The organism is Veronia nyctiphanis (genome assembly GCF_004116385.1).
Taxonomy (GTDB): domain Bacteria; phylum Pseudomonadota; class Gammaproteobacteria; order Enterobacterales; family Vibrionaceae; genus Veronia; species Veronia nyctiphanis.
The window spans coordinates 1-40,678 of the sequence record NZ_PEIB01000039.1; the positions used below are offsets into that span (position 1 = coordinate 1).

Consider the following 40,678-nt stretch of genomic DNA (forward strand, 5'->3'; position numbering starts at 1 on the left):
TGGAAGAAATGGGCGCATCAAGCACTGTAGGTGCTGGTTCAACGTGCAGCAGCCAACCTGTCCTTCACTAAGGAGATACACCATGTCAAAGCAAAACACATCAACTGACAAAGACATCAACCTGGACTTTGAAGTGCTGGAAGCGAATGAAGCGACGGCACTGGAAGAAATGGGCGCATCAAGCACTGTAGGTGCTGGTTCAACGTGCAGCAGCCAGCCTGTTCTTCACTAAGGAGACACACCATGTCAAAGCAAAACACATCGACTGACAAAGACATCGATCTGGACTTTGATGTACTGGAATCAACGGAAGCGTCTGCGCTGGAAGAAATGGGTGCATCAAGCACTATTGCTGCTGGCTCGACCTGTAGCGGAAAGCAAATTCAGTAATTCACTGAGCTTTCATTAGCTACTGAGATGACGGCATTACCGGGCACTTGAATCAGGCAGGCCATTAATAAAAATGACCGGGTCTTTTCATGAGAACGCTAATGTCGTTATTTTTATAACGATTCCAACTACTTGTCGTTTTATATATCTCTTCATGACGTTTGTCATCTGAGTTGTGTATTAAAGGGTTAAAGTAATGAAAAACCAATTCTATAAAATCCGTCCTGATATTTTTGTTCAACGTGTACCAGGTAAGTTGAGGATCCGACGTAAATCAGAGAACTTTATAGTAAGCCTTGATGATTATTTTATCGATATTATTCTAGAGTTTTTTGAGGCAGCTGATGGCACACTCAGCCTGGAAGACTTGCTCTCTTCTTATGAGGAACCTGTAAAATCTGGTGTTTATAAAATAAGTCAATTCCTCATTAATAAAAACCTGGCTTTTTATCAAAATGACAATAATAGAATTTTAGAGCCCTCACTTTCTCAAGTTGAAACGTATTTAAGTCAACATGTATCAGATACATTGTCTGCGTATCAGGCATTTTCACAGAAAAACATTGTTGTGATTGCCAGTGATATTTTCTTATTCAGTATAGTGCGAACGTTAGCGGAATACGGCGCCAGGCAAGTAGCTTTTATTAATACCAATCTGACGTCTTCGGTATCAAACGAACAAATTATCCGCGGTTTTAACACCAGCAGCAAAATTGCTGATGCACAGATCGTTGAAACCCGTCTTGAATATATCGCGTCGTTATCGCCGGATGACATCATTGTCACCTCGGACAAACACATTCTGCGTCAGCTGGAAGGGGTGCTGCATACCCGTACAGATCTTACACAGCTGTTTGTTGTCGACATGAACGAGCAATACCTCACCGTCAGTCATGACGCCTACGTGCCTCCCTTGTCTCCCTCACCAACAAGCCGGACGCGACAGTTAGTGGCCGGTGCTGTGACAGGCTCGGTGGTCTTTGATCGTCTTTGTGGCGTCAATGTGCTTGGCGCAGAGGAATACCTTCACTATCAGCTTAATGCCCGCGGAGGAACGGAAGTTGCGCCGCTAAGCCGCCTGGTTGATAGCTCGCGATTGTCTGCCTCGTCTGACATCAATGTGTTTAGGGATCTGGAGAGCCTGATGTTGCCTCCGCTTTTTCCGGTTAAAGCGGCTCACCGTGTTGCCCATCCGGTGGATCATCTCAATATTCAACGACTGCATATCCAATTCCCTGGCGATGATGAGACTGTCTGTGGTCATCACTTCGGTATTGGGATGGACCAGCAAGAGGCAAGACAAGACGCCCTGCTGCAATTTGCCCAGTCCAGTCAATATTGGTTTGAAAGAGACGGCCACCTTATGGAGATTCAGGCGCTGAAAGCGTCGATGACAGATGCCATGGTGGCGTTTTCCCACAGTCATAAACAAGATTCTATCGCCTTCCACACCCTGAACAGAGAATGCGAGTTCCTGCGTTTTTGTTTGCAGCAAGTGTGCAATCGTCCGGTGACGCTCGACAAATATACCGGACCTCAAGGCGATTTTATCGTCGCGGCTGTCGGCACAGAGCAGGTGATCGCCGCCAGTGAGATGGCAGCGCAGACCTCGCATGATGTTGCGCCTGATGAAGACACGCTTCCCGGCACAGTCAAACGTTTGTTATTACGTCTTTACCTGAACTGCTGGCTGGCACAGCAACATCCGCACATTGTAAGGCAGCCTTGGTACTGCCTCCGCTAAAGACTGATATGCAAGCGGGAGTTGACGATGAGTAGCAGTATCTCCTGCATTCAGGCTGTGATTGATGGCGCAAAAAATCTGACGCCGTCGGCCATCCAAATTGTGGCCGCGTTGCAGCAAAACAACGCCAGTCTCTCTGACGACGCCACCCTGACTATTGTGGCCAATGAGGGCTATTTACTGCTACTGCCGCACGGTAAAGGCCAGAGTGGACAGAGCCTTGAAAGGGTCAATACCCTTAGCCGCGGCCTTAAGGTCTACCCCAGTCATCAGTTGCGTTGGCAGATGGATATCAAACTGAAAGTACAGCTCGAACATGCGGTACTGCAGTGCCTTGAAACTGGTGAATCAGGCCACCGTGATACTGGGGTCGTTTTTCTCTATCTCAACGGACATTTTGAACAACGGTATTTTCCTGCGGTGTTGGACGCCTTGCCCTCAACGCAGTGCTTCAATGTGTCTGATAACCCTGCTCATCGCCTCTATAACCCCAAAGTGAACGCCATTACCCAATGTTTTGGCCCACAGTCGCTGGCCAACCTGACGGTACATTTTGATCAGGAAGGACGGATGTGCTCTTGCTTCGATGGCGCCTTAAACGTGGTAGGCATCGGACGGGGAAATGATCGCCATCAGCGGTTGGCCGGCGCAGTGTATGAATACCTTGAGCGTCGCGTCAGCGCCGAACTACCGGATAACATTCGCTGGACCAGTGCGACAACGCTGGCAGAGAACGCCGTCACGCCGTACCAGCTGTTTGGTGCTGATACTCAGCGCGATTCGGTACTTTTTCCGCATTATTCCGATACCACAGAGATGGCATGGATGCCTGCGACCGACGGAGTGTCTGGCCAACAGAAGTGGGTGCCGGCCGCCATGGTGTGTTATCTGAATAAGCACCTGGAGAACGTTAGCTTTAATACCAACAGTAACGGCTGCGCATTGGGTAACTCTTATCAGGAAGCCAGTTTCTATGCGCTGCTTGAAATCATTGAGCGGGATGCGCTGCTGTTGACCTGGTATACCCAGTCTTGCCCGCAACGGATTTCGCTTGGTTCTGAGCTCCCTCCCTCGCTGCAAACGCTTTGCCATTTGATACAGATGCAAGGCTATCGTCTTCATCTATTTGATATCACCACCGAGCTGAATATTCCCGTGGTGCTGTCGGTGATTGAAGGTGAAACTGATGACAATATGGCCGTATTTGTGACCGCCGGCGCGCATACCGATCCTAAGGTCGCCCTTGAGAATGCGGTCTCTGAAGCGTATTCGCTGATGGGGCTTTGTGAGCGTAATTACCATCGTGCCAGAACGTCTGAGGTGGTGACATCCAACGCCGATCAGTATCTCCACTACGCTGACCCCGCGCAGAAAACGGAATTTCGCTTTCTGCTGGATGCCAGTGAACAGATCTCTCTGTCTGACTTTGTCCGCCGTCATCACGCCGCCGACACCCCCGAAAATGCCATGGCGCAGCTGCAGGGCTGCTTGCACAGGCACGGCTACTCCGCCCTTTTGGTTGAACACACCCCGGATTACCTTCGCGATCTCGGGCTGCATTGGGTCCGCGCTTATGTGCCTGGCCTGATAAACCTGACCTTTGGTGAGCACCCGGTGTTTGTCTGCCGTGAACGCGTTGCGCGTGCTGCTGACGCCTCGCCGTGGCTGAATGACCGGGCTGTCGGCTACTTTCCTACTCTTCATCCTCTGGGGTAAACACCATGAATGATTCCACCTCTCTTGCTATCAACGAGTTTACGTTCCGATACCTCTACCCGCTTGAGGATGAGAAACAATGGCGACCGCTCAATGCATTAGAAATGGCCTGTCAGCGCACGCGTCGTCAGCCTGGTTGCAGTGTCGACATCAGTGAGTTGGTCACAGCCGCGCTGACTCATCAGCAGTGTCCGCGTGAGTCAGTGATCGAGCGGTTGATATTTGCCCTCGCGCAGGTGCATTTACCCAATTACGTGACCACGGCGGACGCCTATGGCAGTCATGCCGAGTACCCGTCGCCGCGCTCGTATTACCCGCTGACATTTTCTGTGCAGTGTCCCGACTCCCCTGACTGTTGGCGAGAGATCGATTTAGAAAACTGGCAGCTCAATGATGCCTCTCACCGCGATACCTTATGGTTAGCTGACAGCATACGCCTTCGGGTTAACACCGACTTTCACATTTATAACGCCCTGTATAACCGTTTCCGTTACGGTCTGTTTTGTCTCGAGCTTGGCCATTGTCTCCGGGCGTTGACCCGCCGCCTTGCAAGGCTGGGTCTGACAGCAAGATTACAACGTGAAAATCACCAGTTCTTGCTTGATATTACCCGCGCGGACAGCACAACGGACGATGATGGAGTCAATCTGTCACGCAGGACCTCGGGGATGTTCACTATGGCCTTTTTCCCCGCAAGGTCCCCTCAGATCTTTTGCAATTGGACGCGCTGAGTCAGTGTGCCGAGACCTTCTATCGTGAGTTTTCTGCCATCTGCGGCCAGCACACACCGCCAAAGCCTCGTTTACGGGCGCTAATTCAGGGACATCAGACGCTGTCAGACGGGATTTATCAGCTTGGTGACGATGGCGCGATATGCCGTCGACAGGGGCAGTTTATGGCGACGTTTGAAGACGCCTACAACTACAACAATTTTTCATTTCTACACACTTCCTGCGTGTTGTTTTTCGCAGTCGACAAGCAGGCGGTGAAAGACGATGACGGTGCCGCCATGTGCAACCTGATGTTAGGCAGTGTTTGTCAGCGTCTTATCGAACATTTCACTCAACAAGGACTTTTTGCCCGGCCGTTTCGAAGCTATGACCAATTTGAAGTAGACAGCCTGACGCTCGATGAAGAGCAGCGTGCAGAGGAAATGACCTACTTTGGCTTATTGATCGGGAAAAACCGAGCCATGCAATCACTAGGAGCAATCAAATGACATTACCTTATGTGGTCGTGAGATCGAATAACCTCAGCCTGTCGACACTTGATAACCTCACCCAATCCACCACCATGGCAGAGTCGATGCACCATCGTGATCAGGCTCTGGGTGATGAAAAAGCAGCCAGAGACACCCTCATCAACGCGCTTTTTGATGCCGCAGGCGCAGAGCATCCGCAGTATCGTAAGTTGCTGACAATAAAGAATAAGCTGACGCAGAATAAGGTAAACCTTCGCTGGGCTGCGGAGCAGTCAGGCTTATTGTCTTCGATTGACGGCGGTCAGGCGTGGCTGGAGAGCTATCAGGCACTGCACCATGCAGAGCAGCAGATAGATGACCAGTATGAAGCGCTGTGCGGCAAATCACGAGAGTCAATCAAATCGATGGCGCAGTCGCCGATTTTCCGTAAATCCATTTCATTTACCCGGGGTAACATCAGCGACATTGTGACCCGCTATTGCCGTCATCGGGGCGCCCCGAATAAAAAGTTACTGAACGAGGAAGATACCCTGCTGCGTTATCTGACCCGCGCCGTGACCAAGGTCAGTCCGTTTTCCGGTTTTACCTCGATTGGCTTTTCGCCGGTTGAGGCGTCGGGAGAGACTACCATTGAGCGCGCTCCGCAGTTGATGGATAAGTTTTCGCTCGACCGCTCTGTGTTTTTGAAAATTTATGATCAGCTGGTTGTCACCCACAGCCACTGCTGGCGTTATCACTTCTCTGTCAACATGAGTGATAAGGACAATCAAGCGTTTTGTTACAGTTTCCGTGACGACAAGCAGGTGTATCCGTTCCGCTCTTCGTTGGTGAAATCCCGGGTGCCAAAGTTCGCTCTGGCCAAAGATACGCATTATGACTTTGATGATCTCAAGGCCTTACTGGGCGATCGCTGTGAGGTGTTATTCAACCAGCTTATCACCACGGGTGTGTTGCAGTTTGACCTTAGGCTTGATGATCAGGCGCAGGACATCTTGCAGGAAATGAAAGACAAGATTGCGGTGCTGAAAACCCGCGGTTTCGATTTCCCTGAGTTTGAAGCCTTACTGGATAACATCCATCAGGCGTTTTTGGTTTTGCCACAGCAACCGGTTGACCGTGTCAGGGACTGCATCGAAGACATTACGGTCTCGACTGGGGAGCTGTGTGAGATGGTGGGCTACCAGTCCATCAAGCAATCAGGCATTGTCTATCACGATACCCTGCACCCGTCGCTCAGTGCGATCGACAAAACGCTGGTTGATACGTTCTCGACCCAGGTCTCTGAGTTTCTGCAACATTATATTGGTATCGACTACGACGCCGGGGTCTCATCATCCCTGATGGGCTCGCTGAGACAAACCATGGCGCCGGACCAGAAATATGACTTGTTCGACTTCTACGATATTGCTTCGTCACAGCTGCAGCAGGCCAATCAGGACCCGCGCAATAATGTGGGTGAAGTCAATAAAATGCTGCGTTTTTACGAACACCTGTGGCAGCACAGAAACAGTGATTTATTGACGCTTGAGGCCCAACCGCCACAGGAAAAAGTCGCCCATTCTCTGTCGGCCTATGGCCATATTCATGACAACAAATTCATCCTCAATAATGTCGACAGCGGCTATCTCAGGGTGTGGTCTCGCTTCTTCACGTTCAACGATGACGACACTGTGCTCAAAAAGTGTGTTGATGCTTACGGTGACGCGCTGGAAGACAGCTATGACTTTTACGATACCTTCGGTTTTAACACCGGACGCAGGCCACGGATTGCCAAAAAGCGGATTTGGCTTGAGCCTTCAGACGCATCGCAGGACGGCGATCTTGTTCTGGCTGACTTGTACGTTAGATGGCCTGAGGGAGAGCCAAAACCCCGCCTGTTCAGCCATATCGATGACAAGGAAATCACCTTAAGGCATACCGCTTTATTCGTTACCCAGCTTTACCCAAAACTGGTCGAGTTGCTGCTTAAGTTTTCGATGATGGAGCAGCAATGCTACTTCGCGCCGCGTTTCGGCATCTACGACATGGTGGTTCAGCAGGCCGCGTTCACACCGGTCAAACTCCCCCGTGTGATGTACAAGGACGTGGTGGTATCGCGCCGTCAATGGTGGCTGTCCCGACAGGCGCTACCTGTAAAAACTACCGGGGAAACCTGGTCGGAGTATTTAATAAGATTGAACGTATGGCGTGAGGAGGCGGGCATACCGAGCCGTGTGTTTGTCCGTCGCCATGCGGGCGATAAGGTGCTTCAGCGCGATATATCGAACAATAAAAAACCGTTATTTGTCGACTTTAATTCACCGATTATGTGCCGGCCAATCTCACGTGTTTTTAATTCATCATTCGATTACATCTCTTTTGATGAAATGCTGCCGGACGGCAGCGATGAGTTCATTAATTCCAATGAAAATACCTTCGCATCAGAAGTTATTTTAGAAAAGACAGTGTAGGAAATATTATGACTAGAGTGGTCTTAACGGATGACAATATTCATCAGAGCCTGATGAAATTCTCAGCACCCTTGCTGTTTATTTCAATGCTCGATTATTTGGCCAGCTTTATTGATTTAAGTTGGTTAATGGCCTTAACCCAGTATCAGGGCCTGCCGCAGGTTCTGAAAGTGTCTATCACCACCGTGGGGTTGGTCGAGGCCTTGTTCTCGGGGATCTTGGCCGCGATTTATGTCTTTGCCAATCAACACTTTGGTAAAGGTGATCAACAGCGGGTCAAGCACCTGCTGTCTATCGGGTTCGGGTACTGTGTGTTGCTCGGCGTCGCTGTGGCCTTGATTGGTAACCTGATTGGTGACAGTTTGACAGCGCTGTTTCAGGTCAGCCTTGAAGAGCAGGCAATGATCCAGCGTTACCTCGAGTTCTTCTGGTATGGCTACATTGCGCTATTACTGTACATCTATACCAGCCTGATCATTAAAATGTCAGGCAGCATGCAGGCCTTGGTGAAACTAAAGGTGATTGCCTTTTTAATTAACCTTGTCATCACCCCTGTATTTATTTATGCCGCGGTCAGCCAACAGTGGGATCCGATTAAAGCGGCGGCACTGTCGACCATTGTGTCGAGGCTGTTGAGCTTTGGGATAAGCCTGTATCAAATTAAGGCGATGAAGGTCTTTTCGTTCCCGCTTGGTATCACCTTCTCGCCCAACAAGACGCTGATTGAATGGAAAGCGGTGCTGAAACTGGGCATCTCTGAATCGTTTAACTCGCTGTCTCTGTCTTTGTCATTCTTCCTGTTTTTCATCGTGATCAGCCTGTATCAGGCACAGGTGATGGAAGCGGTAGTGATCTCTCAATATATCACTGGCTTTTTCCAGACGGTGTTACTGGGTGTGATGGGGGCCCTGATCCCTTTCGTGGCCCAAAATGCCGGACAGCAGTCACACCGTAACGTGTGTCTTGGTGTCAACTGGATGGTCAAACGTGCCTTCTTGGTCGGTGTGCTCTGTATGTTGCCGTTTATCTGGTTATCGGGAGAGTTTGCCGGTTTGTTCAACGCCAGTGACGCGATGACAGCTGATGTAGAGCAGTACATCCGTATCACCGCCGTGCCGTGGGTCTTTTTGCTGGCCTCATTTGCCTACATCTTTGCCGCTATCGGTCTGGGTGACAGTAAAGGCATCCTGTTTATGACGGTATGGTCGATGTATCTGGCGACCCTGCTGCCTCTGTTGTTGGTGCGTTTCTTTGTTGGTGACAGTGTGGCGCACATGGCCTGGGCCGTTAGCGGCTCGTATCTGGCGACCTTTGTCGGCTGTTGGGGATATTTCTACCTAACATTTGCCCGCAAGCCTGCGCTGTGGGGCGATGAAAACCAGGCACCACAAGAGTCAGCATCACAAGCGCAATCAGCACAGGAGCAACCAGCATGAGAACCTTGGCTGCGTTATCCGCTTCACTGGCATCAGACATTGATAACAGCAAGGTCGTCAATGTCAGTATTGATGGCGTTGAGGCATCCATTGGTCTGATTGACCTTGATGACCCGTGTTTTGAGCCGTCACAGTCACACCACCGCCACCACGTGCAGGTGAGAGTGTCAGCCTTTTCCCTCAATTACCGGGAACGATACCGCCTGTTGTCAGTGGTGGAATCGGAGCAACGGGCCTATCGCGTGTTGGGCTCTGAGTTTGTTGGCGTTGTTGAGGCGGTGGGCGACGACGTGTCCCATGTGCGCGTTGGTGACAGAGTTGTCGGTGATGGGTGTGTCGACTTGGCACGTCCTCCCCCGGTTTGACCAGCACCCGCGCCTCGGCAGAGCGACAGATTGTCCCCGCCCACAAAGTGGCCGTCATCGATGCGGCGGTCACGGACACGGTAGCGGCCGCGTTCAGTGTCGGCGCGCAAACCGGCTATTCGATGGTGAACCGCTTGCCGCTCAGTGACGGCGAGCATGTGCTGGTCACTGGCGCCACATCGAACACTGCCTTGTTTGCGATAAAAAAATTACTGCTGAAGCCTGTCACGGTTCATGCCCTGACAACCAGCCTGACTCTGTCGGGAAGTTGCAGGCCATGGGCGTTGACCACGTTTGCCTGATTGACCGGAAAAAAGACTTTTCCGAACAGCTTCAGGCCTATCTGACTCAGCACGCATGCCCGTATTTTGACCATGTGATTGACCCCTTTATGGATATTTACCTGCCTAAATTGCTGCCGTTTGTTCGGCGCTTTGGCAGCTACATTTCCTGTGGTGTTGCGCGTCAGTCACCCCATGCCCGACTTGAAGGCTTTGTCTCCGACGAGCTTTCAATTGAGGAGGTGTTCAGCACCCTTCTTCGTAAGAGTATCCATTTTATTGGCAACAACCTTGGTACCTCTGCTGACCTCCAAGAGGCCCTCGATGATCTGTCAGCAGGCCGTTTAACTGTGGAGTTAGCCGAGGCGTTCAGTCATGAAGACACCTTGAAAAACTTTGTGCAATCGAGCCTCAACAGTCAGGGGCGGTTTGGCAAAGTGATCTTCCGTTACCCGCCGGCCGCCACGCAATAGGAGTTACGTATTATGAAATATGCCATGTCTTTTTTATCTCTCATTATCGCAGGGTGCACCAGTCACAGCAGTGCTGCTGTCGAAGGCCCTTCAGTGCTCATTGACAAAGGCACTGTGATTGTCACTGTGGCTGACAGCGACTTTGACAAGCCTTACACCATCACCCATGCCCCTCAGGGCAAATGTGTCCCTGAAGTCAGCATCAATACTGAGGGGAACCGCACCGAGGTCACACATACCAAGGCGTGTTTTGGTGAGGGAAGAAACGAGGGAACGGTTTTTAACATCGTCGTTAACCCGTCCTACAGCCACCATATATCACTCAAAGCTGGGCAAATTTTTGCACCTGATATCCGTGATTCTGCCACTTCAGCCAGTCACATGCTGTGGTGGATGTCGGCGGAATACACGGTAAAGGCACGTATAACCTTGTATCACGTAAAGCCTTGGTCGGCGCTGAAGGGACTTTAAACAACCCTGCGGCGACCAGTGAAAACAGACTGGATTTCTTTGTCAGTATGGGAGGCATCGACTTCCAGTAAACCAGTCTTCGTTTCGGTATTGATACCTGCTCTTGCCCGGTTTATCTCCAGCAGCCGGGCCCTGTGACTTTTTCCAAGGACGGCGTTATGTGGCAATCACACCACTTTTTTTTATATGACTTTGAACAGATGAACCACTGTCTGGCGACCGTGGCTGCGTCTGTTGATCACTCTCTTCTCGACGATCTGTTTTTTATCCGTTACTGGCACGGTGGCCCGCACCTTCGATTTCGTGTCCGGGCGCACGCTGATATCCAGCCATTACTGACGGAGCTGAACACCTACTGGCGCCAACACGGCCAACCTCTGACCCTGGATGCAGAGAATTATTATCGTCCGTATCGACATCAGTTCAGCGGTGATGAAGGGGATATTCTCTACCCCAACGGTAGCATTCAGGCGATTGATTATCAGCCGGAATACACCCGTTATGGTGGCGAGTATGGGATGCCATATTGTGAACAGTTTTTCTGTGAAGATTCACGCCGGATCTTGACATATTTATCGCAATCTCCCGAAGAAAACGAGCGCGTGATGTTTATGCTCAGCATCGCCTATCAGGATGTTGCCGCTGAATTCGGTTTGAACGGATTGTCGCTGCTGCATATCGAAGGGGCGCATGCCACAACGCAAAGTACACTGGTTGCTGAAAAGGTGCGCCAGAAGTTTGAGGCCAACCGACCTGCGTATCAGCAATATTATCAGCACTATGTGACCGAGTTTCAACATGACGCCAACATTCAGCAGCTTAAACAAAGCCTTCGCACCTTGATATCGTCACTGCAACGCGGGCCCGTCGGTGCCATTGAACCCATCTTACACTCCCTACTGCACATGACCTTTAACCGACTGGGCGTACCGCCGTTCAAAGAAAGTGCGATCCGCTTTTTTGTTTATCTGACCTTACTGCATTTCGGAGGCACCGATGAACGTCAAGCAAGTTGATATTCATTACAACAGCAACGACAGTGGTCTGTATCAGCAGTTATTTCTGCCACTGCAATCTTTGTTTTCATCACAGCTTTTCGAAGATTGGAGCGTCTCCCGCGAATGGCAGCATGGCCCCCACTATCGGCTGCTATTGAACACCGACAGCCACTTTTATTCAGACGATCTACTGGCACAGGCCTTGTCACGGATAGATGACTTTTTCACCTCGTGTCCGTCACCAGAGCTCGATATAGATAACCACCGCCTCAAGCAAAAAAAGCTGATGGTAATTGAAAAAGTCAGCCTTGACCCTGAGATGGTAGAGCAAAACAACACCGTGCGGGTAACGGATACGCAGGCATCAAAACTTGGTCAACGGTATGAGAGTCAGCAACAATGGCGCAGCGTGTTTGAGGCCAACTGTCGCCTGCGCCCTTTACTACTGACGATGGGCGCAGAAACAAGCCGCAATGCCGATCAGCAACGCTTTAACCTGATGATGTTGCTGGCGTGTATTTATCAGCCTAAACCCAGCAACGACCCTGAGGTAGGCGAATATAACGGCTTTCTTTCTTACCATTCCAATTTCACGTTCTGGGCGCACAGCTTGGGGGCGTCGGCGCAGACCGAGGTTGAGGAAAAATTCGACAAAAAATACCAACAGGACGCTGGCAACCTAACAGCATGGCTAGCAGCGTTGCAGGCCGAATTACAAAGCGATAACCCCTTTCTTTGTCGTTATGGGGCGTGGTTAAAGGCCCATTTCCTTGACTTTACCAAACTGGTACAAGATGGCGTGATCCATCAGCGCTCTCCATACCCGAAACAAAAACTCGCCGATATTCGTGAGGTCTCAGCATTTCACAAATCGCACTTTTATACCCGTGACGGCCAGGCGTTCGAATTTCCCCTCGACTTTGGCAGCTATCGATGGCTACTGAACATTGTGTACCGACAGTTCCCATTGCTGAACTACACGCCACTGGATCGCCAGTATTTCAACTATTGCCTGTCCCGTTTTGAAAGGGAGAATCGTCAACAGGTCGCCCAATTAAGGGCTGCTTTGTATCAGTGCTGACGACTGGTTGGTTACGCGTTTAGAAGTATTTGGCACGTTGCAAAAAAAGGCACCGCAATGGGCGGTGTTTTTTCGTTCTTTGCCTTTTCTGCCAGTAACACCTGCGATTTCACGGTGCCTTACCTGTCAAAACTACAAGGGTTTCCTCATTGCGTTCGCCATACACTTTGGTGGACTTCTTAATGACGTAAATGGAGGGATACATGGCTTGGTTTTGTTTAGCTGTCGCGGGATTATTCGAAGTTTTCTGGGCGATCAGCATGAAATATTCACAAGGTTTCACCAAATTATGGCCATCAGCGATGACTATCGCAGGGATGTGGGTGTCATTTGGCTTCCTCGCCTATGCAATGAAAACCCTTCCTGTCGGCAATGCCTATGCTGCATGGACGGGCATCGGTGCCGTGGGTGTGATGATTGCTGGCGTGATCCTCTTTGATGAAAAGCTCGACTGGGTGCGAATGAGCTGTATTGGCCTGATTGTTATTGGCATTGTCGGCCTGAAATTTATGAGCGGTGATACCCATCAGGTATAACCCTGTGTCAAGGGGGCAGGAATAAGGTATGGATACGTCACTCTCATTACACATATCACGTCTTGACCTGCGCCAGAGTGGGCACAGCAATATGCTCTCTGATCTGGACATCCAACCTAATCTGGTCGGCCTTGTGGTCTCATTGGTGTTGGAAAGACAGTAGCGACAGCATTCTTGTGAGGAATCGATGCGATGACGACAAGCTCTGAGATAGGTCAGAGCTTGTCTTATACCCGGTCACTCATACGCCAAATCGGTCATAGAAAGTTGGGTTTTCGCCTGAAGCCGATATGGTAAGAAACCTGCTGGGCTACCACGGTATTTTCGCCCATTTTAAATACCTTAAAACCCGTATCCTTACCAATTAACATGCCTTTTGGGCTGCCATTAAGGCATTGATTGAGCTTGTCAATTTGACGCTGCATCTGCGCATCATCCTCATGGCCATTAGCGTTGTATCGGCCGACAACAATACGTTCAATAAAACGAACCTCTGATAAGTCGAGAGCTGGCGTTTGTTTGGCGGGTCCCATATGCGCTCCTTAATTAACCACCACTGCCATCTTCAGTGGGTAGTGCCTTCTCCGCAACCTCCTTCTTGACGCCTTGGCGGATCAGTTGCAGGATCATCTGTTGTTTCTCAAGCTCGGCTTGTTTTTTCTCAAGCTTATCCTGTTGTTCTTTTGCCGATTTTTTCGCGTCATCTACGGCTGTTTTCTCTGCATCTGCTGATTTTTTGTCGCCAGTATTAGGGGCTTCATTTGTCGATATTGCTTCTTGGTATTTACGCTCTGCTGCCTGTAATTTGGTCTGGCAGACTTGGTATTTGGCCCGCTCAACATCGACGTCTCTTCCTGCTTCGTTGACTTTGTCGAGTTGTTCAAGCATCTCCGATGAATCACTGGTTTTGTTGTCGATGGCTTTGGGGGCCACGGCTTCGCCAATGATATCCAGTACCCGTGACAGCCCTTCCGGTGTGCCCGCTTGCGAGGCGTGAACCTCAACATGGTATTTGGCAGAGTTATCACTTTTTCGCGTGTTCTCTTTGTGAGAAGCCACACTGCCTGATACTTTTGCGGTCGCACTGAGTGGCCCCCACCCTACTTTGGCATTGACTGAAAATTGCCCCTTTTTGTCTTCCGTTTCTTTTGATTCTTCTGACGAGCGGACTTCCATATCAAAAGTGATATCCACTTCGTCGACCAAGAGGCTTGGCACATTGACAATGGCCAGCACCGGCACTTCCATCGATACCCGGTTTTGTTCGATGATGTCTTTACCGGATGCGTCTTTTCCTGTGACGATGTTTTTATCAAAGGAGAAGTCTGCCGTTCGGGTTTTATCGCCGTCAAAGCCGACATCCTTGATAAAATCAACCGTCGATCGTGCCAGCATAGTTTGTGCGTCGCACGCTGCCTTGAGCGGAGAGCCAATCAACGATGCCATGGGCAACCCAGTAAATTGATTTTTGATACTTTCAAGAGCCATTATTTTCTTCCTCTATCTTCTGATGCTTTTTTTGACGCCGTTTTTGTTTCTACAGCGCGCTTGTCTTCTGTTCCTAAAATGCGCAAAGGCGTAATTTTGTTGTTGTATTTATCGATAACTTTCATCACCGACTCGGGCGATTCATTTGATTTAAATTTGGCTTTAAAGCTGATGATATCTTTGCTGTATCGGTTTCATCACGGGTACCGGGCGCAATATCGACAATAAATTTGGGGGGATGATTGATGTCGTCAACCATGCTTTCGTGCAGTTCGCTCTCTTCAATCCCAGTCATCTTCACTGAGAAGTCAACGTCAAGCTCATCAAGGTATAAGCCCTTTGCGTCGACAACGGATATCAGCGGCATTTCGATGATATGGTTGTCATCAAGCTTTAATTGAATGGTTCTTGGGCTGAGCACACCCTCGTCGTCGTCTTCATGTTGATAAAAATACTGATCGATAATGTTTTGATAGTGGTTGAGGTTTAATTCACTGGCGCAGTTGGCGACATAACTCAGGCCCCGAACGATGGCATCCAGGTATTGCTTTGATACATTAGCGTTGTTTTTGCCGCAGGAAGAGAGTTGCATGACATGGCCTCATTGTGTGATGAAAGATGAAGCCAGAGTAAAAAAGAACAAGCGTGGGGATGATAAGGAAATGCTTCCTTTGGCACCTCAATATGTGTCTATGGTGTAAGTAATAAACGATTTTTAATGCACTATAACTTTGTATTTAATAAGTAACTATTACGGACCTTTCGCAACATCACCCGCCAACATTGCCTCACGCATCGCCACACTGAAGCGGGTCATAAAATCGCCGTCTAAGGCTCTGCCACTTTCCATCAGCTGAGCGGAATACATCATCATGCCGTTAAGCTCATCAACGGTTGGGTTGCCGCTTAACCCAGGTATAAAATCAGCCACCAGATCGTAGATCATCATCGCGGTCTCAATCGGCGACGTCGCGTCTGCCAGTTGCTGGCGCTCTTTCGCCTCTTCTTTGTTCACCGGCTTACGCCAGTGATACAAAAACTCAATCTTGGCGATTTTCCGCCCGCGGCGGATCGCCCTATAACCAAAGGTGCCGTCATCGCTGACCAAAAACTCCAAGTGCGGGTCATTTTTACTGATCTCTTCTATCGAAGCGCGGATACAGCGGTCAATAAACACCTTGTTGTTGGCATAGCTGGTTTTGATCAGCTCGCCTTTTTCGTTCAGCAGGCCGAAAAAACCGTGCAGCTCTTCAATCGACTGCGGATGCAAAGTGTGTGACTGGTTTTTGAAGCGGGAAAGCAGCGGGTACAGGCGCTTGGAATGTTCCTTCTTTAGCTTACGAAACACCCGATGATCAACCTGCGCATGCCCTTGGGCAACACCAAGGTACTCTTTCATCAATTCATCATTGGGAATAATGGTCAGCACCGCATCTTTGTATGACAACCGCTTAAACAAGGTGATGAAATCAAACTCGCGGGTCAGCGGGTTGCGTACCCCAATCAGCCGATTGGCCAGCTTCTCTGCCGGGCCACTCAAGGTGTTAAACAAATTGGTGCTCGAGACGCCCAGCCATTCGCACAGCACATCCGATTTAAACTGGTACGCGGGCGCGCGAATCGCGGTGCCGTCAATAAAAGATTGCCAGTGGTCTTCATGTAAACGACTAAGCAGCAATGCCATGATGTCATGCTCTCGCGGGCTCAAGGACAACTGACTGAACAGGAGGTCGTGACTTTTCTTGAAGAACTGGGCGGGCAGCTGACGGCTGTCATCGGTCAGTATCACTTGTTGTTCGTTGTGGCTCGCAGTCACGCGTCGCTCCTTTTTAAAGGTTACAGATTTTTCTTCGAGCAGTGTGGCATTCTTGTTTCAAGTCACACTTTTTTCTTTAAATCGGCTTTATAAAAGAAAAACCTGTGACCTTTAGTCTCAATGGTATGACAAAATTCAGAGAGTGCAAGGCTTTTAAATAAAAACCTGTAACCTTTGGAGTCTGTTACGGAAAAAAACGTCCTTTTAGGCCCCTACTGCCAGCGTTATGCACAGCATTACCCGGAAATAAAAGAAAAATAAGTGACCCTTAAAAGAGAAAAACGATCAGTTAAAAGAAAACACAGTGACCTTTAAAAGAAAAAAAAAGATCAGTTAAAGGAAAAAAACGATCGTAACAAAGAAAAACCTGTAACCTTAAACTCGATAACCTTTTTATAATCATAGGGTTACCCTTATCTATATACTTTATAGATCTTATAGATCGTTATAGAGATCCATAGATTGTTATAGAAAGGTGTGGATAAGGTGATAAATCAAAGATTTACCCACTTCTCCACATCCATCACAGTCACAACACCTTTCTTTTTTCTCTTGATAAAAAACCATGCAATATCCACCAATATTGTCTAATATGCAGCATTATAGACTTTAAACGCAAATGTTGCATGTAAGAGGGAATGGTGGCATGTCATCAACGAATGAGCATATCGGCAAAATAGCTGAGCGTTCGGTACGAATGTTGTCTGCGCTGACGGAACAAATCAACAGCCAGAAAGAAGAACTCGACGCCACGCACTATCACCAGACTTACACCAAGGCGACCGTGGCGAAAATGCCAAGGTTGTCAAAAGCCATTGTCGATAAAACCGTGTCCGAGATGGAAAACGCGGGCTATGAATTTGCAAAGCGCCAGGCCGGTTCGACCCGGGTTTATGCAATGACCATTCAAAACATCATCGATATTTATCACCATCGCAACGTGCCCCGTTACCGCGATCGCCGCGCAGGCGGTTTCGTGATCAATGTCGGTAACCTTAAAGGCGGGGTCTCAAAAACCGTTAGCACAGTCTCACTGGCCCATGGCCTTCGCGCGCACCCTCAGCTGTTGATGGAAGACTTACGCATTTTGGTGGTAGACCTCGACCCGCAATCGTCGGCCACCATGTTTCTTGCCCATAACTATGCCATCGGCTCGGTGGACAATACCGCCGCGCAGGCGATGCTGCAAAATGTCAGCCGGGAAGAGCTACTTGACGAGTTCGTGGTCTCGTCCGGGGTACCCGGGGTCGATTTGTTACCTGCCTCTATCGAAGATGCCTTTATTGCCTCAACCTGGAACGAACTGTGTCAAGAGCACCTGCTGGGCCAGAATGTTCATGCGGTATTGAGAGAAAACCTGATTGATAAAATTCGTGATGATTACGACCTGATTTTTGTCGACAGCGGCCCTCACCTTGACGCGTTTTTGACCAATGCCCTCGCCTCCGCTGACTTGTTGATGACCCCGGTGCCGCCAGCCCAGGTCGACTTTCACAGTACCTTAAATACCTGTCACGTTTGCCTGAGCTGATGGGCATCATCGAGGGCAGCGGCTGCGCCTTATCATTGGTGGCCAACATTGGCTTTATGTCGAAGCTTGCCAACAAAGCCGATCACAAACTTTGCCACAGTTTTGCCAAAGAGATCTTTGGCGGCGACATGCTGGATGCTGCCCTGCCAAGGCTGGATGCCTTTGAGCGCTGCGGCGAGTCATTTGATACCGTGATCTCAGCCAACCCCATTAACTACGCAGGCAGTGCGGATGCGCTGAAAAATGCCCGCCTTGCCACCGAAGATTTTTCCCGTGCTGTGTTTGACCGTATCGAGTTTATCCGGTCAGAAGAAGGACAATAACAATGAAAAAACGCACACCCATCGGCCGTAAGTTTGACACTCAGCTGCTCAAAGAGGCCCCGGAAGAGAGTCAGCGTCACACCTACACCCTTGCCTCGGGCGACAAAGCAACCTTTACCCTGTCCCACGTGGCGTCGGAAAACCTTGAGCAGACGACCTTTGTTGATAGCCTCACCAACGGCCGCGATCAATGGGCATTGACTGAAGATGCGGTGGCAGACATCAGCCGTACCCTGCCCCTTCAGCAGTTTTTTCCGGCGATTGGCCGTGAAAACGACGATGGCCGGATAGAGATCCTCGACGGCTCCCGTCGCCGCGCTGCTGCCCTTTACTGCGGAACAGGCCTAGATGTATTGATCACCCGCGACACACTGAGCCAAAGTGACGCCCGCCAACTGGCGACAGACATTCAGACCGCCCGTGAGCACAACCTCCGTGAAGTGGGTCAGCGACTGCTGCTACTCAAAGCACAAGGCATGAGCCAAAAGGCGATTGCGGCCAGTGAGAAACTGTCGCCGGCCAAAGTGACCCGCGCCATTCAGGCGGCCTCGGTGCCGGCGGATATGCTGGCAGTGTTCCCGGTGCAATCTGAGCTTGCCCACCCGGATTACAAATTGCTGCTTGATCTCAGCGAGGCGTTTTCTGCTGCCGGCCATGACGTGTTGATTTGATTGCGGCGGTGATGGTTGAGCAGGAAAGGTTGCCGTCGGATGTGGCAGCAGAGACCTACAAAGCGGCATTGATGCGCATCTATCGCCAGCAAGCGGAAGCGCTGATGGCCAAGCCAAAGAAAGCCAAGGCGATCAGCAAGCCGTTATGGCATTTTGACGACAAAGACACCTTCGCCCGGCGCAAGCAAAAAGACCGTACGGTCAGTTTTGAATTCAGTCGTCTACCGAAAACCGTGATCAAAGAGTTAGATGCAGCGGTGGAAGCGGTGCTGAAAAAGCACCTCCAACCCTAAATGTTCGCCTCCCTGATTTCGTCTTTAATTAATTGAATTTATTATATTTTATAAAAGTATTTCAGGGTGAAATCGCCACGTATTTCAGCTCACCTACCCTTTCTTGGCGACCACCACAAGCCGTATCCCCAATGAGCGGGCAGCTTGTTACTCAACCAGTTATCGATGGCCCCTAAGAGGGGGCATCGAGTGATCACCTGCTCAGGCAACAGGCTTTCAGCTTTGACTGATTTGATGTAAAAGCCGGCCCGCGCTAAATCGTCCTTCAGCTCTTTCAGGTCGTACAAATGGTAGTGCAGCGGCCCGCATGTCGCCGCGCGGCGATGACCAGGAGTAATACTGACATCCCGGTTCGGTTTTCCACGCAGGCGCTGCCAAAGCTGTTTGCACACGAAACGGCGGTGGCGGTTGGGTACCGATATCACCAGATGTCCGCCCCACTTCAGATGGCGGCGAAACCACTTAAGCACTGCCACCCGTTGTCGCCGTGAGCTGATGTGTGACAACACCCCGAACAGTAACAAGCCAACCTCGGGGCGGGCATGACGGGATAAATGGGCCTCAAGATCAGCAAGGCGGCTAAACAGCGTTGCCCTGTCCCCGGCACTGCCGATTTTTTCTATGGCCTGCTCGAGGGCAATCAGGCTGATATCAAACCCCAGCACCGTTGCCTCAGTATTGTGCAGTATTGAGGCCAGATAGCGGCCGTTGCCACAGCCATAGTCGAGCACCGTCACTGAGGCATCTCCCTCCCCTATCAAGGTTTCAATTTCTTTCATCACCCGGGGGTTGGCGCTGGGGTAACGTCGCTGATAGGCCCCCTGATTGAAATAGGCATTGTAAGACACGGCGATAGGGTCATCGTGTTGAATGCTCAGAGGCCTTGGGTTGGCGTCAGCCTCTGACGGTGTTGTGTTCCGGCCTGACGTTTGAGGCGCAGTGCGCTCCGTTTTTGTGGTGTGCAAGGGAGACGGCGTTTTCTTTGCCATACAGACTCTCCGTTATATGAGATAAAAAGCGGCTGACTGCGGTCAGCAAGGAGAGACTCTGTGGCTAGTGCGATGGCCGTGGCACGATAAACAAGGATATTATTGTTATATGTGATTAAGGGTGGTGAGAGCCCCTACTCTGGGCAGGAGCCCAACCGATACGGCTCATTAACCAATATTATGTGTTCCCGAGACATCTTGGATAGTGATTCTCTGGTTACTGAGGATAGGATCGTTCTCAATATAGTTTTTGATCCAGGTGTATGAATGACACCAACACAGAAGAACACTGTAGTTCTGCGTCATGTCTGCAACCAGTTTTGCCAAAGATTTTTCATTCTCATCACTAATGTAGCCTGATGACGTTTGACCTGAAAGGTTCTTATAGTGGTAGTCAACACCTGAGCCTGTAGCTCGCGTTCTTTGATCGCCTTCCGCGAATATGTAGCCATCCCTATCGTTGCCAATAGGCTTTCCGTTTTCATCGCCATGGCATCCACCGACGACATAAAGGTTGTTTCTTCTGGAGAGCAAATCTTGGATATGCTCATCATTTTCAAGTTGATTTGTCGTTTGGCTGTACGCATAAATGGTAAGCATATTTTTTTCCTATCTTGTTGGGTTTATGTATTAAAGAGACGTCATTTTCGTTAAAAAAACTGATTGGCTGTTCTGGCACCGACGGCGGCCATCTGAGTGATCGCGTTAGCGGTGGCTTGCATCTGAGTGGCCCCGGTATGGGTAAACTCACGGACCTGAAGTTTTGACAGTGCAGACAGATCGCGCAGGCCGTCAAGGTTGAGGCTCAGTGCCGAGGATAACGTGGTGCTGGTAGACACTTTGGGGTCGACACGGTCAAGATAGCGTTGATTACTCATGGTTCTCTCCTTTATTCATAAGCGGTAGCGTATCGCTACCCGCCATGGGTCAGTTGCCGCCGTCCAGAATATAACTGGCTGCTTTAGCACCCGCCGCCGCCATCTGGGTAATGGCGTTTGACGTTGCCTGCATCTGGGTGGCACCCGTGTGGGTAAATTCACGGACCTGCAATTTTGACAGCGCGGACAGATCGCGCAGCCCATCGATGCTCAGGCTTTGTGCCGAAGATGCGGTTGTTTGGTCTGCCACTTTAGGGTCAACACGATCGCGGTAAGGCGCCGCTTCAATGGCTTGCCCCGCTCCTTGAGGTGCACCTGTGCTGCCGCTGTCTGTTGGTGAATTGTCGTCACTCATACTGAGATTCCTTTTATGGGTTGGTGTGTGGTTTGGGTGTCCGTGAGCTTGACGTCGGACACCCTTCATCAAACCATTGCTCCTGTTGACTGATAATCGTGAACTGTTTCTCTATGAGGAAAGACGGATTGGCTCACTGTCTTTTGGGCGCAGAGAAATACCGGGTGCACTGAACATACTGCGGTGAACTTCATTATTGAGGGTGAACGTCAGACTGTCTTTCTGGCAGGCCACCCGGCTGAACAAACACACAGCATCAATGTTGTTGGGCGTCGTCGGGGCGGGGAATACTTGGTAGCGACAAAGCTGAAGGCAAACGTGGTGCAAGTTTGCCTCACTGAGAGGCGGGGTGTCTGCCATGTTAGCGATGGTGCCTTTACTAAGCGATATACGAGTGTGTTCCCCTTCGGCGACGCGTTCGCAGGAAGACGCTGCGATGACAAAGATATGCTGCAAGATGGCACTGGCCAGTTGATCCAGCTGTTTTTCATCAAGGGGCCCTTTGGATAACTCACGGTGTCTCATTACATGCCCTCTTTAGTGGAAAAGACCACATCACCACGAAGCGGACGGGGCAACCACGATGAAGTGTTTCCTTGTTATGGAGCCGCCCAGCGACGCGTTTTAATAGGGAAGGGGATCAGGCTGATAATGGTATAGGTTGGCATCTAGGATCAGGTCCGTGTTTAGACTGCCTGTGATATCCCTGTGCGAGATAATCTTCCTGTTGTTACCTTCATTCTTTTCTTGTCTCTTTTCTTACCGCTGGGGTGCAAAAATACTGCCCTGAGCAATGCCGAAGACGTGCCTGTCCCGGTCACGGAATACCCGGATAACAGCAACTCTTTATCGGTGACGCTGCGCTTTCATGCGCTGGATGCTGAGCAGATGTTGGCTGAGCTTCGCGATCTGGAATGTTTGTTAGTGACCGCATATCAAGCGATGCTGACTGGCACTTTGAATGACCAACAGCGACAGGCACTGGTGAATTTACCCGCCATCACCGATAGCAGTGAGGCTGGCGACGGTGCGATCCCGGCCAACATCAGAGAGACGCTGACAACCTTGCTGTCGCCGTTTCCTCCGCGTGAGCCGCGTGAATTACACCCTGAATGGGCAGCGGAAACCTGTCATCTGTTCAGGCGTCCGATCCCGGGTCTTTATCCATCTGACGATGCCGACAATGCCCGGACTGACAGCGACGATCCCAATCAGGTACCGGTATTGACTTTACTGGGGCTCGGTGAAATTGCCTTCACCTTGTCAGACTGGGAGACAATGGACTACCCGGGCCGCTCACTGTTCTTTCCGCTGGCATCGTTGGCGCCTGCAATGGCTGAGCAGGAAAAGGGGCTGTTATCCCGTGAGCGTTTACCCGCTGGCAGCGACATCATAGACAGGGCAAGGCATGAAGAAAGACAGCGTTTGCTCAGCGCCCTGTTTCGCCAATTTCAGGCGTTGTTTGCCCGCAAGCCTGTTTGCCTGATCCCCGAGTGTGATGAAGCGGCCCGCCTGCAGCAGTGGCTTCCCTTGTTTGAACAACACAGCTCGACCATATTCCCGACACACTGGCTGGCTGCGCAGGCGTTTACCGAGTCGACCCTGAACCCAGAGGCGGTCTCTTCCGCCGGGGCGGTGGGGTTGATGCAACTGATGCCCGAGACCGCCAGAGACATGGGAGTGCGTGATATCTGGAGCCCACAAGATAACGTGCGTGGCGGCGCCAAATATAACCAGTGGTTGTATCGTCACTACTGGAAACGACTTCCTGCCAATCAGGCCCGGGCCTTTACTCTTGCCTCTTACAATGCCGGTATTGGCCATGTCCTGGATGCGCGTCGGCTGGCGGCCCGTGACGGACAAGACCCGGATAAATGGTTTTCAGAGTATGGCCAAAAAGGGGTGGAGGACTACATTGTCCAACTGTCACAAAAGGCGATCTATCAACTGCCCATTGTGCGCTACGGCTATTGCCGGGGCGAGGAAACCAAACACTATGTCAGACAGGTTTTCCACAAAGCAGCGGAATATCGCCAGCAGGATAACTAACTTGGTCTAGGTCACCGGAAATGTTTCCCGCTAGTGTGTGGGATGTAAAGCCGGCATTATCAGGGTGACTCTGTTGGCGACAGGTGCTCGATGTCGCAGTTGGTAGTAAACAGCACACTGGTATTTACTGCATGCCCGCTTGGCTGCGGGCTTTTTTTACCTTTGAGCGGTCAACAGGGCAGGGTAGCGTGGGCTTATTTGCAGATCAGGCAGAAGTTGACCAGCTGGCCTTCAACGCTTTGCTTTTGGCTCAGTAAAACCAGCGCGGTGATGGTGGTGGTGTTGCCATCGACGCTGACTTCGTACAGCAGGCGCATATCAGCAATGTTGGCCTCACGGATCTCGGTGATCCCAAGCTCAAGCAGTGATTGGGAGCGGGCATACAAAAACGGATCGGAACTGACCTTTTCCTCAAAGGTATCAAGAATAGCTTCTATCTTCTCAATGGCATGGTTTTCGCTGCTGTACTCAGCGTAATGCTCAATCGCCAGGGCGGTGGTTTGCTCAAAGGTCTGGGTGTACTCAATGACAGTCGGCATCTCAGTCTTGTGTTTTCCGTGCTGCCAGACGCTCTCTAAATGAGGCTGACGACGACACCCGGCCCTCTTTTTTATCGTTCTTACCAAAGCTGACCATTTTTAGCAGCGCAATTGCCTCATCACGCTTTTTACGCGCTTCATAAGATTCAATCACATACGCGGGAATGCCGTTTTGGGTGATGGTCATCGGCTCATCGAGTGACAGGTTGGCAGCGTGTTTTTTGAGATAGCTGATGGTTTCAACGGCCATAATGGTGTCTCCTTCTGTGCCTGTATACAGGCGTTGATTGATTAAACAGTAACAGCCCCGTTCGAGATGGTCAATATTAAGTCTGAATTTAGACTTTTGGCGATAAGCTGGCCAAAGAGGCGTGCGTTAGCTAACAAAAACAGAGCGATGTTTCTTACTGCAGAATGCCTGATCTGTGCGTACGATTTTATTCTTCTCTTTTCCAATTTGTATTTTATTAAAAATAAACTAGTTGAAGTTGGTAAATAGTAATAAAGATTATTGATTCGTATTTATATTAGTGTAATCCACTGTAATGGCCGTTAATAAAATACCCGCTAGTTTAATTGTTAAGCCATAGGTAATTGCTGTCATCTATGTGTGAATATTACTTTTAAATAAAGCTATATTCTGCTTAATCACTATTCGCCTTGATGTTAATGACATATTTCCCCAATATCTGTGGACATATTGGGGGGAACACTTTTTATTATTGAATCAGTAAGGATTTAAGAATGACTAAACACATCGTATTACCAGAAACCAGCAATCATGCACCGGCGGTCGCTGTGAATCTTCAGGCGCAGTTACTCGTTAGCTGGATTGGTGTAGGCAATGACCAAATTAATTTTCTGGTGAGCAATGATGGCGAGAACGTTGCTGATAAGGTAGCGCTTGATGAAACCTCCTCCAACGCACCAGCCGTGACCTGCATGCACGGAACCTATTATGCGGCCTGGACGGGTGTCGGCAATAAGTTGCTGAATGTGTTTAAATCTGACGACGGCCGTCACTGGACTAAAAAAGTGACCCTACCAGAATCGTCAGATTCTGCGCCAGCCTTGGTTGCCGTTGGCAACACGCTGTTCCTTGCATGGCGTGGTACTGACAATAACGCTATCAATGTGCTGGAAAGTATCGATGGCGATCACTGGACCAATAAGCAAACCTCAGATGAGACAACAACCAGCGGTCCGACGCTGGGTGCCCTTGGTTCGGTATTGTTTGTGGGCTGGCGAGGTGAAGACGATAAACTCAACGTGATGCAACGTGAGATTTCAAGTGGTCAAGCGCTTGGCCAAAAAGTCACCCTCGATGAGAAGACAACGGCGCGTCCTTATCTGGCATCTGTGGGTAATGAGTTGGTCCTAGCATGGCAGGGAACAGGCAATCACTACCTGAATTCTGTCAGCTCAAATGATGGCCTGACGTTTAGTGATACACAGACAATTGAATCACAATCGAGTTATGGGGGTGTTGCAGCAACCAATTATAAAGACGAAGTCTACTGGGTATGGACTGGCACCAATGCTGATCATAATTTAAACATCTCACCTAACAGTGCGATAAGCTAATTACTATTAAAAAGGACAAGAACTATTTTCTTGTCCTTTTATGTTATTTAATTTCTTTATATTCACGGTAAATAAACATGTTTTAATCAATCATATTCTCATCTTTTTTTAATAAGAAAGTAAATGAGAATACGTTTATTTATTCCAATGCCTTTTTACCGTCGCAATACCCAGCCCGAGTGCGGTCGCCGTTTTTGACTGACTCATTCCCTGTTCCCGGCACTGTTTGACCTTAGCGGTGGTCGCCACCGCTTTGGGCCTGCCGAGCTGCTTGCCTTCCGCCCGAGCCCGAGCTAAGCCTTCTTGTGTTCGCTCCCGGATCCGGTTTCGCTCAAATTCTGCAAATGCGGAGAACATCTGCAACATTAGCCGTCCTTCGGCAGAGGCCAAATCCTGCACTGGCAGATCGAGGGACACCAGATGGATACCTTTTTGCATCAGCATCTCTATGGTTTGTTGGATGTCGATGTTATCGCGGCCAAGGCGGTCCAGTTTCAGAACCACCAATGTGTCGCCGGGCTCAAGTTTGTGATCGATAAGGGTGCGAAATGCCTGTCTTTGCATTGCCGGTTTTGACCCGCTGACGGTTTCGCTGATCACCCGGTGTGGCTGAATGTCATACCCGTGGTTGCGGATGGCCAGGGTCTGGTTATCCGTATCCTGTTCAAGGGTCGATACCCGGCAATAGGCAAAAATCCGTCCCGACGTGTTTGCTGTCATGATTGCTGTCGTCGCATCAGTGGTGAGAAAATAGGTCTCATTTATAGGTATCAATAATACTCTCTGGTATCATAGTTGAAAATCACTATTTGTTGATACCTCCTGCCCGATCACAAAAATAGGTATCTAAAAACGTACATTTAATAACACCATAGTGGGGATAATTTCGGCGAACACCGACTTTGATAGCTAATTGTGTGTTATGCCCTGCGACAAATCAGGAAAAGTGTAGTTAAATGCACGCAAAATAAGACATATCAAAAGAATTGTTGGCTATAAATGAAAATAGAATGTCCGGAATGTAAAACAGACAATGATGTAGAACATGCAGAGTTATTAACGTGTAAAAAATGCGATGAAAGTTTCAGCGGTATATCGTTCAGCAAACGAAAGTGGATATCAGCAGGCGCGCTGATGTTCGGAAGTATTGTTGGGTACAAAGGATACGATGCCATCCATGCTGACCGTTATCCATTTAGGGTTGAATATGCGATCGCAGATGCCTGTATAAACAGCAGTAAAAATCGACTTCGTGTAAGTCAGTACAAAGATAAGCAACAAGTCTGTCTTTGCGCCGTTGAAAAAACGACAGAGTCAGTTCCCTACAGCGACTACAAAGAAAATGATAACCGATTTTTCAGAGAACTTTTGATTAACGCTAGGGCATGTGGCTAAACCGTGGCAGCTTCAACTGCCACGGTAGACATTACTTTTTAGGGGTGTTTCCACGGCCTTTACCTGATGGCTTGCCTGTGGTACTTGGATAATTTGGGTTCGGGGCTGGTTTGGGTGCTGGCGCAGGTTTACCAGATGATTTAGACATCATTTCTCCTATTTATTTTTGTTTTTATCAGCAGCGCGCTGTGCACGAGCTGCGAATGAATCAGAAGATACTTTTCCGCCATTTTGCTTTGCTTCATTTTTCTGAATGCGAGCAGCGGCTTCAGGGGTCATTTTGTTTTTTGTGTCAGACATGTAAATTTCCTTTCTAATAATTAATGTGCATCTCCGCTGAGACGAGAACACTTTAACCGGGAGCGTGGGGACAAATGGGGACAGTGAGAAAACAAAAAGAAATAAAAAAAGCCTTGGCCCAATTGGGATGGAGTAACACAACGCTTGCTGACCTGGTACATGAAGAAAAATATAACGGAGAAATCGAAGCTACCCGGGAGGAATTGAAGAAGCAGAGTGAGGCCATTAAAAAGCACTTACAACGTAAGACTACGTCAGAGGACTTGTTAGAATTTTACCTTAGGGTTATCCATCAACATCCTGATTATCAAAATCTTGGTCTAGATACCGTTCTGCCATCCTACGTCGACCACGAGTGCTTAGGCCTGGAGCTGTCGATGAAATTGAAGGATCTGTCGAATGATATTGATGAATTGATCGCGTCTGGTTAGGTTGATACGGCAAAGGAATAACGTTTTATAAGGAGTAATATAGAAGGTACCAGCAAGGCAGTGCTCCCGCTTTTCTAGCATGTTACTGTCGACTTGCCAAGGGGCTTGGCGAATATTCGAATAAGGCCAGAGTTAACTGACCACATCGGTCTGTTCACATCGTTCATTCGGCTATTATTTTTTTACTCTCTCCCGTTATCGGGAGAATATATCTGAGTGAAGTCTTACTTGGTTTTACAATACACATGCTCTGCAAAAAGGTCGGCCTGTTTTTATTTTCAGTCTATTTTTGGTGTTAATATATGGCCACTATGTATTGATTACGCAAGGTTTTTTCGAATATTCGCGATTTGTCGGATCCCCAGTCTAAAGCGCTTTGCCACCGTTTTTCTCGACTCGCCATTGTGCAATGCGTGAATAATTTCCCGATTACGACCCTGAATATCTATCTGTCGGGATGTCGGCAGGGTCAGGTAGGTGCCGCCGTATTCCTGGCTGAGCGTGTGCAGGGCATCCAGCGGTAACTCGTCCGACAGTTTGCTGCGTTTGGGGTATTTGGGAATATACACATCCTGCCCGCCAAACGACGAAATCAGTCGATACATGTTGGCGTAGCCAATTAAATCAATCAGCTCTTTCATTAATTCAGGCAGTTTTTCCTTGTCGATATTTTCATGGTGAGAAACCGGGTTGCTTTCCAATTGCATTAATGTACTCCTTTTTAGATAAATGCAGGTAAGAGAGTACGGTTAAGCATACCTTCAGCCGTAGCATGAAACGCTTCCCTGTGTATTGAGCGAATTATTTATGGAGGATGGGTTTCTTTTTCTGCGGACACGAAAATGGGAAAGCAAATAACGCTCGCTGACGGTGATATCCAGCGGATAGTCGACGATATTGTGAGTCATATCCGACTTTATCATCACTATGTGTTAGGAAAATGTAACGGTAATTTAGAGCTGCGTTATTACGAATTCACCGTCAGTGAACTTGCCTGCTGTATTCAGGCCGAGAGCGGAGCGGTCGAGCGGGTAATAAAAGGCCTTTGTCAGCGTTTGCTGACTATAAAACTGCGAAAAGACACACAGAATTTAAACGGGTTCGACTACACGTTATTGTTTAGTCGAGTGAGTTATCGAAATGACCGGATCATTGTTTATCTCAATGACGATGCCCTGGCTTGTATTGATGAGTTCTCTCCCATGCCAGCCTAATGGGGGAGGGGGACGCTAGCGCTCTTCTTTGTCCGGCGAAAACAACAATTCAAACACCACCCAGAGCACCCCAAACGTCGGCACTGCTGCCAGCAGGGTGCGCCTTGGGAACCCCGCGCTGAAAAGCCGCTTGCTGCACACGGCCAGCGCACTCCAGATAATGGCCAGCTGCACGGGCAGGGCGATCACTGCGGTGACAATTTCAGCGGTTGGCCAAATATCATCGAGAAAGTCCATCTCATACACCTGCACCAACAAGCGCGCACCCACTTGCAGCGCGAAGATTGGCAACATGAAATGAAGCCAGAATTGTTGCCGGGTTACCGTGCCTTTGAAATCAAAGTAAAGAGAGCCCCATTTACCAAGCATGTGATCACCTCTGAGATTAAAAACGCCCCGTTGGAATGTGTCCACCGGACGCGGGTTGCTCGCCTTGTTGGAGGTGACGGCTTTGGTCGTGGTGATTATTTTGATCGCGTTTATCGCGACGGTAAGGCGTCATCACGGCTTGCGCGTGTTCACTGCTCAGCCAGCGATTCACGCTGTCGCGCAGCATGTTGTTGTCTTGTTGGGCGAGGGCAAACACAACGTTGCGGGAGGGGCCAAACACATACTGGGTATTGAGATTCTCCCTTTGGCCAAAATGACCACTGACGATGTGCTCCTCGGCGAGAGTCAGGTCAATGGTGCCGGTACTGACGCCGTCAATGAGTTCGAGTATCGACAGGTTTTTCTGCGACACCTGCACGGTCAGCTCGGGTTTACCGTCCAAAGGGGTCGGCATGGTGTTGCGTTTTAGGTAAACGCCGTTTTCTCGTGCGGCCTCAAAGAGGGTGAAGTAGTAGTCCTCATCCGCTGGCAGGGTCAGCTCTCGGCCATCGAGCTCTGACAAACTGGAGGCGGCGAAGGCACGGCGCTGTACCAGGACCTTGCGGGTTTCAAACAGAACATCGCTGAAATCGACCCCGTCGACGGCGGCGTCTGACGGCGACAACCCGGCGGTGGCGATGTCCACTTCCCCCCTTGCCACCATCGCCACCGCATCCTCTGCAGAGCCTGCCTTGATAAAAAGGATGCCCAGTCCGTGATCGTCTGCGTATGCCTCCAGTAAGTCACATTCCAGCCCGCCGACTTGTTGGCGATAAAAATAACAGCCAATGCCGTTCAGGGTCGCCGCGACCTTAAGGGTGTTGTCTTCTTGGCCACCAAACAGACGGTGCTTGTTCATCACCAGTGCCGTGGCCGCTGTGATTATCAGTATCACGCTGAGGGTGATCAGTAAGTATTTGCGCAAGGGTGTGTTCATGGTTGCTCCTGAAAATTGTTCTCGGCGGAGCGTATCGACGGGGGGGGCTGGCAGGCATGGGGAAAAACTGCCCGTATTGCCGCGCAGGCAGGTGAGACAGGGAAGTGCTTCCTGATTATCAGAGTTCGCGCTGGCCCCTAGAGTGGGTATGTCCATCAAACAGGACATTTCACTGATTAACTAAAGGAAAAGACTATGTCTGATAATAATGCAGTAGACGGCATCGAGCCTTCACCGTACCGCGATCGTGTTGACCCAAAAGTGTCTGACCAAACAACCAGCTCTTCAGCACAGAGCCTCAACCTGGACGGTCTGCGTGATCTGTCTGCACTGTCAAAGCTTCAGGTGCGTGAATTCACCCACACGGGTGCAACGCAAATGCAGGCGACGTCAAATGCAATGACACAAATGGCTGCTGCCGGTGCCAAAGCCGTTAACTACATCATGGAAGGTGGTAGTAAGGCGTAACGGCTCTCGGGCAGCAGCCAGCGTTGCTGCCCGAACCTTGCAAGGAGTGGTGAATGACTCATTATCAGTATATTGGCCAGCGCGCCCCGGCGCGACAGGATGGGATGACGTTTTCTGCCCATCAGCTGCTGTTGCTTGATGCATTGCGTGACGAAGCCATGATGTCAAAAGTTCAGGTGCGTGAACACAACCACACCAGTGCCATTATGATGCAGGCATCGGCGAACAACACCCTCCAGATGGCAGCAGTCGGCGCGCGTACTGCGTTTCCCTTGCTGTAACACTCGCCAGAAAAACTGGCGTCAACAATGAGGTCTCATGCCATGGCCAAGCCGGAAGATACCCCGGGTCTTCGCGAAATGTCTGAGAATAAAGGCAACCTGATTGACCTGATGTCCAGTGCCTATCTCCAGCGTTCCATTAACAATTCAGTGAAAACCACGTTGCAGGATCAGGTTAACGCCCGCAACCAGCGTATGCTGCTGATGACCAAGCAACTGAATAAGATTGTAGATATGTAACAGCATGAAAGACGACAAAGATGCCATCAAAGAAGCCAAGAGGATGTCCTCTTCACTTCTGGTGCAAAATGTCGTCGATCATCTCAGGGATACGGCCCTTCAGTCGACAGCAGTGGCAGGAAAAGCCTTTCAGAAATGGCTGACCCAGCCCGTTAACCTATTCTTTTTATTGATCATCATCGTGGCCCTGCTGCAGCTGGTTTTCGCGATCATTCAGGGGTTGTTGATGGTGCTGCTGTCCAAACTTATGCGTTAGGAGTGTCACATGACAGATAAGACAACACCCAGCTCAGATATCATGCCGCCTAATTTCGATGAATTCCTCGATAAACTGGTCGCCAGTCAGGGGCAGGACACCGCCTTGGTCGATGAAATGACCAAATCGATTTTAGAAAGCTGCAAAGAAATGACGGCAGAGCTATCAGCCTCCTTCGCCGATATCAACACCACTGGGTTTGAAGATGTTGACGGTAAGGGCTCACAGGAAAAGGACAAGGACGATGAGAAAGGAAAAAGACGTTCGGCTTGAGCCGACCCATGAACATATCTCTGATGAAATTATCCGAAACGCGGTCGAATTGCAGGGGCTTCAGGTGTTGCAGGGGGCGGCGGACTCTTGGCGTGATGAGAGGCTCAGTAACATCATCATGAAAAACAAAGCGATGTTGAAGTGGCTGGAAAACCCGGAAGACAAAAGCTGGCCTGCAATGATTGCTCAGATAGGGGCTAACTCAATGAAAGAAGACGTGAAACAGGCCTACGCCCTGGCGCTTGAGCGGGTGGGTAGCCACAAAGGTAATGACTCGCCGCAAGACTGAAGAGATTCCATGACAACGCTCGCGCTCAATGCGGGCGTTGAAGGATTCCCTCATAATTTCTCAAGCCCAGAGTAATGTGTCAGTTGTTGATATTCGAGCTAGTCCATCGATATTGTTGCTCACTGATGACATACCTTTGCCGTTTTCTGACCTTTGTAGTGGTCAACTCATTCCGGACAGTAAGTTAGGCCGATTTTCAGCCTTCGCAGGTGAAAGACCATCATTGTAGCTATGTGGCCTTTCCCAGTTGTAGTAGCTCATTAAGTAATAACTAATATCTTTCGTTGCTTCAGTGAACGATGCGTAGCCTGTCGCGGGAACCCATTCCGATTTTAGGCTTCTGAATAACCTTTCCACCGGCGCATTGTCCCAGCAATTCCCCGGCAACTCATACTTTGTGTCATCCGATAGCGCCAAAGGTGTTGTCTAAACTGACGACTGCCATATTGTGAGCTCTGATCGGAGTGAAACATGACGCCATTTGGTTTACCTCGTTGCTCATACGCCATCGTCAGTGCTTTTGTCACCAGTGCAGAATCAGGCTTTCAGACATCGCCCAGCCGACAACTCGTCTGCGGTATAGGTCAATAACAACGGCAAGATAGCACCAGCGTTGACCAGCACATATGTAGGTAATATCACCGCACCATACTTGATTCGGAGCGTTGACGGTGAACTCACGAGCGAGCAGATTGGGGATGTCTGGCCGTTCAACCGTGGATTGTTTGTAGTTGTACGAGCCAGGTTGTTTGCTGATGAGGTACGCTTCTTTCATCAAGCGGTGAACCTTGAAGCGTCCAATCTGGTATCCAAGTTCACGCATCATATCGACCAGAGTACGACTGCCCGCAGAGCTTCTGCTGAGCGTAAACAGTCGGTTGACCTCACTACGAAGATGCAAGCGTTCAGCATCAATATCATGCCGTCGTTGGCAATGCTCATAGTAAGCTGATGTTGCAACACCAAACACACCGCAGACCCATTCAACAGGCTCTTGCTCCCTCAATTGGTCTATCAGCGTGTACGTTTTAGTTCGTCCGACATCAAGAGAGCAGTTGTAGATTCAAGTGATTATCTACAGTAGCCTTTTTTAGAATCGCCTTTTCTCGTTCTAGTCGATTAATTCTGGCTTCGAGCTCCTGACTTTTCTGCTGCTCAGGCGTTAATGCTTTTGAAGCTGGCGTACTACCGCCGCGCTCTTGTTCAAGCTGTTTAACCCAGCGCCTGAGTACCGTTTCACCGTCATTCAAGGAGCGGCTTGCTTCGGGGGATGGAATAACCTTGGTCGAGCACCAAGCAGGCCGCTTCAAGTTTGAATTCAGCGGAAAATGAATGACGTTGTCTTGTTATGGAACACCTCTTTCTTTGGTGGTGACTTTACCACCTTAAATGGTGTCCGGGTTCATTAAACCACTACACTGTGCGCGGACATAATGAACAAACGCCTTTTGCTCGCACTTGCTATGAAAGTTAGGATTCTTGAGTAACCCGAACACCATCTCATTTTCTCCTCAAGAAAACTCAATCATCATTAAAAAATACTGATCTGTAAGAAATATCAGGAGCCTCCTGAAAGATACTACGACTTTATAAATTATTCTAAATGTCATTATTTACTCATCACTTACAGGGTGACTTATTAAAAATCATCTAGATAAAGGAATAATCGATGAAAAAATTATTAGTATTTTTAGTTGCTGCCTCGGCTCTTTTTTCTACATCAATGACGGCAAATGCGGCAGTCTATGAAGAAGAAAAGCCAAAAGTGAAATGTACTTATAAAAGCGATGGAACTTGGGAGTGTTCAGTCGAATACGAATTTTGATACTTAGATAGAATAATTACCTTTTAAATATTCATATAACCCACACCTTATCTTTTCTTTTCAAAAGGAGTACTCAACGAGTACTCCTTTTATCTCTTGAAAGGGGTTTGTTGCAAAAACTGAAATCGAGCACCAAACTCTAGCTACCTTCCCCTGAACATATGCTCCAATGAACAATCCCCACTTCAAATGGAAACACTTCGCCCCTGAGTTACGCACACCTCAGTGATATGCTTGCCGAAGTAGGGATCGCCGATAACCGTTCGACGTTTTACCGCTGGTTTATTGAGTATTCCCCTAAACTACCTAAGACTCTCAGACACTATCAATTTATTCGCTCTGATTCCTCGTGGCAGCTTGACGAGGCGTATGTAAAAGTGAAGGGAAAGTGGCATTTTCTGTACCGCGCTATTAACAAGCAGGGAGAAACATTGGATTTCTATTTTTCCCAAAAGCGCAATAACAATGCGGCTTATCAGTTTATGAAGCGGGTGCTTCGGTATTATAAAGAAGAGAAGCAGCCAAAGACGCTGAACACAGATAAACATGCCTCCTATGCTTATGCCATCTCTAGTCTCAAAAAGGAGGGCAAACTGCGCAGAGATGTTGATCAACGACAGGTTAAATATCTGAATAATGGCGTCGAATCTGACCACGCACCGATAAAGAAGCTCATCACTTCAGCCAGGGGATTTCGGTTACGAAAACGGGCTTGGTCGAGTATTCAGGGATTCGAATCTTTACGGATGCTGAACAAAGGCCAGTTCGATTTTTGGTTGCGTCATGATGAACGGGACACGCGGGTACGGGAGAGATCCGCCTTCATGAACAAGCTGTTCAATGTGGAGACGGTTTTCGCCTGAATACTGGTATAAAATCAGGCGAATTTACACCACTCGTTTTTTGCAAAAAAAAAAAAAACGAGTGGACTTTCTGGCAACTTTTATGAGATGCCTAATTAATGCTTTATTTCGGCTACATTTGTGCTGTTTTAATGCATCATTTTTGCATTACCCTGCTTTAGATATGCTTTAGATATGCTTTAGATATGCTTTAGATATGCTTTATCTTGCTTTAGGCTGGGTTGATGAATGCTTTATGCCTGCTTTATTTTGAGAGAAACAGGCACGATGGGGACGTATGACAAACGCGACTGCGTCGCTGTCATCCATCCCGCGTGCCAAAGGGGAAAACCCTTTGAAACCCCGGTCACTCCCGCTTCTAATTTTGCTGAAAAATGGTCTTTCTCCGGCGGCCCTGTTGCATGTGTTTCTCTTTGAACGTTCTTACACGGGCTCTGTCTTTTTCCCGTTTGTAGTAAATGGTGCCGAGTGTCCTGACGACTTCGTCCGGAGTCATTTCTTGCGTCTGCTTCATGAGTTCAGTGACCGTCAGGGGTTTGTCCCCTGACCGGATCTGGTCGCCGTTCTATATGGGGGGAATGATGTCCGCCGATAGCCCTGTCTCCCAGAGGGCAGGGTAGTCAACGTTCAAGATACTGGTCGAAAAAGACTGTATTTGCTTGCTGCCGCACAGGCGCTTCGCGCCGCCTAGCAGGGCGTGGACCGGATCCAATTTTGATCCTGTCAGACGCTTTTGATCGTGATAAAGGCGTTGCGGATTTAGAAAATTCGTTTGCGAGAATTAAATATTTTCGCATTCTTAACATATGCATGACAGGCAATGTAGTGTCTATGCCAGCATGGTATTGCTGGCATTTATGTCAATGTGGCTACCGATGCACTACTGGATAAAATACATACAGATTAATATTCAGGTAATGCAACATACTGCTTTGTTTTGCTTGACCAAATCAATAAGACTGTTCCAATAAACAATATCCCCAAACCTAGCATCAAACTTCCAGATTCAATTGGCATAAACTCAAAGAACAAACCAAATATCAAGCTACCCAGCGCTCCGCCGGCAGAACCGATGGTAAACCAGTAACTAATCACCTTGGCCACATTATGTTCAGCAACGTTTTTCTGGATCACGGTCAAAAGTGGTATGTCTATCGTTGCAGCGGCTATGCCGACAACAAAAGCTCCCGCCATCAGACCTAATTCAGGAATGGGTAACCAGAAACTTGATGTAATCAGGAGGACACCAATCCCCAGTAATCCTTCACAGAGAAAAGTGAACACTAAAGGTCGGCGCAGTGTCAGTTTTCCAACCACTAAGTTTGCGATAAACTCACTCATACCGTTGACAAACATCAAAGCCCCATAGACCCATTCAGGCTCTTCAGGTGAGTCAGCACAACCAAGGGGATCAATATTTGTAAGACACCACGCCAGAAGAAGGTAAAAATACCATACGTAATAACGCGTATATGCATTACAGAGTTAGAGCGCATTTCTTGGTATCCGGAGAGTAATTCAGCCAAAAGCGAAGGTTTACTTTCAGTTTTGGTAGGCGTTGTATCTTGAAGTTGTTTAGGCAAAGCTAACAACAATAAAAAAGATAAAACAAAGAATACTGTGATCACCAAAAACACATAGTTGACCAACTGTAGAGGCATCAGTAATGCTAACAATCCAGATCCCATAAAGTATGCAGGCCAAGTGATCGTCTGTATCAATCCGTTGGCTAACTGAAGTTCTTTTTCTGCAACCAGTTTGGGAATCACGGCTTTTGATGCTGGGACAGATATAGCAAAAAGCGTTGAAACAATGACACCAAAGCTCATTAGCACCCATATATTTGTCATCTCGTACCAAAACAACACGAACAATGAGAGCATAAAGACCGCTCGGATTATTTCTATAGCAACTAAATAGGTACGCTTATTCATCCTATCGCTCAGCAGCCCACCGATAGGGCCTAAAAAACCTCGTGATAGTGTGACGGCAAAGGTTATTAAACCTAACTCCCAAGGTGACGCTTCAAGAACGACAGCAAAATATACTACTGCGACCGCCAGTAACCCATCACTCAGGTTACTCAATATCTGACTAATAAGAAAAGGCAAATAGACCCGAGATCTCATCAGTTGTAAGTAGCCCGTCTTTTCCATCTTAAATCCTTATAATTCCCTTAAAGCTTGGTATTGCTGGACAAGCGACTTTTCCAACTCGAGCAGTTCTAGACATCGAGTTTTTAGGCTTGCAACATTTAATTTTCCGGTAATTTTTGAACGCAGAAGCATGCTTCTAATTCTCTCGGCACTGTCTGATGCTCTCTTGGACAAATGGTAAGCCTCTATTTGTCCATATTGCTTTGAGATATATGCAGCAAAGCAGATTCGAGAGCCAGCTCGCCATTTGGTGTTGGAGGGGTTACCGTAACGATAATTCGCGCCCTCTGACTTTCCTTTACTTCCATTTTATTTCCCATGTAGCCCTTTGACGGGTCTTATTGCAAAAAATAGTCAAGGGTAAATTTATCAGTGCAAGGTCATGTTTTTTCAGGTGGTACTTCAAGAGTCTGCGAGCTAGGAATACCTTGCTAATACAGCTTGTTAACTGGCAACTTCGTAGGCGGTGGTTTGCATCATCGCGCTGCCAAGGGGGTGATATTGACTGCCTGTTTCGCCGTTTAACAGGGTGCGGCTTTCATCAATCATCGCCTGCGCTTTGACCTCTTGAGTCAGTGTGGGTAAGCCATCGAGACAGATTTCACTGAAGCCTTTTTCCATGCTCCATTGGGCGAGCCAGGTAGTGAACTGACTGGACGGTATCTCGGCAAGTTGTCTCTTTTCTTGCCCTTGTGAGAGTGTCAGTCCGTGGCTATCTTGCGCCACGTAGACGGTGTTAAACATACGCTCCAATGGGTTTCCCCGATGCTCAGCGGGAATAAACAGCACGTCAAAGCGCTTTGCCCAATGGGCAAAAAAGCCTGTTTTGTCATAAGGGATGGTCGGGTTGATGGTGCCATCGGGCGCCATCGCGAGCAAGCTGCTGATCCACGGCCGTTTATAGCGGATGAGATGGTAAAGGCCGCGGTTGAGCGCCTTGATAGCGTCGTGATTGCCGTGGATGACGGCAATACCTGCTGCCTCGCACAGCGCGATGTTTTGTTCGGTGACAGCCGCCGACGGATGAGAGTTGGCAAAGTAGCAGTGCTCAATGCCGTGAGCGACCATGGTGATTGTGTCGGCTTGCTCCAGTGTCGGCTCCATTAACAGCCACAGTTCATCGCCTTCTCCCTGATAGCTGTCGAGCTGCGTAAAGATGCCAATACCGTATTCATAAAATTGTGTCTGAAGCGCCCGTTGTTTGGTGACAATGGCGGCTTGTCTTTTTCCTGGCTTACTTAACAGTGTCTGACCGCTTGAATAGAGGAGAGTTAAAATACGATTTTCTGGATTGCTCATCATGCGGTCGCCTTATTCTTTTGATGCACACAGTGTAAATAAGTGGCGTGGATCGCACCCTGCAAGTTCTGACAGGTTGGTGACGGAGAGTACTGTCAGCGCAGAAAAAGCGGCGTGGTTGTTTAATGTTTATCCAACGACGCAGCAACATTCATCAGGGACGATACAAAATGTTACACGCTATCTCACAACAAAGAACGACGATGCCTCTTTCAATGCTCTCAGATGTTCACAGCCTGAGATATAAAGTCTTTCACCAGCGCCTCAACTGGCAGGTGCCAGTGAACGGTGAGCTTGAAGTGGATGAGTATGACGAGTTGGACCCGACATTTATTGTGTCTCAGGGGGAGTGTGGCGATGTGGTCGGTTGTATGCGTCTTTTGAAAACCACTGGACCTTATATGCTGGCAGATACCTTTCCTCAGTTATTGGGCGGAAAAGCAGCGCCACGAGATAAAAACATTCTCGAAATCAGCCGTTTTGCCACCATGAATGCACAGCTGCAGCATAACACCAAAGGGATCAGTGAAATCACCTACTCGTTGCTTCAAAAAGCCTATCTTCATGCTGTGAATGAAGGGGTAGATGCGTATGTGATGGTCACGACCACTGCTATCGAACGTTACCTGCGTCGCATGGGGATCACTACTGAACGTCTGGCTGACAGCCAGGACATCGGTGGGGTTAATTCTGTTGCTTTGTACTTACACATTGACCAGCGTTTTCAAGCCGCAGTTTTCCGTCCGTCGACGCCGACATTGCTTCACTGAAAATGTCTGTGCCTACGTATTGCCTTCAGGCGTGACTGCTCGCAAATATATACTGACACAAATATAAATATTTGTTTAATTTGACATTATAAATTTAACTGTTCCTCTACACAGAGAGGAACAGTTATGTACATGGATATCGAAAAGTGGGTGATGCGAAGCCAGCAAATTCACTCAAAACGCCAGCTCGAACACTTTTGTATCGAATTTGGTAAAGAGTTCGGTCTCAAGAATTATCTTCTGTGTGTCTTTACCCCGACCCACCTTCAGGAAGCAGAACTGTTCATGGTGAATAATTATCCATCAGAATGGTTAACCCGCTACTTTGAACACTCTTATAAGCATACCGATCCCGTTGTGATGCATTGCCTGAACGGCATTACGCCGATCCTTTGGCAAAATACGGAAGTGATTTGTCAGGTCAAGCCTGAGTGCGACATCAACATCATGTATGAAGCGCAGGAGTTTGGCCTGCAAGACGGTATTACGGTGCCGCTTCGTGGCATGGGCGGTGAGTTCGGCCTGTTCAGTTACAGCACAGATACCGTGATTGGCATGGATGATCAGATGCAAATTTCCTCCATCATGCTGGGTATTGTGCCGTTTCTTTACGAGGCTATTTCCCGCATTCAAGCCAAAAAGTCAGGTGTCGATATCAAGCTGACCCAGCGCGAACTCGAATGCATGAAGTGGACAGCAGAAGGTAAAACCGCCTGGGAAACGGCGCAGATCCTCGGCGTCTCTGAACGCACAGTCAACTTCCACGTCAATAATGTCATCGAAAAGATGGGCGCGTCTAACCGCCAGCATGCCGTGGCAAAAGTGTTGCTGAAAGGGCATCTGTTGCCATCGATTTAAACAGCTAAATCTGACCTTCCTTTTAACACGTTATTTATCCGCCATCGGTTAAATAACGTGTTCTTGCTTCTTATTACCCCAATCCTCTTCTTATCACTTTTACCCAATTTTATTTAAAATAACGCCAGTTAGTATAAAAATATTTTGCTATCAAATTTAACGTGTGGATACACTGTCATAACTAACAGGTTAGGGCCTGAGATTATATATTTATAGGGTGTCAATAAGGAAGTGTTTTACCTGATAGTTATAACAGGTAATACCTACAATTATCTTATTATTAACCTAAACATTCTGTCATAACTGACATTGAAGAATAGCTTTTTACTACCATTTTTAATTTTATTTGCTCATTTTATTTTTATTTCCTTACGCTGATATATCTTACAGCTTATTCGTTCGCGTAAATTATTTAATTATATATCCGACCTAAGGGAACAGGACTTATTACACCCCTTTACTCTGAATTAAATACTTTATTACGGATAGCATTATGACAAAGAAAAAAGTAGTAAATAAAATCACATCAGATTTATCGGCAAGTTACAACCTGGACTTTGAAATTCTAGAAACCAGCGACGCGACTGCACTGGAGGAGATGGGCGCATCTAGCACTATCTTTGCCGGTTCAACGTGTTCAAAGGAAATTCACTAAGGAGACACACCATGTCACAACAAAACCCACAAACAGTAAAAGACATCAACCTGGACTTTGAAGTGTTAGAAGCGAATGAAGCGACTGCACTGGAAGAAATGGGCGCATCAAGCACTGTAGGTGCCGGCTCAACGTGCAGCA

At 48.7% G+C, this 40,678-nt stretch carries 63 protein-coding genes and 1 pseudogene; 38 read left to right on the top strand and 26 right to left on the bottom strand.

What is annotated here, in order from left to right; genetic code table 11:
- Positions 1-82 precede the first annotated feature (82 nt).
- From CS022_RS24985 to CS022_RS21230, 12 genes are all read left to right on the top strand, one after another.
- Complete coding sequence (locus CS022_RS24985; RefSeq protein ID WP_161569700.1) at positions 83-232, top strand: thiopeptide-type bacteriocin; 150 nt, start codon at positions 83-85, stop codon at positions 230-232.
- A gap of 11 nt (positions 233-243) precedes the next feature.
- Positions 244-390, top strand: coding sequence for a thiopeptide-type bacteriocin (locus CS022_RS24990; protein ID WP_161569701.1), 147 nt, complete (start codon positions 244-246; stop codon positions 388-390).
- 196 nt (positions 391-586) lie between these two features.
- Positions 587-2,134, top strand: a complete 1,548-nt coding sequence (locus CS022_RS21185) for a hypothetical protein (RefSeq protein ID WP_129123928.1) — start codon at positions 587-589, stop codon at positions 2,132-2,134.
- A 27-nt stretch (positions 2,135-2,161) separates the two neighbouring features.
- Entirely contained in the window at positions 2,162-3,850 is a 1,689-nt protein-coding gene (locus CS022_RS21190; RefSeq protein WP_129123929.1) for a YcaO-like family protein, read from the top strand.
- Positions 3,851-3,855: 5 nt separating this feature from the next.
- On the top strand, positions 3,856-4,581 hold the full coding sequence (locus CS022_RS21195; RefSeq protein ID WP_129123930.1) for a hypothetical protein: 726 nt from the start codon (positions 3,856-3,858) through the stop codon (positions 4,579-4,581).
- The gene (locus CS022_RS21200) at positions 4,563-5,069 is read left to right on the top strand and encodes a hypothetical protein (protein ID WP_129123931.1); all 507 of its coding nucleotides are present in this window, start codon (positions 4,563-4,565) and stop codon (positions 5,067-5,069) included. Before CS022_RS21195 ends, CS022_RS21200 begins: the two co-directional genes overlap by 19 nt.
- Entirely contained in the window at positions 5,066-7,501 is a 2,436-nt protein-coding gene (locus CS022_RS21205) for a lantibiotic dehydratase (protein ID WP_129123932.1), read from the top strand. Before CS022_RS21200 ends, CS022_RS21205 begins: the two co-directional genes overlap by 4 nt.
- Positions 7,502-7,509: 8 nt before the next feature.
- The gene (locus tag CS022_RS21210; RefSeq protein ID WP_129123933.1) at positions 7,510-8,937 is read left to right on the top strand and encodes an MATE family efflux transporter; all 1,428 of its coding nucleotides are present in this window, start codon (positions 7,510-7,512) and stop codon (positions 8,935-8,937) included.
- Entirely contained in the window at positions 8,934-9,302 is a 369-nt protein-coding gene (locus tag CS022_RS21215) for an alcohol dehydrogenase catalytic domain-containing protein (RefSeq protein WP_129123934.1), read from the top strand. Before CS022_RS21210 ends, CS022_RS21215 begins: the two co-directional genes overlap by 4 nt.
- A 122-nt stretch (positions 9,303-9,424) precedes the next feature.
- Positions 9,425-9,604 carry a hypothetical protein gene (locus CS022_RS21220; protein WP_129123935.1) on the top strand — a complete coding sequence of 60 codons (180 nt, stop codon included), beginning with the start codon at positions 9,425-9,427 and terminating at the stop codon, positions 9,602-9,604.
- Positions 9,580-10,056, top strand: a complete 477-nt coding sequence (locus CS022_RS21225) for a hypothetical protein (RefSeq protein ID WP_129123936.1) — start codon at positions 9,580-9,582, stop codon at positions 10,054-10,056. Before CS022_RS21220 ends, CS022_RS21225 begins: the two co-directional genes overlap by 25 nt.
- A 12-nt stretch (positions 10,057-10,068) precedes the next feature.
- Positions 10,069-10,527 (top strand): hypothetical protein, encoded by a 459-nt coding sequence (locus CS022_RS21230; protein ID WP_129123937.1) that lies wholly within the window; start codon positions 10,069-10,071, stop codon positions 10,525-10,527.
- Here the strand turns inward: CS022_RS21230 and CS022_RS25005 are convergent.
- The gene (locus CS022_RS25005; protein WP_161569705.1) at positions 10,524-10,694 is read right to left on the bottom strand and encodes a hypothetical protein; all 171 of its coding nucleotides are present in this window, start codon (positions 10,692-10,694) and stop codon (positions 10,524-10,526) included. The genes CS022_RS21230 and CS022_RS25005 overlap by 4 nt on opposite strands.
- Between CS022_RS25005 and CS022_RS21235 the strand changes: the two genes are divergently transcribed.
- From CS022_RS21235 to CS022_RS27505, 4 genes are all read left to right on the top strand, one after another.
- Complete coding sequence (locus CS022_RS21235; RefSeq protein ID WP_129123938.1) at positions 10,686-11,543, top strand: thiopeptide-type bacteriocin biosynthesis protein; 858 nt, start codon at positions 10,686-10,688, stop codon at positions 11,541-11,543. The genes CS022_RS25005 and CS022_RS21235 overlap by 9 nt on opposite strands.
- Positions 11,524-12,606, top strand: coding sequence for a hypothetical protein (locus tag CS022_RS21240; RefSeq protein ID WP_129123939.1), 1,083 nt, complete (start codon positions 11,524-11,526; stop codon positions 12,604-12,606). The genes CS022_RS21235 and CS022_RS21240 overlap by 20 nt, the downstream gene beginning before the upstream one ends.
- Positions 12,607-12,809: 203 nt before the next feature.
- Entirely contained in the window at positions 12,810-13,142 is a 333-nt protein-coding gene (gene sugE / locus CS022_RS21245) for a quaternary ammonium compound efflux SMR transporter SugE (RefSeq protein WP_129123940.1), read from the top strand.
- Positions 13,143-13,170: 28 nt separating this feature from the next.
- Complete coding sequence (locus CS022_RS27505; protein WP_268967924.1) at positions 13,171-13,305, top strand: hypothetical protein; 135 nt, start codon at positions 13,171-13,173, stop codon at positions 13,303-13,305.
- Positions 13,306-13,399: 94 nt separating this feature from the next.
- On the opposite strand, the gene CS022_RS21250 is transcribed toward CS022_RS27505, so the two are convergent.
- The 5 genes from CS022_RS21250 to CS022_RS21265 form a co-directional block, all read right to left on the bottom strand.
- Positions 13,400-13,675, bottom strand: coding sequence for a hypothetical protein (locus CS022_RS21250; RefSeq protein WP_129123941.1), 276 nt, complete (start codon positions 13,673-13,675; stop codon positions 13,400-13,402).
- A gap of 13 nt (positions 13,676-13,688) precedes the next feature.
- Positions 13,689-14,630, bottom strand: a complete 942-nt coding sequence (locus CS022_RS21255) for a DUF2589 domain-containing protein (RefSeq protein ID WP_129123942.1) — start codon at positions 14,628-14,630, stop codon at positions 13,689-13,691.
- The gene (locus tag CS022_RS27510) at positions 14,630-14,755 is read right to left on the bottom strand and encodes a hypothetical protein (protein ID WP_268967925.1); all 126 of its coding nucleotides are present in this window, start codon (positions 14,753-14,755) and stop codon (positions 14,630-14,632) included. The genes CS022_RS21255 and CS022_RS27510 overlap by 1 nt, the downstream gene beginning before the upstream one ends.
- Positions 14,755-15,222 (bottom strand): DUF2589 domain-containing protein, encoded by a 468-nt coding sequence (locus CS022_RS21260; RefSeq protein WP_161569706.1) that lies wholly within the window; start codon positions 15,220-15,222, stop codon positions 14,755-14,757. The genes CS022_RS27510 and CS022_RS21260 overlap by 1 nt, the downstream gene beginning before the upstream one ends.
- Positions 15,223-15,381: 159 nt before the next feature.
- The gene (locus CS022_RS21265) at positions 15,382-16,446 is read right to left on the bottom strand and encodes a replication initiation protein (RefSeq protein ID WP_235869839.1); all 1,065 of its coding nucleotides are present in this window, start codon (positions 16,444-16,446) and stop codon (positions 15,382-15,384) included.
- Between the two features lie 646 nt (positions 16,447-17,092).
- Here CS022_RS21265 and CS022_RS21270 point away from each other — a divergent pair.
- From CS022_RS21270 to CS022_RS25540, 4 genes are read left to right on the top strand one after another with little or no spacing between them, the layout of a single operon-like run.
- Positions 17,093-17,977, top strand: a complete 885-nt coding sequence (locus CS022_RS21270) for an AAA family ATPase (protein WP_235869840.1) — start codon at positions 17,093-17,095, stop codon at positions 17,975-17,977.
- On the top strand, positions 17,977-18,300 hold the full coding sequence (locus CS022_RS26840; RefSeq protein ID WP_235869841.1) for a hypothetical protein: 324 nt from the start codon (positions 17,977-17,979) through the stop codon (positions 18,298-18,300). Before CS022_RS21270 ends, CS022_RS26840 begins: the two co-directional genes overlap by 1 nt.
- A gap of 2 nt (positions 18,301-18,302) precedes the next feature.
- Positions 18,303-18,971: a ParB/RepB/Spo0J family partition protein gene (locus CS022_RS21275; protein ID WP_201746336.1), complete on the top strand. Its 669-nt coding sequence runs from the start codon at positions 18,303-18,305 to the stop codon at positions 18,969-18,971.
- Positions 18,968-19,264 carry a ParB family protein gene (locus tag CS022_RS25540; RefSeq protein ID WP_201746337.1) on the top strand — a complete coding sequence of 99 codons (297 nt, stop codon included), beginning with the start codon at positions 18,968-18,970 and terminating at the stop codon, positions 19,262-19,264. Before CS022_RS21275 ends, CS022_RS25540 begins: the two co-directional genes overlap by 4 nt.
- An 89-nt stretch (positions 19,265-19,353) precedes the next feature.
- Here CS022_RS25540 and CS022_RS21280 read toward each other — a convergent pair whose 3' ends face one another.
- From CS022_RS21280 to CS022_RS21300, 5 genes are all read right to left on the bottom strand, one after another.
- Positions 19,354-20,253: a class I SAM-dependent methyltransferase gene (locus CS022_RS21280; protein WP_129123943.1), complete on the bottom strand. Its 900-nt coding sequence runs from the start codon at positions 20,251-20,253 to the stop codon at positions 19,354-19,356.
- A 168-nt stretch (positions 20,254-20,421) separates the two neighbouring features.
- The gene (locus tag CS022_RS21285; protein ID WP_129123944.1) at positions 20,422-20,853 is read right to left on the bottom strand and encodes a hypothetical protein; all 432 of its coding nucleotides are present in this window, start codon (positions 20,851-20,853) and stop codon (positions 20,422-20,424) included.
- Positions 20,854-20,903: 50 nt separating this feature from the next.
- On the bottom strand, positions 20,904-21,131 hold the full coding sequence (locus tag CS022_RS21290) for a hypothetical protein (protein ID WP_129123945.1): 228 nt from the start codon (positions 21,129-21,131) through the stop codon (positions 20,904-20,906).
- 49 nt (positions 21,132-21,180) lie between these two features.
- Positions 21,181-21,486 carry a hypothetical protein gene (locus CS022_RS21295; RefSeq protein WP_129123946.1) on the bottom strand — a complete coding sequence of 102 codons (306 nt, stop codon included), beginning with the start codon at positions 21,484-21,486 and terminating at the stop codon, positions 21,181-21,183.
- Between the two features lie 111 nt (positions 21,487-21,597).
- Positions 21,598-22,011: a hypothetical protein gene (locus CS022_RS21300; protein WP_129123947.1), complete on the bottom strand. Its 414-nt coding sequence runs from the start codon at positions 22,009-22,011 to the stop codon at positions 21,598-21,600.
- Between the two features lie 183 nt (positions 22,012-22,194).
- Between CS022_RS21300 and CS022_RS21305 the strand changes: the two genes are divergently transcribed.
- Positions 22,195-23,535 (top strand): transglycosylase SLT domain-containing protein, encoded by a 1,341-nt coding sequence (locus CS022_RS21305; RefSeq protein WP_129123948.1) that lies wholly within the window; start codon positions 22,195-22,197, stop codon positions 23,533-23,535.
- Between the two features lie 194 nt (positions 23,536-23,729).
- Here CS022_RS21305 and CS022_RS21310 read toward each other — a convergent pair whose 3' ends face one another.
- Both CS022_RS21310 and CS022_RS21315 read right to left on the bottom strand, forming a co-directional pair.
- Entirely contained in the window at positions 23,730-24,074 is a 345-nt protein-coding gene (locus CS022_RS21310; protein WP_129123949.1) for a type II toxin-antitoxin system RelE/ParE family toxin, read from the bottom strand.
- 1 nt (position 24,075) lies between these two features.
- Complete coding sequence (locus CS022_RS21315; protein ID WP_129123950.1) at positions 24,076-24,324, bottom strand: type II toxin-antitoxin system Phd/YefM family antitoxin; 249 nt, start codon at positions 24,322-24,324, stop codon at positions 24,076-24,078.
- A 494-nt stretch (positions 24,325-24,818) separates the two neighbouring features.
- Between CS022_RS21315 and CS022_RS21320 the strand changes: the two genes are divergently transcribed.
- Positions 24,819-25,658 carry a hypothetical protein gene (locus tag CS022_RS21320; RefSeq protein ID WP_129123951.1) on the top strand — a complete coding sequence of 280 codons (840 nt, stop codon included), beginning with the start codon at positions 24,819-24,821 and terminating at the stop codon, positions 25,656-25,658.
- A gap of 135 nt (positions 25,659-25,793) precedes the next feature.
- Here the strand turns inward: CS022_RS21320 and CS022_RS21325 are convergent, their stop codons facing one another.
- Entirely contained in the window at positions 25,794-26,378 is a 585-nt protein-coding gene (locus CS022_RS21325) for a recombinase family protein (protein WP_129123973.1), read from the bottom strand.
- A gap of 279 nt (positions 26,379-26,657) precedes the next feature.
- Here CS022_RS21325 and CS022_RS21330 point away from each other — a divergent pair, with 279 nt between their 5' ends.
- Complete coding sequence (locus CS022_RS21330; protein WP_129123952.1) at positions 26,658-27,053, top strand: hypothetical protein; 396 nt, start codon at positions 26,658-26,660, stop codon at positions 27,051-27,053.
- Between the two features lie 156 nt (positions 27,054-27,209).
- On the opposite strand, the gene CS022_RS21340 is transcribed toward CS022_RS21330, so the two are convergent.
- Complete coding sequence (locus CS022_RS21340; protein ID WP_129123954.1) at positions 27,210-27,353, bottom strand: hypothetical protein; 144 nt, start codon at positions 27,351-27,353, stop codon at positions 27,210-27,212.
- 83 nt (positions 27,354-27,436) lie between these two features.
- On the opposite strand from CS022_RS21340, the gene CS022_RS21345 reads away from it, so the two are divergent.
- Positions 27,437-27,784: an elongation factor Ts gene (locus CS022_RS21345; protein ID WP_129123955.1), complete on the top strand. Its 348-nt coding sequence runs from the start codon at positions 27,437-27,439 to the stop codon at positions 27,782-27,784.
- A gap of 320 nt (positions 27,785-28,104) precedes the next feature.
- Here CS022_RS21345 and CS022_RS21350 read toward each other — a convergent pair whose 3' ends face one another.
- Positions 28,105-28,491 (bottom strand): Mor transcription activator family protein, encoded by a 387-nt coding sequence (locus CS022_RS21350; RefSeq protein ID WP_129123956.1) that lies wholly within the window; start codon positions 28,489-28,491, stop codon positions 28,105-28,107.
- A gap of 135 nt (positions 28,492-28,626) precedes the next feature.
- Between CS022_RS21350 and CS022_RS21355 the strand changes: the two genes are divergently transcribed.
- Positions 28,627-28,998, top strand: a complete 372-nt coding sequence (locus CS022_RS21355; protein ID WP_129123957.1) for a hypothetical protein — start codon at positions 28,627-28,629, stop codon at positions 28,996-28,998.
- A 15-nt stretch (positions 28,999-29,013) separates the two neighbouring features.
- Here the strand turns inward: CS022_RS21355 and CS022_RS21360 are convergent, their stop codons facing one another.
- Both CS022_RS21360 and CS022_RS21365 read right to left on the bottom strand, forming a co-directional pair.
- Entirely contained in the window at positions 29,014-29,367 is a 354-nt protein-coding gene (locus CS022_RS21360; RefSeq protein ID WP_129123958.1) for a DUF805 domain-containing protein, read from the bottom strand.
- Positions 29,368-29,383: 16 nt separating this feature from the next.
- A complete protein-coding gene (locus CS022_RS21365) occupies positions 29,384-30,304 on the bottom strand; it encodes a transporter substrate-binding domain-containing protein (RefSeq protein ID WP_161569707.1) in 921 nt (306 codons plus the stop codon).
- 195 nt (positions 30,305-30,499) lie between these two features.
- Between CS022_RS21365 and CS022_RS21370 the strand changes: the two genes are divergently transcribed.
- The 6 genes from CS022_RS21370 to CS022_RS21395 all read left to right on the top strand — a co-directional run bounded on the left by CS022_RS21370 (position 30,500) and on the right by CS022_RS21395 (position 32,111).
- Positions 30,500-30,772, top strand: coding sequence for a hypothetical protein (locus tag CS022_RS21370; protein ID WP_129123960.1), 273 nt, complete (start codon positions 30,500-30,502; stop codon positions 30,770-30,772).
- 104 nt (positions 30,773-30,876) lie between these two features.
- A complete protein-coding gene (locus CS022_RS25010) occupies positions 30,877-31,053 on the top strand; it encodes a hypothetical protein (RefSeq protein WP_161569708.1) in 177 nt (58 codons plus the stop codon).
- 27 nt (positions 31,054-31,080) lie between these two features.
- The gene (locus tag CS022_RS21380; protein WP_129123962.1) at positions 31,081-31,293 is read left to right on the top strand and encodes a hypothetical protein; all 213 of its coding nucleotides are present in this window, start codon (positions 31,081-31,083) and stop codon (positions 31,291-31,293) included.
- Between the two features lie 4 nt (positions 31,294-31,297).
- Entirely contained in the window at positions 31,298-31,549 is a 252-nt protein-coding gene (locus CS022_RS21385; protein ID WP_129123963.1) for a hypothetical protein, read from the top strand.
- 9 nt (positions 31,550-31,558) lie between these two features.
- Positions 31,559-31,822 carry a hypothetical protein gene (locus CS022_RS21390; RefSeq protein WP_129123964.1) on the top strand — a complete coding sequence of 88 codons (264 nt, stop codon included), beginning with the start codon at positions 31,559-31,561 and terminating at the stop codon, positions 31,820-31,822.
- Positions 31,794-32,111, top strand: a complete 318-nt coding sequence (locus CS022_RS21395) for a hypothetical protein (RefSeq protein WP_129123965.1) — start codon at positions 31,794-31,796, stop codon at positions 32,109-32,111. The genes CS022_RS21390 and CS022_RS21395 overlap by 29 nt, the downstream gene beginning before the upstream one ends.
- A gap of 162 nt (positions 32,112-32,273) precedes the next feature.
- Here the strand turns inward: CS022_RS21395 and CS022_RS28295 are convergent, their stop codons facing one another.
- The 4 genes from CS022_RS28295 to CS022_RS28310 are packed head-to-tail and all read right to left on the bottom strand — an operon-like array spanning position 32,274 to position 33,361.
- Positions 32,274-32,528: an integrase core domain-containing protein gene (locus CS022_RS28295; protein WP_408057292.1), complete on the bottom strand. Its 255-nt coding sequence runs from the start codon at positions 32,526-32,528 to the stop codon at positions 32,274-32,276.
- The gene (locus CS022_RS28300; RefSeq protein WP_408057295.1) at positions 32,444-32,620 is read right to left on the bottom strand and encodes a DDE-type integrase/transposase/recombinase; all 177 of its coding nucleotides are present in this window, start codon (positions 32,618-32,620) and stop codon (positions 32,444-32,446) included. The genes CS022_RS28295 and CS022_RS28300 overlap by 85 nt, the downstream gene beginning before the upstream one ends.
- Before the next feature lie 14 nt (positions 32,621-32,634).
- Positions 32,635-33,117 carry a DDE-type integrase/transposase/recombinase gene (locus tag CS022_RS28305; RefSeq protein ID WP_408057293.1) on the bottom strand — a complete coding sequence of 161 codons (483 nt, stop codon included), beginning with the start codon at positions 33,115-33,117 and terminating at the stop codon, positions 32,635-32,637.
- Between the two features lie 37 nt (positions 33,118-33,154).
- Complete coding sequence (locus CS022_RS28310) at positions 33,155-33,361, bottom strand: transposase (RefSeq protein ID WP_408057294.1); 207 nt, start codon at positions 33,359-33,361, stop codon at positions 33,155-33,157.
- 419 nt (positions 33,362-33,780) lie between these two features.
- Here CS022_RS28310 and CS022_RS25015 point away from each other — a divergent pair, with 419 nt between their 5' ends.
- From CS022_RS25015 to CS022_RS21410, 3 genes and pseudogenes are all read left to right on the top strand, one after another.
- Positions 33,781-33,936, top strand: a complete 156-nt coding sequence (locus CS022_RS25015) for a hypothetical protein (protein ID WP_161569709.1) — start codon at positions 33,781-33,783, stop codon at positions 33,934-33,936.
- A 169-nt stretch (positions 33,937-34,105) separates the two neighbouring features.
- A pseudogene (locus CS022_RS21405) lies at positions 34,106-34,799 on the top strand (IS6 family transposase).
- A gap of 277 nt (positions 34,800-35,076) precedes the next feature.
- The gene (locus tag CS022_RS21410) at positions 35,077-35,346 is read left to right on the top strand and encodes a hypothetical protein (RefSeq protein WP_129123966.1); all 270 of its coding nucleotides are present in this window, start codon (positions 35,077-35,079) and stop codon (positions 35,344-35,346) included.
- A 356-nt stretch (positions 35,347-35,702) separates the two neighbouring features.
- On the opposite strand, the gene CS022_RS21415 is transcribed toward CS022_RS21410, so the two are convergent.
- From CS022_RS21415 to CS022_RS21425, 4 genes are all read right to left on the bottom strand, one after another.
- Positions 35,703-36,155, bottom strand: a complete 453-nt coding sequence (locus CS022_RS21415; RefSeq protein WP_129123967.1) for an MFS transporter — start codon at positions 36,153-36,155, stop codon at positions 35,703-35,705.
- On the bottom strand, positions 36,155-36,955 hold the full coding sequence (locus CS022_RS21420) for an MFS transporter (RefSeq protein WP_129123968.1): 801 nt from the start codon (positions 36,953-36,955) through the stop codon (positions 36,155-36,157). Before CS022_RS21420 ends, CS022_RS21415 begins: the two co-directional genes overlap by 1 nt.
- Before the next feature lie 185 nt (positions 36,956-37,140).
- On the bottom strand, positions 37,141-37,263 hold the full coding sequence (locus CS022_RS27515; RefSeq protein ID WP_268967926.1) for a hypothetical protein: 123 nt from the start codon (positions 37,261-37,263) through the stop codon (positions 37,141-37,143).
- 136 nt (positions 37,264-37,399) lie between these two features.
- Positions 37,400-38,257 (bottom strand): hypothetical protein, encoded by an 858-nt coding sequence (locus CS022_RS21425; protein WP_129123969.1) that lies wholly within the window; start codon positions 38,255-38,257, stop codon positions 37,400-37,402.
- Between the two features lie 122 nt (positions 38,258-38,379).
- On the opposite strand from CS022_RS21425, the gene CS022_RS21430 reads away from it, so the two are divergent.
- The 4 genes from CS022_RS21430 to CS022_RS28315 form a co-directional block, all read left to right on the top strand.
- Positions 38,380-39,024: an acyl-homoserine-lactone synthase gene (locus tag CS022_RS21430; RefSeq protein WP_129123970.1), complete on the top strand. Its 645-nt coding sequence runs from the start codon at positions 38,380-38,382 to the stop codon at positions 39,022-39,024.
- Positions 39,025-39,150: 126 nt separating this feature from the next.
- Complete coding sequence (locus CS022_RS21435) at positions 39,151-39,882, top strand: LuxR family transcriptional regulator (protein ID WP_129123971.1); 732 nt, start codon at positions 39,151-39,153, stop codon at positions 39,880-39,882.
- A 493-nt stretch (positions 39,883-40,375) separates the two neighbouring features.
- Entirely contained in the window at positions 40,376-40,537 is a 162-nt protein-coding gene (locus tag CS022_RS25020; RefSeq protein ID WP_161569710.1) for a thiopeptide-type bacteriocin, read from the top strand.
- A gap of 11 nt (positions 40,538-40,548) precedes the next feature.
- Positions 40,549-40,678: thiopeptide-type bacteriocin (locus CS022_RS28315; RefSeq protein WP_408057296.1), on the top strand; the 130-nt coding region annotated here is incomplete at its 3' end.

Bases quoted from the DNA above. Each gene is read 5' to 3' on its own strand.
- CS022_RS21425 (WP_129123969.1), bottom strand. From the start codon at position 38,257: ATGATGAGCAATCCAGAAAATCGTATTTTAACTCTCCTCTATTCAAGC.
- CS022_RS24985 (WP_161569700.1), top strand. From the start codon at position 83: ATGTCAAAGCAAAACACATCAACTGACAAAGACATCAACCTGGACTTT.
- CS022_RS21340 (WP_129123954.1), bottom strand. From the start codon at position 27,353: ATGTCTGACACAAAAAACAAAATGACCCCTGAAGCCGCTGCTCGCATT.
- CS022_RS25020 (WP_161569710.1), top strand. From the start codon at position 40,376: ATGACAAAGAAAAAAGTAGTAAATAAAATCACATCAGATTTATCGGCA.
- CS022_RS25010 (WP_161569708.1), top strand. From the start codon at position 30,877: ATGACGTTTTCTGCCCATCAGCTGCTGTTGCTTGATGCATTGCGTGAC.
- CS022_RS21325 (WP_129123973.1), bottom strand. From the start codon at position 26,378: ATGACAGCAAACACGTCGGGACGGATTTTTGCCTATTGCCGGGTATCG.
- CS022_RS21195 (WP_129123930.1), top strand. From the start codon at position 3,856: ATGAATGATTCCACCTCTCTTGCTATCAACGAGTTTACGTTCCGATAC.
- CS022_RS21215 (WP_129123934.1), top strand. From the start codon at position 8,934: ATGAGAACCTTGGCTGCGTTATCCGCTTCACTGGCATCAGACATTGAT.
- CS022_RS21190 (WP_129123929.1), top strand. From the start codon at position 2,162: ATGAGTAGCAGTATCTCCTGCATTCAGGCTGTGATTGATGGCGCAAAA.
- CS022_RS24990 (WP_161569701.1), top strand. From the start codon at position 244: ATGTCAAAGCAAAACACATCGACTGACAAAGACATCGATCTGGACTTT.
- CS022_RS28300 (WP_408057295.1), bottom strand. From the start codon at position 32,620: ATGGCGTATGAGCAACGAGGTAAACCAAATGGCGTCATGTTTCACTCC.
- CS022_RS21360 (WP_129123958.1), bottom strand. From the start codon at position 29,367: ATGCTTGGTAAATGGGGCTCTCTTTACTTTGATTTCAAAGGCACGGTA.
- CS022_RS26840 (WP_235869841.1), top strand. From the start codon at position 17,977: ATGGGCATCATCGAGGGCAGCGGCTGCGCCTTATCATTGGTGGCCAAC.
- CS022_RS21350 (WP_129123956.1), bottom strand. From the start codon at position 28,491: ATGCAATTGGAAAGCAACCCGGTTTCTCACCATGAAAATATCGACAAG.
- CS022_RS21315 (WP_129123950.1), bottom strand. From the start codon at position 24,324: ATGGCCGTTGAAACCATCAGCTATCTCAAAAAACACGCTGCCAACCTG.
- CS022_RS21225 (WP_129123936.1), top strand. From the start codon at position 9,580: ATGGGCGTTGACCACGTTTGCCTGATTGACCGGAAAAAAGACTTTTCC.
- CS022_RS21415 (WP_129123967.1), bottom strand. From the start codon at position 36,155: ATGTTTGTCAACGGTATGAGTGAGTTTATCGCAAACTTAGTGGTTGGA.
- CS022_RS21435 (WP_129123971.1), top strand. From the start codon at position 39,151: ATGTACATGGATATCGAAAAGTGGGTGATGCGAAGCCAGCAAATTCAC.
- CS022_RS21275 (WP_201746336.1), top strand. From the start codon at position 18,303: ATGAAAAAACGCACACCCATCGGCCGTAAGTTTGACACTCAGCTGCTC.
- CS022_RS27515 (WP_268967926.1), bottom strand. From the start codon at position 37,263: ATGGAAGTAAAGGAAAGTCAGAGGGCGCGAATTATCGTTACGGTAACC.
- CS022_RS21410 (WP_129123966.1), top strand. From the start codon at position 35,077: ATGACAAACGCGACTGCGTCGCTGTCATCCATCCCGCGTGCCAAAGGG.
- CS022_RS21290 (WP_129123945.1), bottom strand. From the start codon at position 21,131: ATGAGTAATCAACGCTATCTTGACCGTGTCGACCCCAAAGTGTCTACC.
- CS022_RS21235 (WP_129123938.1), top strand. From the start codon at position 10,686: ATGTGGCAATCACACCACTTTTTTTTATATGACTTTGAACAGATGAAC.
- CS022_RS21420 (WP_129123968.1), bottom strand. From the start codon at position 36,955: ATGGAAAAGACGGGCTACTTACAACTGATGAGATCTCGGGTCTATTTG.
- CS022_RS21210 (WP_129123933.1), top strand. From the start codon at position 7,510: ATGACTAGAGTGGTCTTAACGGATGACAATATTCATCAGAGCCTGATG.
- CS022_RS21255 (WP_129123942.1), bottom strand. From the start codon at position 14,630: ATGGCTCTTGAAAGTATCAAAAATCAATTTACTGGGTTGCCCATGGCA.
- sugE (WP_129123940.1), top strand. From the start codon at position 12,810: ATGGCTTGGTTTTGTTTAGCTGTCGCGGGATTATTCGAAGTTTTCTGG.
- CS022_RS25015 (WP_161569709.1), top strand. From the start codon at position 33,781: ATGAAAAAATTATTAGTATTTTTAGTTGCTGCCTCGGCTCTTTTTTCT.
- CS022_RS21295 (WP_129123946.1), bottom strand. From the start codon at position 21,486: ATGAGTGACGACAATTCACCAACAGACAGCGGCAGCACAGGTGCACCT.
- CS022_RS27510 (WP_268967925.1), bottom strand. From the start codon at position 14,755: ATGAAAGTTATCGATAAATACAACAACAAAATTACGCCTTTGCGCATT.
- CS022_RS21385 (WP_129123963.1), top strand. From the start codon at position 31,298: ATGAAAGACGACAAAGATGCCATCAAAGAAGCCAAGAGGATGTCCTCT.
- CS022_RS21270 (WP_235869840.1), top strand. From the start codon at position 17,093: ATGTCATCAACGAATGAGCATATCGGCAAAATAGCTGAGCGTTCGGTA.
- CS022_RS21185 (WP_129123928.1), top strand. From the start codon at position 587: ATGAAAAACCAATTCTATAAAATCCGTCCTGATATTTTTGTTCAACGT.
- CS022_RS21380 (WP_129123962.1), top strand. From the start codon at position 31,081: ATGAGGTCTCATGCCATGGCCAAGCCGGAAGATACCCCGGGTCTTCGC.
- CS022_RS21355 (WP_129123957.1), top strand. From the start codon at position 28,627: ATGGGAAAGCAAATAACGCTCGCTGACGGTGATATCCAGCGGATAGTC.
- CS022_RS21430 (WP_129123970.1), top strand. From the start codon at position 38,380: ATGTTTATCCAACGACGCAGCAACATTCATCAGGGACGATACAAAATG.
- CS022_RS21320 (WP_129123951.1), top strand. From the start codon at position 24,819: ATGACTAAACACATCGTATTACCAGAAACCAGCAATCATGCACCGGCG.
- CS022_RS21300 (WP_129123947.1), bottom strand. From the start codon at position 22,011: ATGAGACACCGTGAGTTATCCAAAGGGCCCCTTGATGAAAAACAGCTG.
- CS022_RS21240 (WP_129123939.1), top strand. From the start codon at position 11,524: ATGAACGTCAAGCAAGTTGATATTCATTACAACAGCAACGACAGTGGT.
- CS022_RS21260 (WP_161569706.1), bottom strand. From the start codon at position 15,222: ATGCAACTCTCTTCCTGCGGCAAAAACAACGCTAATGTATCAAAGCAA.
- CS022_RS21370 (WP_129123960.1), top strand. From the start codon at position 30,500: ATGTCTGATAATAATGCAGTAGACGGCATCGAGCCTTCACCGTACCGC.
- CS022_RS21330 (WP_129123952.1), top strand. From the start codon at position 26,658: ATGAAAATAGAATGTCCGGAATGTAAAACAGACAATGATGTAGAACAT.
- CS022_RS21220 (WP_129123935.1), top strand. From the start codon at position 9,425: ATGGTGAACCGCTTGCCGCTCAGTGACGGCGAGCATGTGCTGGTCACT.
- CS022_RS21280 (WP_129123943.1), bottom strand. From the start codon at position 20,253: ATGGCAAAGAAAACGCCGTCTCCCTTGCACACCACAAAAACGGAGCGC.
- CS022_RS21230 (WP_129123937.1), top strand. From the start codon at position 10,069: ATGAAATATGCCATGTCTTTTTTATCTCTCATTATCGCAGGGTGCACC.
- CS022_RS21205 (WP_129123932.1), top strand. From the start codon at position 5,066: ATGACATTACCTTATGTGGTCGTGAGATCGAATAACCTCAGCCTGTCG.
- CS022_RS21390 (WP_129123964.1), top strand. From the start codon at position 31,559: ATGACAGATAAGACAACACCCAGCTCAGATATCATGCCGCCTAATTTC.
- CS022_RS21250 (WP_129123941.1), bottom strand. From the start codon at position 13,675: ATGGGACCCGCCAAACAAACGCCAGCTCTCGACTTATCAGAGGTTCGT.
- CS022_RS21395 (WP_129123965.1), top strand. From the start codon at position 31,794: ATGAGAAAGGAAAAAGACGTTCGGCTTGAGCCGACCCATGAACATATC.
- CS022_RS21285 (WP_129123944.1), bottom strand. From the start codon at position 20,853: ATGCTTACCATTTATGCGTACAGCCAAACGACAAATCAACTTGAAAAT.
- CS022_RS27505 (WP_268967924.1), top strand. From the start codon at position 13,171: ATGGATACGTCACTCTCATTACACATATCACGTCTTGACCTGCGCCAG.
- CS022_RS21365 (WP_161569707.1), bottom strand. From the start codon at position 30,304: ATGAACACACCCTTGCGCAAATACTTACTGATCACCCTCAGCGTGATA.
- CS022_RS21310 (WP_129123949.1), bottom strand. From the start codon at position 24,074: ATGCCGACTGTCATTGAGTACACCCAGACCTTTGAGCAAACCACCGCC.